Genomic DNA, 57,671 nt, shown 5'->3' on the forward strand with positions numbered 1-57,671 from the left:
GCGCGTCGCTGAGAACCAAGCGATCCTGAACGCTCAAGGCTGTCCTCCAAAAGACAGCCTTGAAGCACCGCTTACCCCGTCCGTGAACCCCAAGAGTCCACGCGGCCTAGCGCAGCAGCTGCAGGATGCCCTGCTGCGACTGGTTGGCCAGCGACAGCGCCGAGATCGCCAGCGAGTTGCGGGTCGAGAGCGCCTGGGAGTTGGCCGCCTCCTCGTTGAGGTCGGCGCTCGTCAGGTTGGCCGCGCCCGTGTCGAGCACGTTGATGATCTGCTTGGTGAAGTCCTGCCGGTTCTGCACCACGGCGAGGTTCGAGCCGAGGGCGGCCGCCCGCGACTGGAGCTGGCTGCTGGCGCTGTTGATCTGATCGACGATCTTCCTGATGGCGCTGCTCTCCTGGAAGTTGGTCTGGCCCACCGCCGAGAGGCCGAGGCTGGCCGCGTTGGTGGCGCTGCCCTGAACCTTGAGCGAGGACGAGCCCTTCTCGTTGAAGTTGATCGTGAGGTTGTCGCCGGACAAAAGGTTCACGCCGTTGAACCCGGCATCCGAGGCGAGCTGGTCCATCTGCTTGAGCAGGTCGTTGTAGGTCTGAACGAGGTTGTTGCGGGCGTTGAGCCCGTCGCCGCCGAGATTGGCCGTGGCGTTGCCGGTGGTGAACGGGTTGCCGGTCCCGCTCGCGATGATCGACAGGTTCTGGGCGCCGACATCGTTGGTGGTGGTGATCGAGATCTTGCCGGTCAGCGAGTCGATGGTGGCCTGGGCGTTGGCGGGGGCGAGCGCTTGGTTGAGCTGGGCCAGCGTCGAGATCTGGCCCGGCGCGTTCCCGAAGGTGACGGTGGCGGTGTTCATGGCCGCCCCGCTGCCGACCTGGACGGTGAGCGACTTGCCGGCGAGCGCGCTCTGCGAGTCGGGCTGCCCGCCGCCCGCCGCGAAGTTCGTCGCGGTGAAGCCGAGATTCGACACCTTCGAGGTGGCGGTCGAGCCGTCGCCGAGCTGCACCGCGGTGTTCGAGTCGGCGGCGGTGAAGCTGAACTTGTTGGTCGCCGCGTCGTAGCTCGCCGTCACCGCGCCGTTGGTGGCCGCGCCGACCTTCTGGACGAGCGAGCCAATCGTGTCGGTTGCCGAGAGATTCACGGTCTGGCCATTGACCGAGAAGCTGTCGCCGCCCTGGAAGCCGAGGGCCGAGATCAGCGTGGTCTGGGTCGGGTCCGAGGTGCCGTTGATCGTCGTCGCCGTCGTCGCGACACCGAGGGTGTTCGAGGTCGAACCCTGGATCGAGAAACTGTTCCCGTCCGAGGTTCCGGTGAAGGTCAGACGTCCGTTCGCGTCCTTGCCGGCCGTCACGCCGGTCTTGCTGGTCTGAGCGTTGATCGTAGAGATCGCCTGATCGATCGAGGCCGAGGCGGCGATCGAGATTGCGGTGCCGTTCACCGTCAGGGTCTGGGTCGTTCCCTGGCTGTTGCTGACCTGTTGCGTCGTGGATGAGAATCCGCTCGAGGTCGGGTTACTCAACTGGAGCGAGAACGGCGTCCCATCGGCGGCACCGGTCAGCTTGATCTTGCCGGCATTGTTGGAGTCGACTGTCGCCGTGACACCCGTCGTCCCGGTCTTGGCATTAATGTCCGCGATCGCTTTGGCCTGGGTCGAACCGCCGATGATGGTGATCGCCGTGCCGTTGATGGTCAGCGTCTGGTCGGTGGGCGCGACGCCGTTGTTGATCGTCTGCGTACTGGTCGAGAAGCCCAGGGTGGTGTTGGCGCCGCCGGTGACCGTGAAGGCCGTGCCACTGGCCGCGCCGCTGAGCACGAGCTTCTGGCCCGAGGCGCCGTCCGATGCGCTCGACGCTGTGACGCCGGACTGACCGGTCTTGGCGTTGATGGCCGCGACGGCACCCGCAAGCACGGTGGCCGCGCTGTCACCGGCATTGCCGCCGCTGATGATGACGCTGGTGGTGGCGCTGGTGCCGGGCGTCCCGAAGGTCAGCGTCTGTATCCGCGCCGCGGCGTTGTCGGTCGAAGCCTTCGCGCTCGTCGCGAAGCCGGCATTGGTGCCGGTGCTCGACACGCTGACGGCGTCACCGTTGCTCTTGCCGTTGATCTTGAGCTTCGTATTGGTCGAGTCGTAGCCGGCCGTGATCCCGTACTGCGCACCGGCGGTGTTGATCTTCGAGATTGCCGAAGCGATCGTGTCGGTGCTCGCGAGCGCCACCGTGAAGACCGGCGTGCTGCTGGTGCCCGACATGAACGACAGCGTCTCGGCGCTGGTGGTCGAACCGTAGACGCCGCCCGTGACCGTACCGGCAACGGCGTTGGCCGGTGCCGTGAAGGTCGTTCCGCTGGCCGAGGCCGGGGTTCCGGTCGGGGTATAGAGGCCGCTGACGCTCGCCGCGAGGCTGGTACTCGTGGGCGCCGACGCGAAGCCGCTGGAGGCCGGGTTGGACGAGGCGACGGTGAAGGCCGAGCCGTCGCTCTTGCCGGTCAGGAGCAGGCGGGTATTGTCGACCGGATCCTTGCTGGCGCTGACGCCGGTGGTACCGGTCTGCGCGTTGATGGCCGTGACGGCAGCGCCGATCGCGTCGGTGGTGGTGCGCGGGATCGTGATCGCCGTGCCGTTGATCGTCAGCGTCTGGCTCGCCGCCGGGGCACCGTTCGCGGTGGTCGTCGGGGTCGAGGCGAAGCCGAGCGTGTTCCCGGCGGCGCCGGTGACCGAGAAGTTGGTGCCGTCGGACTTGCCCGTCAGCATGATCGCCTGCCCGCCGCCCGAAAGCGTCTGGGTCGAGGCGGTCACGTTCGTGTTGGTGGTGGCATCGTTGATCTTTTTGATCGCAGCGGCCATCACGTCGGCCGCACTCGCCTCGGCCAACCCTCCGGAAATGGCGACCGGCGTGCCGTTGATGGTGAGCGTCTGGGTCTGCGCCGCGACGTTGTTGGTCGAAGAGACGGCCGTGCCGGTGGCGAAGCCGGTCTCGTTGGCGGTGGTGTTCTGCGCCGTGGTCGTCACCTTCAGCAGCGAGCCGTCCGACTTGCCGGTGAAGACGAGCTTGCCGCTGCCGTCGTTCTTCACGGACGCGCCGTTGCTTCCAAGTGCCGTATTGATCTTCGTGACCGCCGCGTCGATGGTGTCGCCCGTCGACAGGCTGACGACGGTCGCGGTCGCCGTTCCGATCTGGACCGAGATCGAAGCGCTCGTGGTCAGCGTGGTGAAGGCGTCGCTCGTGACTGTGCCAGCGACCGCGTTGGCGGGTGCCGCGAAGGCCGTACCGGCCGCCGTGGCCACGGTCGGTGTCGTTGCGGTGAAGGTGCCGCCGCGCATGGTCGCGGCCGTCGCGGTCGGCTGGTAGGCGGCGCTTGCCGTCATCGTTGCGGCGACGGCGGCGGTCGGCAGGCCGTTGGTGAGGGTCCCAACCGGCTTGTCCGAGAGCGCCGAGGTTGGGCCCGTGGACAGCAGATTGGTGGCCGTCGCGCCCGGAAGCGCCGTCGAGACCGAGGTGGCCTTGGCGGTGAAGGCATTGGTGGCGGCGAGCGCCTGCTGCGCCGTCGACTTGAGCTGGCTCGTGAGATTCTGGAGCTTGGAGAGGCCGGTATTGGCCGCCTGGATCGTCTGAACACCGTTCGAGATGCCGTCGAGCAGCGACGACAGGTCGCCTGAACGCGACGTCAGGTTGCTCGCGGTGAAGAAGTTGATCGGGTTGTCGAGCGCCGAGTTGACCTTCTTGCCCGTCGAGAGCCGGCTCTGCGTCGTTGCGAGCAGGCTCGCCGTGTCCTGGAGCGAGAAGCAGGTTCTGCCGCGTCGCGGCCGAGAGCGTAATGCTGGAAGACATGAGGCGACTCGATCCTCTGAGGCCGGCGTGGCGGCGGTGAGGCGATCGAGCGCCCGGCGCAATTGATGACGATCTAAGTATTTTCCGGAAGCCCCATCGATTACATCGCACAAAGTCTCAAGATTGTCTATATTTGTCTCAAAACATTCTCATGAAGCAAATCATATCAAAGAACTCTTATTTCGTCTCAGAATTCCAACCCGTCTCCCCACGCGGCATTTGCCGGCCGCGCCCCGCTCCGGCACATCCATAAGCGTCGCAGCGACGTTGTCCGGCGCATGCCGTTCGGGTCCGAGCCCGGCGCGCCGGGCCGGAGGCCGAGACTGCGAAGATCGTCGCAAAATTTGACGCATTCGCCCGATTGTCCGATTCTGAGACAGGCGGTAGTCCCTAAAAGACCGAATGAAAGCGCTGCAAACGACTAGTATAACCGTACCATCTCGTCATCTCAGTTGATATATAAAGCAATATCAGAGCGCATTATGGTCTTTAGCAGAGTAGAGTTTTCTCAATTTACGCACCGAGCCGAAGACGGGCGCGGAGCCACGGCCGGCATCCGGCCGCAAACCTGAAACGATCCGCGACGTTCCTTCTCAGAGACTTGCCAGCCATGTCGAGGATTCTTCGAGACCGCTTCGAGGCACCTGCGGATCCTGCCGCGCTACGTGCGGACTGGATCGCGGCGATGTCACCGGTCTTTCAAGCGACCCTGCCGAGCGGACGCCTGTTGTCCGAGCCGATCATGATGGACAACTATCATCTCGGAGAGTTGCTCGTCGGCGAAGTTCGCGCCGGCGCAGATCCTGGAACGGACGCCGCGCATGGTCGCGCAGCAGGGTCTCGACCACCTTTTGATCCAGTTCTACCATTCCGGGACCGCTCGGGTCGAAGCGGCCTGGGGCGTGAGGGATGTCGGCCCCAACACCTGCGTTCTGTTCGACCTCGCCCAGCCGGCGACCATCGTCGCCGAACCGGCCCACGCGACCAACGTCCTCCTGCCGCGCGCCCTCATCATCGACAAGGTGCCCAACCTCGAGTCGCTGCACGGCCACGCCTTCGATTACGCGACCGACCGGATCAGCCGTCTGTTCTTCACCTGCGTGCGCGAACTCGTGGAGTGCGCCGACGCGCTCGACGTTCATCAGCTCCCGCATATCAGCCAGGCCGTCGCGATGCTCGGCAGCGCCTGCCTGCGCGGGCAGGTCGCGGATCGGCCGGCGAGCGAGGTGCAGCTCAGCATCACGATCCGGCAATACATCGAGAAGGAGCTCGGCTCGCCGCGTCTCGATGCCGAGACGCTCGCGGAGCATTTCGGCCTCTCCCGCGCGACCCTCTACCGGCAATTCGCCTCAGAGGGCGGCGTGCAGCGCTTCATCCGCGAGCGGCGCCTGCTCCGGGCGATGAAGATGCTGACGCAACCCGGCCCGACGGGACGGCCCCGCGTCTCGACGGTGGCCTACGCCTCCGGCTTCTCCGACGAGAAGACCTTCAGCCGCGCCTTCAAGCGCCGGTTCGGCTTCCTGCCGCGGGAGACCGAGGTCGGCGCCACCGTCTGGGGCCGCACCGCCGAGCCGCAGCCGGTTCTCCAGTCCTGGCTCAAGGAACTGGCGGCCTGACCGCACAACGTGGTGGGCGACCGGCCGGCCTCGCCCCCGAGCGGAACGGGGACGGCGGCCCGCACCGCGACGCCGGCCTCTCGCGCCGACGGGCTCGGGAAACGTCCTGGCACGACGGCATGATCGTTTGCGCTTGATCCACCTCAACGCCGAGACGGCGCGAGGACAGCAGACTCTCCCGGGCGGCCGAACGCAGCCGCCTGACGGGAGATGATCCATGAATCTCAAATCGCTCCTCACGCTCGGCCACCGCTCCCACACCCCCTCGGCCGATCCGGGCGCCATAACGCTCCCCTCGCATCCGCTCGTGGAATCGATGCTCGGCGACCTCCGCCTTGGCCTCCCGCTCTTCCAGGGCGGCGCGGTGCCGCGCATGGATGTCATCGAGAAGGACGGCAAGGTCGAGATCACCGCCGAACTGCCGGGGCTCGCGCGTGACGACGTCAGGGTCGAACTCGCCGACGACACCCTCGTCATCAGCGGCGAGAAGCGACAGGAGAAGGAGCAGACTGAGGGCGCGCGCAAGGTCACGGAGCGCAGCTACGGCGCCTTCGTGCGCAGTCTGGAACTGCCCGCGGGCATCAAGGCCGAGGATATCCAGGCCAGCATGGACAAGGGCGTCCTGACCGTGACGCTGCCCAAAGCCGCGCTGACGCCGCGCGAGCCGAAGCGCATCGACATCAAGGCCCCCTGACCGCGGCCGGGATGCCGCATCGGCCGCGGGGAGGCGGGCCTTCGCGGGCCGGACCTTTTGCGCTGGATCAAGGCCCGGCCGGCGGCGATGCTCTATCCCCTTGTCTCTGCATCGTCTTTTCCCTGACAGTGGGCGACCGCCCTCCGGGACGATGCCGCGCCTCGGATCGGACGGCACGAGGCCGAGACACCGGCCTTGCGGCGCCCGCCAACCCGCAACCGCGTGCGGCAGGAGTTCTCCCATGTCCTATGCCAGCATCATGGTGGCCGTCGATCTCGCGGCCGAGGCGCGCGAGCGCGTGCACCTCGCCGGGCACCTCGCCGACGACTTCCGCGCCCGGCTGATCGGCGTCGCGGCGGAGGAGGCATCCTACGCCATCGCGCCCGCCGGCCCGATCCCGGCGAGCGCCTACGCGCTGGCCGCCAACAACGAGGTCATCCTGAACGACCTCAAGCGGGCGCACGCCGTCTTCGAAGCGGCGGCGGGCGGGCGAAGCCGCATCGAATGGCGTTCGAACCTCGATTTTCCGCTGCCGTTCCTGATCGCGCAGGCGGCAGCCGCCGACCTCGTGGTCGTCGGCCGCAAGGGCCCGCCCGGTCCCCTGCTGTTCTCGGTCGATCCCGGCGATCTCGTCATGCATGTTGGACGGCCCATCCTGGTGGTGCCGCCCGGCATCGATCACCTTGACGCCCGGCGGGTCGCGATCGGTTGGAAGAACACCCGCGAGGCTCGCCGCGCGGTCAGGGACGCGCTGCCCTTCCTGTCACGGGCCTCGCGGGTCGTCGTGCTGGCGATCGATGAAGGGCAGGGCACGGACGACCCGGCGGACGTCGTCGGGTTCCTCCAGGCCCACGACATCGACGCTACGGCGACGCGTTGGGAGGCCGGCGGTGCCGAGACCTCCCAGGCGCTGATCGAGGCAGCGTCCGAGCAGGCCGCCGACCTGATCGTCCTCGGCGCCTACGGCCACGGCCGCCTGCGCGAGTGGGTCTTCGGCGGCGTCACTCGCGACCTGCTGGCCGGCGCACCGATCTGCTGCCTGATGAGCCACTAAGACGGTCGCCGCTCGATCAGAGCGGGGCGCGTATCGGCAAGCCCGCGCGGCGCTTGAGGAGGGCACCCATTGCGCCGGCGCGATGGGATCCCGCCGAAGCCAAATCCGCCATCCCGAAGGGATCAACCGGATTTGGGATAAGACCGAGCGACGATGCTGACGCATCATCGATGACCCCGGCGGCGGGCGGCCGCCGGACACACGGAAGGGACGCCTGAATCCGGTCGCAGATCGGATTCCATCCGCTTGGCCTGAATTCACATTAAGCCCGGAGTCCGCCGATGACCGAGGCGTTCAACCTCAAGATCCCGCACGGCGGATACGTCCTGGTCGGCGACGGCCGCCGGGCCCTGGTGCTGCGCAACGAGGGCCACGCGCTGCATCTCAGTTTGAAGGTGCAGCACCTGTTCGAGGCCCCGCCCAACCCGCCGACGCGGGAGCAGGGAACGGACCGGCCGCCCCGCGTCCGGCAGGGGGAGCACCGCAGCGCCATCGCCCAGACCGACTGGCACGAAATCGCCGAGCAGCGCTTCGCCGGGGAAGTTGCCGCGGCGCTGGACCGCGTCGCCGGCGCGATCTCCGCCCTCGTCGTTGTCGCCCCGCCGCGGACGCTGGCCGCGTTGCGGCAGGCGCTGTCCGACCGCCTGAAGCGCGCCGTCATCGCGGAGATCGACAAGGATCTGACCAAGCTGACGATCGAGGAGATCGGCCAGCGCCTCACCGGAGCGTGACGACACCGATCCGGGCGGCGCCTCAATGGCTCATCAGGCAGCAGATCGGCGTCGTCTGGAGGATGTCACGGGTGGCGCCGCCGAAGATCCACTCGCGCAGGCGGCTGTGGCCGTAGGCGCCCATGACAAGCAGGTCCGCGCCCTCGCGCCCGGCAAAGCGCAGCAGCGCGTCGCCCGCGCCGATCACCGGGTCCGGCAGCAGGTGCGTCGTGGCCGTGAGGCCGTGCCCGGCGAGATAGGCCGCCACACCCTCGGCGCCCGCGTGATGCGCGTCGGGACCCACAGCGGCGACGCAGATCCGATCCGCCCGGCTCAGCAGGGGCAGGGCGTCGCGCACGGCCCGCCGCGCCTCGCGGGTGTCCTTCCAGGCCACGACAGCGCATCCGGGCCCGAGCCGCTCGAGACCGGGCGGCACCACCAGCACGGGACGGCCGACCGCCATCAGCACGGCGCCGGTCGGGACCGCCATCGGCCCCGGGTCGCCGTCCGTTGGCCCCTGCCGGCCGACGACCACGAGATCGGCTTCGCGGGCCTGCTCGGCATGGAAGGCGAGGGGCTCGGCCAGCGCCGAGCGCCATTCGGTTCGGGGCAGGGCGCCCGCCTCGCGCTCGAACAGCGCCTTGGCTCCTTCGAGCTGCTCGCGTGCCCGCTGCTCCTCGTCCTCGTAGATCCGCTCGACCGCCAGCATGTCGCCCACTGGCAGGAAGCTGGGGACGCGGCAGGCGCCGGCTCCGATGAGCCGCGCCGGAAGGCGTTCGGCGAGCCCCGCGGCGAGCTGGACCCGGTCCGCCGTCGCGGCGCCGAGATCGACCGAGACCATGATGGTGCGGATCGTCATGACCACTCCCCAGATTGTCGCTCGCCTGCGGGCCCAGCCTCCTGCTTCGCCTCAGGCGAGCGTCAGACGGTCCTCGACGGCGGACACGCCGGGGACCGACCACGCCGCCCGCTCGGCCAGTTCGCGCTCGCGCCAGACATCGACGCAGCCGTCGAGGATCACCTTACCGCCCTCGACCCGGACCCGGATCGTGTCGGGCGCCTTCGCGCTCCGCTTCAGCGCCGCGCGGATCCGGGCCTCGACCTCAGTGGCCTCGGCCGGCGGCGTCACGGCGATGAGGTTGACGATGTCGGTGACGCCGGCGAGGCGGCGCAGGGCTTTGTCCACGGCCGCCTTCTGATAGTAGTGCGGCACGCTGCCCTGGAGCGTGACGCAGCCGCGCTCGACCTTGAGCGAGACGGATCGCTCCGGGATCTGCACGTCCCATTCCAGCACCCGCGCGCAGCGGTCGGCCAGCGCCTCGTCGCCGATCCGCGGATTGTCCGGATAGCGGACCTCGATCTGCTCGACCACGGCGCGGACGCCGCGAACCCGCAGGGCGACCCGCTCGACGATCCCCTTCTCGGCGTAGTTCCGCACATGCCCGCTGAGGGTCACGACACCGTTCTCGACCGCAACCCCGATCTGCGCCGCATCGATCATCGGCGCGAGTTCCAGTTCGTCGAGGACGTGCTGGCGCACGGTGACGTCGTCCATCTCCCGCCTCCTCGCTGCGAAGTGTCTCGAGCCGCCGACCTGATTGCATCAGCTCCACGGCTCTCGGTCCTTATGTCGCGCGCTCTCGACGAATCGGCCTCCACTTCGTCGGACAGCGCGCTCAGGTGTCAGAGCACCAGCCAGATCAGCGCCGGCGTCACCGCCGAGGCCAGAGCGGCCAGGGCGAGCGCCTGCAGGCTGGGGATGGTGTGGTAGCGTGCGATGTTCGTGACGACGCGCGCCGCGGACGGATTGGCAAGCCGGGCGCCGGTGCTGGAAACCGCCTCGTCGCGGGGTCCCGATCCGGCTGGAACCCGCACGATGCGCACCGTCTCGATGTCGATGGATTGAAGCACCACACTCATCGTTCGCTCCCGTCCTTGGATGACAGGAGCATCCTGGCGCGTCGGGCACGCGGTGCCTTGATCCACCTCAAGGCTGCGGGCGCCGACCCGCGGCAGCCTGGCCGGCCCGCGGAATCGAGTGAGGGATCGAGGCTCCGCAGGGCCCGGCCGGACGCGCCGAGGGACGGCCCCCTCCGCCGGTCTTCGCCCATCTTCGCCGCTGAGGCCGGACTTGCGCTGGATCAAGGCGACCTGCCATCGGTGCGGCACTCTCCGGGCCGTTCTCGCCTCGGAGGAAGACAATGCCGAACCCACCGTCCGCCGCCCTCGCGGGCCTGCGCGACATCCTCGTCGGACTGACCGAAGAGGGCCGCGGCGACGAGACGGCAAGTGCGCTGGGGCTCGCCCTGTCGCTCGCCGGGATAAGCGGCGCCCACCTCACCGTCCAATCGGCCGCCCGCCGCCTGACGCTCGTCGGCGGCTCGGGATGGGGCTTCGTCAACGACCTGATCGCGCAGGAAAACCGGCGCCTGAGCGCCCGTGCGCGGGCAATCGCCGAACGCGCCGCGACGGAGGCTACGCTGGAGGGCGTGACCTGCTCGATCGAGGTGCCCGCGCTGGCCTATCCGGAGCTCGTCGGACGGCTCACCGCCCGCGCCCGGCTCAGTGATCTGACCATTCTGGACGCCGAAGCGCGGGAGGTCGATCTCGACCGCGACCTGATCGACGGGGTCCTGTTCGGGAGCGGGCGGCCGCTCCTCGTGGTGCCCACGGGGTGCGATGTGTTCTCGGCCCGCCGGATCATCGTGGCCTGGGACGGCAGTGCCCAAGCGGCGCGGGCCGCCAACGACGCGCTGCCGTTCCTGCGTGCGGCCGAGGCGGTCGAGATCGTGTCGGTGGTCGGCGAGAAGGATCTCTCGACCACGGTCGCGGGCGCCGAATTCGCGCCGCACCTCGCCCGCCATGGCGTGACCGTGTCGGTGACCAACGTGCCGGTCGAGGGCGATGCCGCGGAGACCCTGAGACGGCAGGTCGGCCTGTTCAGGGCGGAGATGCTGGTGATGGGCGCCTACCGGCATTCGCGCCTGAAGGAGTGGTTCCTCGGCGGCGTGACGCACGCCCTCCTGACACGCCCGCCGGTGCCGCTGTTCCTCGCTCATTGACCGCGGCGGCGGCGTCCGAAAACGCCGCCGGGCCGCTCAGGTCTCGACCACGTGGCGCAGGCGGGCCCGGTGGAGGGTGATCTGCCGGCCGCCCGCGCGCCGCAGCGCGCCCTCCTCTTCGAGCTGCGAGAAGGTCCGGGACACGGTCTCGATGGTGAGGCCGAGGTAATCGGCGATGTCGCGCCGGGTCATCGGCAGGGCGAAGGTCCCGGTGCGGCCGAAGCGTCCGTCGACCTCGATCAGGAAGGCGGCGAGGCGTTCCTGGGCGGAACGGCGACCGAGCAGGAGCGTCAGATCCTGGGCATCGCGCAGGTTGGCCGTCGCCATGCTCCAGAGCTGGCAGGCGACCTCGGCGCTGCGGGTGGCGGCCCGCTCGATCGGGCGGCGCTGGAAGATCAGCACCCTCGTGTCCGAGAGGGCCTCCGCCGTGTGCCAGTGGACCTCGCCCTGCTCGAAGCCGAACAGGCTGCCGGCCAGGTGGAAGCCGGTGATCTGGCGCCGGCCATCGCTCAGCACCTTGTGGGAGCGCACCGCCCCCTCGACGACGCGGTAGACGAACTCGGCCTCCTCACCCTCGCCGTAGATCTCTTCCTCGCGGGCATAGGAGAAGGGCGTGCCGATGAGGTCGGGGCAATCGGCGAAGAGGCCGGTTCGATGGCCGCTTGCGTGGATGCTCCGCGGCGTGCGTGAGCGCGCGGCGGCAGGGGTCGATCTCGGCGTCGCTTTGATGCCCATCGGTTCGCTCCTCGTCCGTCTCGATGGAGCAAGAGTGGCCCCGCGCTCGTGCCGACGATATTCAGGACACTCTCTTAAGTGGCTTTTCTTACGCACAACTACGTAGAGGTGCAGAAGGGGCTCGGCCCGGACGATGCTCGGTAAGCCCGCCGCCGCCGCAATCCCGGGCGCGCCATCCGGTGCGGTGACACCAGACATCCCGCTTCCGCCGGGGAATCCCAGCGCGACCGCACCTCGCTCGGGATGGGTTGCGCAAGATCAACGCCCTGCGCCGCGCCGCCTGTCAGCTTCCGCGATCAGCCGGATCAGGGAAGGCGCACGCCGTGTCCCCCCACGTTGCGCCCTGGGCCGATCCGCGCAAGCCGCTGCGCCCGCGAAGTCCCGCAGCGGGCTGTGCCTCAGTCGACCATGGCTGCTCCCGAGCGCTTCCCGGCGGCGATCAGCCCCGGAAGATCCTCGAGGGCGAGGGGCTTCTCGACCAGGGCAATCCCGACCGCGCGGGCCCTCGTGCGAATGGACGGGTTGGGATGCCCGGTGATCAGGATGACGGGCACGCGGGCATCGAGGTCCCGCAGGCGGCCGAACACCTCGATGCCGTCCATGCCCGGCATGACCTGATCGAGCAGCACGAAAGCCGGGCTCGGTCCGGAAAAGGCGGTCAGTAAGGCCTCCCCGCTGGGGAAGGCCGCGGCCCGGTGCCCCGCGCTCTCCAGGAGAAAGCAGGTCGAGTGCAGGACGGCCGGGTCGTCGTCCACGACGTAGATGAGGCTTGGGAGAGACAGCGGCATCGGTCGGCCCGAGGGGCTGCGAGAATCACGCGGGTCGAGCCCCCATCATGGGCGCCGCCCCACCGTCCACCTTGATCGACCTCAAGTCGGCCTGACTGTCTCTCGGAAAAACTCCCGTCGCGCCGTCGTTGCCAGGAGAAGAACGACGGTGGTCGGAAGCTTTGCGAGGCACGCTTACGCGCAACCGGCCAGCACCGCCCAGCGCACCAGTTCCTGCAGATTCCCCGCCCGCGTCTTGGCCATGACCTTGGCCCGGTAAATCTCGACGGTTCGCGGAGAGATGTCGAGCATGCGTCCGATCTCCTTGCTGGTGCCGCCGGCCACCAGATGATCGAGAACCTGACGCTCTCGTTCGCTCAGCGTCAGCCGCCGCCGGACGAATTCCTGAAGGGTCGGGTCGGCCGTCCCGCTATGGCCGCCGCGCTCCAGGGCGGCGTGCAGCGCCTGCAGCAGCGCCTCGCCGTCGAACGGCTTCTCGATGAAGTCGCAGGCGCCGAGCTTCATCGCCTGCACCGCGAGCGGCACATCGCCGTGCCCCGTCATCATCACGACGGGAAGCGTGTGGCCGGCCGACCGCAGGCGGCGGAACAGCTCCAGCCCGTCGAGGCCGGGCATGCGGATATCGGTCAGGATGCAGCCGCTGACCGCTGGCGCGAGCCGCTTCAGCAGCACCGCTCCGGCCTCGTAGAGCCGCACGTCGAAGCCGGCCGTGTCGAGGAGGAAGGCGACCGAGTCCCGCATGGCAGGGTCGTCGTCCACCACGTGCACAAGGGCTGGAGCGGGAACGGGGGCGGGAGCGAGAGCAAGCGCCATCGATCACGGTTCTCCCTCGGGCGCGATGGGCAGCGTCAGGCGGAAGGTCGCGCCACCGGCGGCATTGCCCTCGGCCCAGAGGCGGCCGCCATGCGCCTCGACGATGGTGCGGCAGATCGAGAGCCCGACGCCCATCCCGGCGGCCTTGGTGGTGACGAAGGGCTGGAACAATCGGTCCGCCACCTCCTCCGCAATGCCGGTGCCGGTATCCGACACCGCGATCTCGGCCCATTCCGGCGAGACCCGCCGCGTCTCGACGGTCAGCTCGCGCCGGCTGCTGCGCTGCATCGCCTCGCGGGCATTGCGCAGCAGGTTGACCAGAACCTGCTGCACCTGCACCCGGTCGGCCAGCACCGATCCGACCCGCGGATCGAGCACGACGCGCGCCGTGATCCCCTGCTCGCCGGCACCCGGCAGGGTCAGGGCGCCGGCCTCCTCGATCAGCGTTGCGACCGGCTCGACCCGCTTCTCGGTTTCGCCGCGGGCGACGAACTCGCGCAGGCGGGAGATGATCTGCCTGGCCCGCAGCGCCTGCTGGGACGCCTTGTCGAGAACCTCCTGCGCCCTGGCGATCGTCTCGGGGTCGGGCTGAGCCAGCAGGCGACGGCAGCCGTTGGTATAGTTGCTGATGGCGCCGAGCGGCTGGTTCAGTTCGTGCGCGAGCGTCGTCGCCATCTCGCCCATGGCGCTCAGGCGGGAGACGTGTCCCAGTTCGGACTGGAGTTCCTGGAGCCGCGCCTCGGTCCGCCGCTGCTCGGTGAGATCGCTGATGAAGCCGGTGAAAAAGACCTGCTCGCCCGAACTCATCTCGCCGATGGCCATCTCCATCGGAAACGTCGATCCGTCGCGCTTCCGGCCCGTCACCTGCCGCGTGGTGCCGACGACGCGGCGCTGACGCGTCTGCCGATAGCGCGCGAGATCGGCATCGTGCTGGTCCCGCATCGATTCCGGCATCAGGAGGCCGACATCCTGCCCGATCGCCTCGTCGGCCGCGTAGCCGAACAGTCGCTCGGCCGCCGGATTGAAGGAGTGGATCACGCCCGCCTCGTCGATGACCACCATCGCCTCCGGCACGGTGTCGAGAATCGAGCGCAGATGCGCCTCGCGGGCGCGCAATTCCGCCTCCACCTGCTTCTGCTCATCGATGCTGAAGACGACGCCCCGGTGCCGGCGGGGCCGCCCCTCGGCATCGAGATGCACCTGCCCCCGCGAGCGCAGCCAGCCGCCCCGCCCGTTCGGCGGCCTGACGCGGTAATCGACCTCGTAGCTGCCGCCAGCCCGCAGCACGCTCTCGATGGCCGCGGCGCGCGCCCTGCGATCGTCCGGATGCACAAGGTCCTGGGTGGCGGCGAAGGTCGTCAGTTGGTCGGACGGAATGCCGAAGAGGCAGGCACAGCCCTGCGAGGCGGTGACGCGGCCCGTCGGGATATCCAGGGACCAGAGGCAGACGCCGACCTCATGAAGGGTCTGCCGGAAATCCTCGACGGTCAGACCCTCATCGCTAACCTGAGCCGTATCGGACGCCACAGCAGGAAGCGTCATCGATTCCATCCCGGAAGTCGCTACACGGAACACAAAGCTCATTGCCACACGAAGCCAAAGCCAATCGTGTCATTTGATAGAATACTGCCAGCACTTCCGTTCATTACCCATGAAAACGAAAGGCGCATTGATAAAATTTACGCAATTCTTGCTTGCATGAAAAGGCATCATATGCCGAAATTCGGCCATGCATTCCGATAAAGATTGTCTCAGCACAACTTTTGCTATGTGAATAGGTCTTGGCGATGACTGCGCGCCAGCGGAGCGAGCCGCTCACGGATCGCCCTTGCGCTGGATCAAGGCCAACCGGTTCCGGTCCATTCAACGATGGGGCGCTTCAGATCGGAGTCCCAGCCATGTCCCAACAGGCCTCGTCCGCGCTCGCGGGCATCCGCGACGTCCTCATCGGCATCGCGGTCGAGAACGAGGGCGAGACGGCCTCGTCGGCCATCGGTTACGGCCTGACGCTGGCGAAGGCCGCGGGCGCCCACCTGACCCTTCAATCGGCTTCCTGGCGTCTCTCCGGCGACGACCGCTGGATCAGCGGCTTCGACGACGGCAGCGTCGCGGAAATCGACCGCCGCCTCGACGCTCTGGCCCGCGCCATCGCGGAGCGCGCCGCGGGTGATGCGCGGATGGCGGGCGTCGTCTGCACCACGGAGACGCCGAGCCTGCCCTATCCGGCCGTCATCCGCCGGTTGGCGGAACAGGCGCGCCTGCACGATCTGGCGATCCTGGATGCTGGGATCTGGACCTGCGACCTCGACCGCGAGGCGCTCGAAGCCACCCTGTTCGAGAGCGGCCGCCCGGTCATCGCGGTCCCGCCGGGACACGCCGTCTTCGCCGGCCGCCGGATCATCGTCGCCTGGGATGGCAGCGCCCCGGCGGCGCGGGCCGCCAACGACGCGATGCCGATCCTGCGCGCCGCCGAGGCGGTGGAGATCGTCACCGTCGGCAACGCGGCGGAGATCCGCGACGCCGTGCCCGGTGCCGAGTTCGCGCCTCATCTCGCCCGGCACGGGGTGAACGTCATCGTCAACGACCTGCCCGTCTCCGGCTCGATCGGGGACACCCTGCGGTCGCAGGCCGGCCTGTTTCGGGCCGACATGATCGTGATGGGCGCCTACCGCCATTCGCGCACGCGCCAGTTCTTCTTCGGCGGCGTGACGCGCTCGCTGCTGCGGAGCTGTCCGGTCCCGCTGTTCCTGTCGCGCTGAGGGCCCGAACCGGAACCATCCTTTGCTAACTTTGATGCATGATTTGGCGGCCTCCCGTGCGGAAGAGGAGCCGCCTTCACGTTTCGGCAAGGGAGAGCGGCGTTAGTGGCTCTGTCCACCATAGGGTCGCCGTCAGAGCACCGGGCTGGGCATGGGGGACCGAACACAGGCCTGGGACACCACTCGATGCTCGCTCTCGTCCTCGACGACGCCGAGATGAACAACCTGGTGATGGTGGCCTCCCTGCGGCCGCTGGCCGGATGCGTGCCGCACGCCTTCACCGTGCCGGCGGAGGCGCTCGCCTTTGCCGAGAGCCGTGCCTGCGAGATCGGCGTCGTCATCACCGACTACGAGATGCCGGGCATGAACGGCATCGAGTTCATCCGGGCGGTGCGACGCGTCCCCGGTCTCGCCGTCGTGCCCACGGTCATGGTCACGAGCCACGATCAGCGCAGCCTGCGCCGCGAGGCGCTGGAGGCGGGTGCCACCGACTTCCTCACCAAGCCCGCCGACGCGGTCGAGATCCGTGCCCGCGTCACGAACCTGCTCGCCCTCTCGGAGGCCCACCGGGCGCAGCGCGACCACGCCGCGCAGCTCGCCCGCGAGATCGCGGCGGCGGTGGCGATGGTCGAGGAGCGCGAGCGCGAGATCGTCTCCACCCTGATGCGCGCCGCCGAGCACCGGGATTCCGACACCGGCGACCATATCGCGCGGGTCTCCGCCTATGTCGGGCTGATCGCCGAGGCGATGGGCCTGTCCGCCGCCGACACCCGGCAGATCTGCCTGGCCGCGACCATGCACGATGTCGGCAAGATCGCCGTGCCGGACGCCATTCTGCTCAAGCCGGGCGCCCTCACGCCCGAGGAGCGCCGGGAGATGGAGCAGCACGCCGACCGGGGCCGACGCATCCTGAGCGGCAGCGACTCACCCGTCATGCGGCTCGCCGCCGAGATTGCGGGAAGCCACCACGAGCGCTGGGACGGGGCCGGCTACCCCTACGGCCTGAAGGGCGAGGCCATTCCTCTGTCCGGCCGCATCGTCGCGGTGGCCGACGTCTTCGACGCGCTGACGACCGCACGTCCCTACAAGCAGGCCTGGTCGCCGGAGCGCGCCCGCGCCCATCTTCAGGAGAATGCCGGCTCTCACTTCGACCCGCGCATCGTCGAGGTGTTCCTGAGCCGCTGGAGCGCCGTCCAGACATTTCTCGATCTCGGCCGCGAGCCCGCCGCGGCGACGCAGGCTGCCTAGATAGAAATGCGCTCCCTGAGCGGGTGCGTCGCCGAGGGCTCCGCGCGCGCTGGTCTCATACCAAATCCGATCGATACTTCGGGATGGCGGATTTGGCTTCGCTTAAGCGCCGCGAGGGCTTGATGATCCGATCCCCGCTTGAATCAAGCGGCGACCGTACCATACGGTTTCCGATTGATCGCTTCGGTTCGGCACCCACCGCCGTCATTCCGGGGCGCTGATAAGCGAACCCGGAAACCGTACAGGGCCGGGCCGGCGCATTCGCGCAGCCGGTCGCAGCTCATCGCGCTCATACAGCGGTTGATACCGGGAACGAGACCTGTCCATCCCCAGCCGCTCGACACTCAACCGACGGCGAGCCTGCAAACGGTGGCATCGTCTCCGCCCTCCACGCCACTCTCGTCGACCGGCACGCCGAAGCGGAGACGCAGCGCGCTCACGGTGCGGGCGAGCAGGTCGTCCAGGCCGGACGCCGCGTCGGCCAGGCCGTCCAAATTACCATCCAAGTTGCCATCCGGGTTGCCATCCAAGCGGCCGTCGCGCGCCGCCCGCTCGATCGCGCCCGCGCGATCCTTGACCTGCACCGCACCGATATTGGCGCTCATCGACTTGAGACCGTGGGCGGCGCGGGCCGCGGCCGGCGCGTCGGCGCGGGCCAGGGCGTCCTCGAGGTCCAGAAGCGTCTGGGGCGCCTGGGCAAGGTAGAGCCGGAGGATGCGTTCCAGGAAATCCCGGTCGCCGAGTTCCTCCAGGTTGGCAATCGTCGGCTCGTCGAGCAGCGCATCGTCCGAAGCCGCCAGCGTCGGCGCCTCCGGCACGACCGTCTCCCGATCGCCCTCGGCCGCCGAAAGGTGTCGCGCCAGCAGCGCGCCGAGTTGCGCCAGGGTGAAGGGCTTGGCGAGCATGCCGTCCATCCCGGCCGCCTGCCAGGATTCGGCGCCGTCGCCGACGACGTGGGCGGTCAGCGCCACGATCGGCACGCGCGCCGTCCCGTCCCGCGCCTCCCGAGCGCGGATGGCGACAGCGGCGCTGAAGCCGTCCAGCACGGGCATGCTGCCATCCATCAGGACGAGATCGAAGCGGCCCGCGGCGGCGGCCTCCACCGCAGCCCCACCATCCTCGACACAGATGATGTCGTGGATGCCGAAGCGGCCGAGCGCCTCGGCCGCGACCTCGCGGTTGACGGCACTGTCGTCGGCAATCAGCACCCGCGCCCCGGCGAAGGAGGGCAGGGCGGCCGCGGCACCCGCGTCCGCCTCCGGAGCCTCGACGGCCAGCGGCGCGCCCTGGGCCAGGGCGGCCAGCAGCGGGCGCCATTCGGCCTGGGCGAGGGGACGGCGCAGCACGGCATCGGCGAGGCCGGCTCGCATGAGCCCGGAACCGGACGTGTCGCCGATCGGCACCAGGGCGATGACGCGGCCCGCGCCCTCGGGGCGACGTCCGCTCGCCAGCAATTCGGATGCCTCGACGATCCAGTGACCGTCCCCGGATGGCGCGGGATGGAAGCCGGCGGCCCGAAGATCGGCCGCGAGCGCGGCCTGCGTCGCGGCGCCGACCGCACCGAAGCGGATGGCGGCGGGCACGGCGGGCGCGCGGCGGACCGGCGCCTCGGCCCCTTCCGCGCCCTCCACCGGGATGCGCGCCCAGAACGTCGAGCCCTCGCCGACACGGCTCTCGACGCCGACGCGGCCCCCCATGGCGCCGATCAGGCGCTCGGCGATCGACAGGCCGAGCCCGGTGCCGCCGAAGCGACGGGCGATCGATTGGTCGGCCTGAGTGAAGGCGGTGAAGATCCCGGCCAGCCGGTCCTGCGGAATGCCGATGCCGGTGTCGGATACGGCGATGCGCAGGACCGGGCCGGAGGCCTCCCGCTCCATCTCCATCCGCACGAGGACATGGCCGGCGGCGGTGAACTTGAGAGCGTTCGAGACGAAATTGCCGAGCACCTGCCCGAGCCGCACCGGATCGCCGAGGAGGGTGCGCGGCACGTCACCGTCGATCTGCGCCGCGAGGTCGAGACCCGCGGACGCCGCGCGTTCGGCAAAGAGGGTCACGACGGTGTCGGCGACATCGCGCGGGCTCAGCGGGATGCGCTCCACCTCCAGGCGGCCGGCCTCCACTTTCGCGAAATCGAGGATGTCGTTGATGATCGCGAGGAGGGACTGGCCGGAGCGGGCGATGACCTTGGCATAACGCTGCTGGCGCGGCGGCAGATCGGCCGAGGCGAGGAGCTCGGCCATCACCAGCATGCCGTTCATCGGCGTGCGGATCTCGTGGCTCATGGTGGCGAGGAAAATGGATTTGGCCGCGTTGGCCTCGTCGGCGGATTGCTTGGCCTCGATCAGGTCGTGGGTGCGCAGCCGGATCTCTTCCTCCAGGCCCGCATTGTGGCGCGCGATCGCCTGGTCGCGCTCGTTTACGGCCCGCAGGAGGTCGTTGAAGCTCTCGGCCAACGCGCCGACCTCGCCGCTGCCGGCTTCTGCGCGGCGGGAATAGTCGTGGCCGAGGCGGATTCCGTCCATGGTCCGGGCAAGCGCCGCCAGCGGCCGGGTGACGCTGCGTTGCAGCCCCATCGAGACGGCGAGCCCGAGCGCCAGGGCGAGCAGCCCGGCGAGCGCCGCCGTGAGGCCGACCTCGGTGATGCGTTCGGCCAGGTCGCGATTGTCCGAGACCAGGACGACGCGTCCGATCGGGCGGGCGTTCTCCAGGATCGGAACCGAGACGCGCAGGGTGCGCGTCGTCATCAGATCGAGGGGCGAAACGGTGCCCCGATCGAGGTCGATGTCGTCCGAGAGCCGCAGGCCGATGCCTTGCTCGGCGAGGATCTCGCCCTCACTCCGCTCGACCGCGGCATAGACCAGGGCTTGCCCGTGGGCGATCGCCCGCAGGGTGCTCTGCGCCGCCGCCTCGTCACCCTGGGCCGTGGCCTGTGCGGCGCTCGCGGCCAGGATCTGCGCGGTCATCCGCAGGGCTTCGCGCTTGGCCGCGGCGTAGCGCTCAACCTCGCGCCAGGTCGACAGGCCGGTCAACAGGAGGAGGGCGATCGCCACGGCGCTGGCCACGGCGAGCGCGAGCCGACCGGACAGCGAGCGGATCGGGTTCGTGAGCGGGCTACGCACGGAAGGGGTCTCGCGGCAAAGGTCTCACGGCAAGGGGCTCGTGGCGGGCCGGATCGGTGCTCCGGCCCCCATCATGCATGCTACTGGCTGATGACGAGTTGCCCCGAGATCGGGCCGACCCCCTTCGGGACCGGAACGCTCGAGCGGTTGTAATCCGCGTTGAGGTAGAGGTTCGGGCCCTCGTAGAGGTTGATCTGCTGGGCCACGACGACGGTGTAGGCGGAGAGGTCCGCCACCGGCCGCTTCGAATCGATCACGAGGCGACCGGCCGGCAGGTAGATCGTCCCGAGCATGGTGCGGGCGTTGTCGCTGATGATGCGGTAGATCCGCATCGGCTTGGTCGCCCCGAGCGGCGGGGGCGTCGGCGTGATCACGTCGCCGAGGAGCAGATCGACGGCCAGCGCCGGATCGAGCGGCAGGGTGACGGACGGGTCCTCGGCCATCAGGAGGCCGGCCATCGCACCCGTCGTCGGCGCCGAGAGCTCGACCGTGGTCTTCTTGTCGAAGAGCAGGCCGGTGTTGTTGCCGGTGAAGTAGAAGCCGACATCCCTGCCTGTCATCGTCGCCTTCTTGTCGACGATGAGCGGGCCGTCCTTCATCACGTAGATGCCCGGCCGCAGGGTGACGACGGCATCCTTAGTGATGTGCAGGCCCCCGCAATAGGTGCCGGGATCAAGCGTGACCGTCTGCGAGACGACGTTGACCCCCTTGCTCTTGCCCGTCAGCGCATCGGCGAGGTGGAGGATTTCAGGCAGGTTCACACAGCTCCCGACCGGCGGGGCAGGGCGGTTGCGGAGCGGATCCTGGATGACGGGGCAGCTCGTCTGCGGGTTGGGCGTGAAATTCGCCCGGTCGTCCTTGAATCCCCCCGCGGAGCAGATCGTCTGGGCCCGCGCGAGCGCGCCGTCGCGACCGACCATCCCCGATCTGCTGGTGGAGTTCGAGTAAAGGGCGCAGTCATAGGCCGTGACCTGTGCGTTGCGCTCCAGGTTGAACGCACCGGAGGCGGCGGGGTCGAGCGCCAGCATGCACAGGCGCATCCGGCCGACGACGCTCGCGCGGGCCCGCGCGGAGATCGGTATCGACGCCATGCCGACGAACGTCCCGAAGGTGAGCTTGATGACTTGTTCGGCGCGCGCCTCGACGCTTGTCTTGTCGCCGGCAACGCTGACCTGAATGGAGACTTCGGCGTCGGGACCGGCTTTCGCCTCGGCCTGGATCGTCTGGGTCGTCAAGCCGACGATGGAGTCGGTGCTCGAGACGACGAGTTTGAGGGCATTGCCGCCGGCCAGGACGCCGGCATCGACCGCGCTCTGGAGATGCGTGCGGGCGGAGACGACCTTGGCATAGTCGATCGCGCCTCCGACTAGGCCGATCAGGACGGAGGCCGACAGCCCGAAGATCACAGCAACCGAGCCGTCATTCTCCCGAGTCAGACGCGACAGCGGCTTCTTCCACCCGATCGGCTTCGCCGTCCTCTTGGCGTCACACGTCGCCATCGTGACTTTTGCCCCGTCTCCTGCCCCATCCCATCGCAGGAGTAATTCTCCCGAGTTAATAGGTCATACTTGGCATCGGCGGAGCAGTGACGGTACGGTTTACGCACGATTTACAATGACAACGCTCGACCGACGAATTGCCAAGCGCGACGACTTACCAAGCTCGATGACTTGCCAAGCCTGCCGCCAGCTCCCGCAAGGCGTGACCGAAGCCTCACGTCGGGATCACGCCGGACAGGGATTTCCGCCCGGCAGGACGACCTCGACCTGCCCGTTCCTCGCAATGCCTTCGCGCACCGGCCACACGGTCTTTGCCGTGAACGTCAGATCGTTGAGGAATGGGAAGAAGGAGAAGAGCGGCCGATAGGGCAGCCGCGTCTCGGCCATGACGAAGCGATCCCCTTTCGAGGCCGTCCCCGCCGGCGGAGGACCGATATCGGAGCCGACGGCGCGGGCCGTGCCTCCCTGCTGGACGCTGGAGCAGACCCTGGCCACGAAGTCGTTTCCGCTCTGATAGACCCCGCCGGCCGTCAGCACGATGCCGATGCCGCTCAGGCTATAGGGGGACGCCACGACCTGAGCGGCCGAGTACACGTCGTTGATATCGCCGTAATCGCTCTTGGAGGCGAGGTCGGCCATCGCGATCGTGGCCTGGGCGAGACGGTTGTTGGTAGCGATGGCCCGCGGGATTTCGATCGTGGCCACGAACAGGAGCAGGAGGACGGGCGCGATGAAGGCGAACTCGACGGCGCTCGCCCCACCCTGCGCCCGGCCGATCCGGATGAGGGCCTGGGTGAGCGGATGTTCCGCTGGGAACAGACGGCGCAGCCTCATGAACATGAGCTTGCCGCGTAGTTTTCCGCGCGGAAGACCGCGGTCGAGGTGAGGAGTTGCTTGCCGCCGGGCATCTGCTGGCCGGTGTAATCCAGGAACCGGAACGGCCGCAGCATCGGCACGGCGGCGCGCAGAACGTGAACGGAACCGCCCAACGGGCAATCGAACTGGCTGCCAAATCCGGTGGCCCAATCGCCGCGGCCGGCATCGTAGGCCGGCGCGATCTGCTTGATGGCGAAGGTGGCGGAGCGCACGAGATCGAATCGCATCTCCTCGCATTGATAGAATCGAAGGCCCGAACCGCAGAGGAGGCTTCGCATCTGCTGCGCGACATCACCGGCGCCATCCTCCTGGAAAGCGCCTGTCCGGACGAGGCGCGTCGCCCGCTGAACCGAGACGTCGAGTTGGTGCTGGGCGAAAGCGAGGATCGACGCCTCCATGATCACCATCACCAAGACGAAGAGCGGCAGGATGACGAGCGAAAGTTCGACCGCGGCAATGCCGTCGACGTTACGGACGAACCGAGACCTCAGACTCTTTGATGCTGAACAGCACCGGCGATGCGGGATGAGCTGAGAGGCTTTCAAGGCTTGGTCTTCGTCGATGCCGCTTCCCCCGCGGTCTCAGCACCACCGGGCTTATCCCCGATATGAGACGGGCTCGCTCGAACACGCTACGACGACGCGCCTTTATGCTCCGTGAATCCAACCGCGAAGACTGCACCATCCGGCGATCGGCCATGCCTGTCGCGGCATCTGCGGGAGCCTGCGGCTCATCAATCGATTGTGACCGCTCGCAAATGACCGATTTCGCCGGTCTCCGGCGATGCGCCGCGATCCTCATGACTTCGTCACCGGCAATCTATTCCTTCTCCCGAAGGGTGAGCCCATCGTCCCGCGATCAAGGAGGGAAGTCGCCGCAAGGCCAGTCCGAACGGGCGGTGGACCTGCAGGCGCTGCGCGACCGGGCTACGATCGCGGACGTGATCGGCGCGAACGCCGATCATCCCTTCCCGCCTCCAGATCTTACGATCGATCAAAGCGCGCCCCGCGAAGCCTGTCATGGTCGAGACGCGGGCGGCGGCTCTGCGATCTCGGTCGGCGCCTTCGCGGCCGATCCGCAGGTTCAGCCCATCCAACAGCATTCAAACAGCGTTTTTAACATCCGATCTCTATACAACCAGCGTGATACAGGCTAGCGTTCCCACAAGTCACCCTATCCGACCACTTGGTTTACTGATCATACGCACGGTTATCTGCGTAGAAGCCACTGCAAGCGGCGCCTTTATGCCAACAAGGCGCGCTCAAACCATCATGCCTGCGAAACATACTCGCGGAGATCCATTCCACACGTCTGCCTTACGCGCCCATTCGGCAAGCTCGGACCGGAGAAACGCCTGTGGCAACATTGGTCACCTCGCCAAGCGGCACAGACGAAAAAGCCAATCAGGTTCTCTGGACAAGCACCGCGGCCTTCACGGCCAGCTTCGCGGTCTGGACGATCTTTGCCATCATCGGCATCGGGATCAAGGATGAGCTGAGGCTGTCCGAGAGCCAGTTCGGACTTCTGGTCGGCACCCCGATCCTGTCCGGCTCCGTATCGCGGCTGTTTCTCGGCATGTGGTCCGACCGCTACGGCGGCCGCAAGATCTTCGCCGCGCTCATGTTCATCTCGGCGGCCGCGACCTACGCGCTGATCTGGGCCAACAGTTATGTGACGATGCTGCTCGCTGGCCTCGTCGTCGGTCTGGCCGGGGGCACCTTCTCCGTCGGCGTCCCTTACGTTTCGCGCTTCTTCTCGCCGGAACGGCAGGGCACCGCGCTCGGCATCTTCGGAGCCGGCAATGTCGGCGCCGCCGTCACCAAGTTCCTCGCGCCCTTCGTCATGGTCGCCATGGGCTGGCGCGGCGTCGCCGAGGTCTGGGCGGCGGGCCTCGCCATCACCGCGGTGCTGTTCCTGCTCCTCACCCGGGACGAGCCGCGCAGCGCCGCCGACGCCCAAGCGGCGCGCGAGCCGTTCCTGGCCCAGTTCAAGGTGCTCGTCCACGCCCAGGTCTGGCGCTTCTCACTGTATTACTTCTTCGTCTTTGGCGGCTTCGTCGCGCTGGCGCTGTGGCTGCCGCACTATCTCGTCTCGACCTACGGGCTGTCCCTGTCCTCGGCCGGCATGCTGGCGGCCTTCTACTCGGTGCCGGCCAGCCTGTTCCGCATCTATGGCGGCGTGCTGTCCGACCGCTACGGCGCCCGCGCGGTGCTCTACTGGACCTTCGGCGTGGGCATCCTGTCCACCTTCATGCTGTCCTATCCGCCGACCACCTACATCATCGAGGGGATCCGCGAGCCGATCCGCTTTTCGACGAGTCTGGGGCTCACCCCGTTCCTCGTCATCATGTTCGTGCTCGGCTTCTTCATGAGCCTCGGCAAGGCCGCCGTGTTCAAGCACGTGCCGGTCTACTACCCGCACGATGTCGGAGCGGTCAGCGGGCTCGTCGGGATGATCGGCGGTCTCGGCGGCTTCCTCCTGCCGGTCGCCTTCGGCGTGCTGGAGGATCTGACGGGGGTGCGAACCGCCTGCTTCGCGCTGCTCTTCCTCGTCGTCACGGCCTCGCTCGTCTGGATGCACGTGTCGATCCAGAGAATGGAACAGGCGGCAGCGCGACCGAGCGCACCGATCGGCGCGCCCGCACGCCCCGTCGGCACCGTGCGCGACGTCCCGGCGCCCGACGAGCGCCGCCGCCCCGAGCCGGGGGTGCCGGACGCGCACCTCCTGACGGATTGGCGGCCGGAAGATCCACAATTCTGGGAGAGCACGGGGCGCGCCATCGCCCGGCGCAACCTCTGGATCTCCACCTATTGCCTCGCGCTCGCCTTCGCGGTCTGGCAGCTCTGGAGCATCGTCGTCGCCTGGCTGCCGGCGGCGGGCTTCACCTTCACCTCGAACCAGCTCTTCTGGCTGGCGGCGGCGCCGGGGATTTCCGGCGCGACTTTGCGCATCTTCTACTCGTTCCTCGTGCCCGTCTTCGGCGGACGCCTGTGGACGGCGCTCTCGACCGGCACGCTCCTCATCCCCGCCTTCGGCATCGGCTACGCTGTCCAGAACCCGCAGACGCCGTACCTGATCTTCCTGACGCTGGCGCTCCTGTGCGGCTTCGGCGGCGGCAACTTCGCCTCGTCGGTCGCCAACATCTCCTTCTTCTTTCCGAAGCGGGAGAAGGGCCGTGCGCTCGCGATCAATTCGGGCATCGGCAATCTCGGCGTCAGCGTGATGCAGCTCGCCGTCCCCATCGTCGTCTCGATGAGCCTGTTCGGGGCTCTCTCAGGAAACCCGCAGACCACGCCCGACGGCGCCACGATCTGGCTGCAGAATGCCGGCTTCGTCTGGGTGCCGCTGATCGGAGCCGGCGTCATCGCCGCCTGGCTCGGGATGAACGACATCGCCTCGGCCAAGGCGTCGTTCAGCGAGCAGATGGTGATCTTCCGCCACCTGCACACCTGGGTGATGTGCTGGCTCTACACCGGCACCTTCGGCACCTTCATCGGCATGTCCGCCGCGTTCCCGCTCCTGACGCGGCTGGTCTTTCCCGAGGTCAGCGCCCTGCACTACGCCTTCATCGGGCCTCTGGTCGGCGCCCTGTCGCGCGCCTTCTCGGGCGGGCTGTCGGACCGGCTCGGCGGCGAACGCGTGACCCTCTGGGTCTTCGTCTCGATGATCGTCTTTGCGCTGCTCCTGATCTGGGCGCTCGAAATCCGCAGCTTTCCGCTCTTCTTCGCCATGACGCTGCTGCTGTTCTTCTCGAGCGGCGTCGGCAACGCCTCGACCTTCCAGATGGTGCCGGGGATCATGGCGCGGGTCGTCGAGGCCGAGGCGCCACAGGCGAGCGCCGAGGAGCGGCGGCGCCGGGCGGAAGGGGAGAGCGCGGCCATCACCGGCTTCATCTCGGCGATCGCGGCCTATGGCGGCTTCTTCATCCCCAAAGCCTTCGGAACCTCGATCGACGTCTCCGGAAGTGCCGATGCGGCGCTCTACGGCTTCGCCGCCTTCTTCATCACCTGCGCCGCGGCCACGTGGTTCTTCTACACCGGTCCGCGCGGGCTCTTCAGGACGACGGAGCGACGGGCATGAGCCACTTCCTCGACCGCCTGACCTTCTTCCGACAGCGCCGCGAGACCTTCTCCGACGGCTGGGGTGTGGCCACCGACGAGCCGCGCGCCTGGGAGAACACCTATCGAAAGCGCTGGGCCTCGGACAAGATCGTCCGCTCCACGCACGGCGTGAACTGCACCGGCTCCTGCTCGTGGAAGATCTACGTCAAGGGCGGGATCGTCACCTGGGAGACGCAGCAGACCGACTATCCCCGCACGCGGCCCGACCTGCCCAACCACGAGCCGCGCGGCTGCCCGCGGGGCGCGAGCTACAGTTGGTATCTCTACTCGGGAACGCGCATCAAATACCCGCTCGTGCGCGCCCGAATGCTGAAAGCGTGGCGCGTGGCCCGTGCCACGCTCGGGCCGGTCGATGCCTGGCGGAAGATCGTCACGGATGGCGAGACCCGCGCCGCCTGGGTGACGCGCCGGGGACGCGGCGGCTTCGTGCGGGCGACCTGGGACGAGGTCGCCGACATCATCGCGGCGGCCAACATCCACACGATCAAGGAATACGGGCCCGACCGGATCGTCGGCTTCTCGCCGATCCCCGCCATGTCGATGGTGTCCTACGCCGCAGGCACGCGCTACCTGTCGCTGATCGGCGCCACCTCCTTGAGCTTCTACGACTGGTACTGCGACCTGCCGCCGTCCTCGCCGCAGACCTGGGGCGAGCAGACCGACGTTCCAGAGAGCGCCGACTGGTACAATGCCGGCTTCCTGCTCGTCTGGGGCTCGAACATCCCGCAGACCCGCTCGCCGGACGCCCACTTCTACACGGAGGCCCGCTACAAGGGCACGAAGAGCGTCGTCATCTCGCCCGATTACAGCGAGGCCTGCAAGTTCGCCGACCTCTGGCTGCACCCGAAGCAGGGCACCGACGCCGCTTTGGCGCTGGCGCTCGGCCACGTCGTCCTGAAAGAATTCTACATCGACCGGCAGGTGCCGTACTTCCAGGACTACGCGCGCCGCTACAGCGACATGCCGTTCCTGGTGAAATTGGTCGAGCGGGACGGCAAATTGCTCCCCGACCGCTTCCTGCGCGCCGCCGACTTCACGGGCGGCCTCGACGAGGCGGCGAACCCGGATTGGAAGACCGTCGCGCTCGATCAGGACGGGGGCATCGTCTGCCCCCGCGGCTCGGCCGGCTTTCGCTGGGGCGATCCCGGCAAGTGGAACCTGGAAGAGACCGACGGCGCCGGCGCGCCAACTCGCCTACGCCTGTCGCTCGCCGGCATCGAGGACCGGCTGGCGCCGGTCTCCTTCCCCTATTTCGGCGGCATCGCGCCGGGAGGCTTCGTCGCCACCGATCACCCCGAGGTGCTGAGCCGGCTCGTGCCTCTGCGCCGCGTCGCGCTGAAGGACGGGGAGGCGCTCGCCGCCACCGTGTTCGATCTGCTCTGCGCCAATTACGGCGTCGACCGCGGTCTCGGTGGGGACGACGTCGCGGCGACCTACGACGACGACGTGCCGTTCAGCCCGGCTTGGGCGGAGCGCATCTGCGGCGTGCCGCGGCAGGCAATCCTGCAGACCGCGCGGGAATTCGCCGAGACCGCCGAGAAGACCGATGGGCGCGCCATGGCCATCGTCGGGGCCGGGATCAACCACTGGTACCACATGGACATGAGCTATCGCGGTATCATCGCGCTGCTCATCCTGTGCGGCTGCGTGGGCAAATCGGGCGGCGGTTGGGCGCACTACGTCGGGCAGGAGAAGCTGCGCCCGCAGACCGGCTGGCTGCCGCTGGCCTTCGCCCTCGATTGGGTACGCCCGCCGCGCCAGATGAACGGGACGTCGTTCTTCTACGCGCATTCCGACCAGTGGCGCTACGAGACGCTCGACGTCTCCGACATCCTCTCGCCGACGGCGCCCCCCGGCGACTGGTCGGGCTCGATGCTCGACTACAACCTGCGCGCGGTGCGCATGGGCTGGCTCCCGTCCGCTCCGCAGCTCGGCATCAATCCTCTGGCGCTGGCCCGCAGCCTGGAGGCACGGGGCGAGGAGCCCGCCACGGCCCTGCCGCGCCTTTTGAAGTCGGGCGAGGTCCAGTTCGCCATGTCAGACCCGGATGCGCCGCAGAACTGGCCGCGCAACATGTTCTTCTGGCGCTCCAACGTGCTGGGCGCCAGCGGCAAGGGGCACGAATACTTCCTCAAGCATCTCGTCGGCTCCTCGCACGGCGTCGTCGGGACCGAGGACGGCATCCGGCCGACGGAGGTCGTGTGGCGGGAGGAGGCGCCCAAAGGCAAGCTCGACCTGATGGTCAACATCGACTTCCGCATGTCGACCACGAGCCTCTATTCCGACATCGTCCTGCCGACGGCGACTTGGTACGAGAAGCACGACCTCAATACCTCGGACATGCATCCCTTCATCCATCCGCTGACGGCCGCGGTGGATCCGGTCTGGGAAGCGCGCAGCGATTGGGACATCTTCCGCACCATCGCCCAGACCTTCTCCCGCCTCTGCGAGGGCGAGCTCGGTGTCGAAAAGGACATCGTCCTCAACCCGATCCAGCACGACAGCGCCGCCGAACTCGCCCAGCCCTACGCCCCGCTCGACTGGGGCCGCGGCGAGACCGAGCCGGTGCCGGGCCGAACCATGGCGTCGATCGCCGTGGTGGAGCGCGACTATCCCGCGACCTACGAGCGGTTCACGGCGCTCGGCCCCAAGCTCGATACACTCGGCAACGGCGGCAAGGGCCTGGAATGGAACACCCAGGCCGAAATCTCCCAACTCGGCGCGCTGAACGGCCGCGTCGAGGCGGGGCCGGCGGCGGGACGGCCGAAGATCCTGACCGACATCGACGCCTGCGAGACGATCCTGATGCTCGCGCCGGAGACCAACGGGCAGGTCGCGGTCAAGGCGTGGGAGGCCCTGGGCCGGGCGACCGGACGCGACCACGCCCACCTCGCGGCCGGCAAGGAGGAGGAGAAGATCCGCTTCCGCGACGTCGTCTCTCAGCCGCGCAAGATCATCTCCTCACCGATCTGGTCCGGGCTTGAGAGCGAGAAGGTCTGTTACAGCGCCGGCTATACCAATGTTCACGAGCTCATCCCCTGGCGCACCCTGACGGGGCGGCAGCAGCTCTTCCTCGACCATCCGTGGATGCTGGCCTTCGGCGAGGGCTTCGTGACGTGGCGTCCGCCGATCGACACCAGGACCGTGGCGCAGGTCGCCGGCAAGCTGCCGAACGGGCACCCCGAGATCCAGCTCAACATCCTCACGCCGCACCAGAAATGGGGAATCCACTCGAGCTATACCGAGAACCTCCTGCTGCTCAGCCTCAACCGCGGCGGCCCGACGATCTGGATCAGCGAGGTCGATGCCCGCAAGGCCGGCATCGAGGACAACGACTGGATCGAAGCCTTCAACGTCAACGGAGCCGTGACCGCCCGCGCGATCGTCTCCCAGCGCATCATGGAGGGCTCGGCGATCATGTATCACGCGCAGGAAAAGCTCGTGAATACGGTCGGCTCCGAGATCACCAATCAGCGCGGCGGCGTGCACAACTCCATCACTCGCATCAACATGAAGCCGACGCACATGATCGGCGGCTACGTCCAGTTCGCCTACGGCTTCAATTACTACGGAACGGTCGGCGCCAACCGCGACGAATTCGTGATCATCCGCAAGATGAGCCACGTCAACTGGTTCGACAAAGCCGTCGACGACACGTTCAACACGGACGCCACCGCCGATTGGGGCGGGCACGGCGTCAATCCGAACACCAAGTCGAAGGAGCCGGCGGCATGAGGGTTCGCGCGCAAATCGGCATGGTGCTCAACCTCGACAAGTGTATCGGCTGCCACACCTGCTCGATCACCTGCAAGAACGTCTGGACCAATCGTGAAGGTGTTGAATACGCTTGGTTCAACAATGTCGAGTCGAAGCCCGGCATCGGTTATCCGAAGGATTGGGAGAACCAGCACCGCTGGAAGGGCGGATGGACCCGGAAGTCCAACGGCCGCATTGAGCCGAAGATCGGCGCCAAATGGCGCGTCCTCTCGAAGATCTTCGCCAATCCCGACCTGCCCGAGATCGACGATTTCTACGAACCCTATACGTTCGAATACGGCTGGCTGCAGCAGGCCCCCGAGCTTCAGGCCCAGCCCTCCGCCAAGCCGCGCTCGCTCATCACCGGCGAGGTGATGAACAAGATCGAGTGGTCGGGCAATTGGGAGGACGATCTCGGCGGCGAGTTCTCCCGCCGTTCCCAGGACGCCAATTTCGACGGCATCGAGAAGGAGATCTACGGCCAGTTCGAGAAAACCTTCCTGATGTATCTGCCGCGCCTCTGCGAGCATTGCCTCAACCCGACCTGCGTCGCCTCCTGCCCCTCAGGCGCGATCTATAAGCGGGAGGAGGACGGCATCGTCCTGATCGATCAGGAAAAGTGCCGCGGCTGGCGCATGTGCGTCTCCGGCTGCCCCTACAAGAAGATCTACTATAACTGGTCTTCAGGAAAATCAGAGAAGTGCATCTTCTGCTTCCCGCGCATCGAAGCCGGTCAGCCCACCGTCTGTTCCGAAACCTGCGTCGGGCGGATCCGCTATCTCGGCGTCATGCTCTACGATGCCGACCGCATCGAGGAGGCGGCCTCCGTCGAGAACCCGAAGTCGCTCTACGAGTCGCAGCTCTCGATCTTCCTCGATCCGAACGACCCCGCCGTGCGGCGGCAGGCGCTGCTCGACGGCGTGCCGGAGGAGTGGCTCGACGCCGCCATCCTGTCGCCCGTCTACAAGATGGCGATGGAATGGAAGGTCGCCTTCCCGCTGCACCCCGAATACCGCACCCTGCCGATGGTCTGGTACGTGCCGCCGCTCTCGCCGATCCAGTCGGCAGCCGAGGCCGGCAAGATCTCGGCCAAGAACGGGATGCCGGATGTCGAGAGCCTACGCATTCCGATGCGCTACCTCGCCAACATGCTCACCGCGGGCGAGGAGGCGCCGATTGTCTCGGCGCTGCGGCGGATGCTAGCCATGCGCGCCTTCATGCGCGCCAAGACGGTGGACGGGCGCCTCGACGAGCGGATCGCGGAGGAGGTCGGGCTCACCGCGCATCAGGTCGAGGAGATGTACCGCTACATGGCGCTCGCGGCCTACGAGGACCGCTACGTCATTCCGACCAGCCATCGCGAGGTGAACGAGAACGCCTACCATCTGCGCGGCTCGACCGGCTTCTCCTTCGACGAGCCCACCAACGGCGCCACGAAGACGAACCTGTTCGGCGGCGCCAAGCGCACGCCGCGCAAGCCCTACATGGACGTGCCGCTATGAGGTATACGCTGCGCGCCCTGTCGGTGCTGATCGCTTATCCGAGCGAAGACCTGCAGGCCCATAGCGGCGCGGTCCGCGAGGCCCTGCACGGGGAGGCGGAACTGCCGCCCGAGGCCCTGGCCCGCCTCGAACCGCTCTTCGAGGCGTTCGCAAGCCAGGACGTCTTCGATCTGCAAGCGCATTACTGCGAATTGTTCGACAGTTCGCGCGCGCTCTCGCTGCATCTCTTCGAGCATGTCCACGGCGACGGCCGCCAGCGCGGGCAGGCGATGATCGATCTGGGCCAAGCCTATCTCGCCCGCGGCTTCATGATGCGGGAGGCCGAGCTTCCCGATTACCTGCCGATGTTCCTCGAATTCCTGTCGATCCTGCCGAACGACGAGGCGGAGGAATGGCTCGCCCAGCCGGCCCACGTTCTGGAGGTTCTGGAACAGCGGCTCACCGAGCGGGAGACCTATTACGCGGGCGTGCTGCACAACCTGCTGCATCTGGCCAAGCGCCGGCCCTGCACCGGACAGGTCCGGGACCTTCCCGACTACCGCGATCCGGCGACCCCCGCCGAGATCGACCGGGCCTGGGAGGATGCGCCGATCGATTTCAGCGCGCCCCTCGGGGACGCCTCCCAGCCATCCGCGCTGATGACGCGCCTGCGCGCCGCCCAGCGCGATGCCAGAGCGCTTTCCGGCGACGTGGACGTGGGTTCGCTGAAAGAAAGCGCGGTTAAACAAAGAGATAGAGATCAAACAAAAGGAGGCTGAGATGTGGGAGGCGGTCAATTATCTCCTCTTCGGCTGGTATCCGTACCTTGCCGTGACGGTTCTGGTGTTCGGCAGCATCCTGCGCTTCGATCGGGCGCAGTATTCCTGGCGCTCGGAATCCTCGCAGTTCCTCCGGCGCAAGCAGATGCTGCTCGGATCGAACCTGTTCCACCTCGGCATCCTGGTCATTCTGGTGGGCCATTTCGTTGGCCTGCTGACGCCGATCGCGCTGTTCGAGCGGTTCGGCATCAGCCACACCGCCAAGCAGTTGATGGCCATCACGGTCGGCGGCATCGCCGGCATCGCCGCCCTGATCGGCTGCTCGCTCCTGCTGCACCGCCGCCTGTTCGATGCCCGCATCCGGCGCAGTTCCTCCATCGGCGACATACTCGTGCTCGTCCTGATCTGGCTGCAACTGATCGTGGGCATCGGCAGCTTCTACTGGACGTTCCAGGCGCTCGACGGGCACGAGATGGTGCGCTTCATGGGATGGGCCCAGGGCCTTCTCACCTTCCAGCCCGGCGCGGCGGACCTCCTGCTGGAAACGGCCCTGGTCTACCGGCTGCACATCGTCATCGGCCTGACGATCTTCCTGATCACGCCCTTCACCCGGCTCGTGCACGTCTTCAGCGCACCGGTCTGGTACCTGTTCCGGCCGGGCTATCAGGTCGTGCGGTCGCGGCGCGGACCGGCGCAGGCGGTGGCCGACCCGTTCGCCGGCGCGATCAGCGGGGCAGCCTCGATCGGACGGGCTCAGGCGGAGAGCGCGCAATGAGTGCCACGCTCATCATCGACCGCCGTCCGGACCCGGCGATGCCGACCGGCTGCGGCAGCGGCTGCGGCTGTGCCTCGGCGTCGAAACCGCCCGTGCCGCCGCCGAGCGAGGTCCCCGTCTCCGTCAACGGCGTGGCGATCGCGGCCGAGGCGATCGCCCGCGAGATCCAGCATCATCCCGCAGGCGACGGCGCCGCCGCCTGGCGAGCGGCGGCGCAGGCCCTCGTCGTGCGCGAGTTGCTACTCCAGGCCGGCCGGGCGGCGGGGTTCGCGTCCCGCCCGGAACGGGACGAGGCCGGGCGGTGGGAACTGGCCGAGGAAGCGCTGATCCGCGCGGCCCTCGATCTCGCGCCCGAGCCGCAGCGGGCGGGCGCGGCGGAGTGCCGTCGCTACTACGAGGCGAACCTCCACCGCTTCCGCATGCCGGACCTGTTCGAGGCGTCCCACATCCTGTTCGAGCCGGCCTCCGACGACGCGGCGGGCTGGCAGCAGGCGGAGCGGGAGGCGCGTGCGCTGGCGACCGAACTCGGCGACGATCCGGGCGACTTCGCCGAGGCCGCGCGCGGCTTCTCCGCCTGTCCGACAGCGCGTCAGGACGGATCGCTCGGCCAGTTGCGCCGGGGCGAACTGGTGCCGGAGATCCAGGCGGCGCTGGAGGCTCTGACCGAGGGCACCACGGGACGTGTTCCGGTCCGGTCCCGCTTCGGCTGGCACGTGCTGCGCCACCAGCGCCGGATCCCCGGAAAGACCCTGTCCTTCGAGATGGTGGCCGACAAGATCGCCGAGATGCTGGATGCCCGTGCCTGGACGATGAGTGCCGCCGGCTTCGTGCTGCACTTGGCCGAAGACGCGACGATCGAGGGCGTCGTCCTCGACGCCGAGAGCCTGTCGCGCCTACCCGCCTCGGGCAGCGCCCCGCCGTGACGCCCTCACCTATCGTCCCGAAAGGTGGTGGCCGGCGCTCAGAAAAAGACGATGCGCAAACAACGAGACAGGGCATCGTGCCGGCACGATGCCCTGTCCCGCCGATGAGAATGGTCCCGCACGTGAGAGAAGGCGTCCTATCGTGAACGATCAGCAGCGCCTCGACGGTGCGCCCCTCAACCCGACCCTGCGGAAGGTAAGCGACGGCACGCACGACACGAGCCGCACCGCCGCCCCCCTGGAGAGCATCTCGATCCGCACGCCGCATGGCGGCCACTGGGCCTGGATCTGCCTCGCGGTGTTCGTGGTCTGCGTCCTCGTCTCGCTCGTCCTCATCTTCGGATGAGCCCGCGGGCGCGGCGCAGGCCTTCTCAGCAGTCGGCGCCGTTGACGGCGAGGCCGCCGAGCGAGGTTTCCTTGGCTTTGGCCTGCCTGTCGTGACCGGCCCGGCGGAGGGTCTCTCGATCACTTCGTCGAGGCGCATCCGGTGCTCGCCGTCGCCGCGCAGCGACTGGGAGGCCTTGCGGGACGTGCTGCGCGTCTCGCTCAGGCCTTTCCGAAGTCGGACGCATCACCTGAAAGCATCGTCCCGACAGGCGGTTTCCCGCGCGTCGGACGATTGCCGGTGCGGCCTGCGCGTCGGGGCAGCCGATCAGATCGGTTGGCCGAGGATGCCGAGGATCGTTCGGCGCAGGCGCACCAGTTCGGGATCGTCGCGGTGGCGTGGATAGGGGAGATCGACGGGAAGGTCCGCGCGGATCGCGGCCGGACGGTCGGAGAGCACGATCACGCGCTCGGCCAGCACCAGAGCCTCCTCGACATCGTGGGTGACGAGGAGCGCGGTAAAGCGAGTCTCCTGCCACAGCCGCAGAATCTCGGCCTGGAGCGCGAGCCGGGTCAGGGCGTCGAGCTTGCCGAGCGGCTCGTCGAGGAGGAGCAGCCGCGGTGCGTTCACGAGCGCGCGGGCGAGCGCCGCGCGCTGGGCCATGCCGCCGGAGAGCTGGTGCGGAAACACCTCGGCGAAGCCATCGAGCCCGACGAGGCGGAGCGCCGTCTGGACCTTCGCCGCCCGCTCGGGCCTCGTGACGCCGCGGGCCTCCAGCCCGAGCATCACGTTCCCCCGCACGCTGCGCCAGGGATAGAGCGTCGGGTCCTGAAACACGAGGAGGCGCGACGGATCGGGACCTTCGACCCGCCGGCCATCGACGGCGATGCGGCCGGCGCCCGGCGGCTCCAGCCCGGCGACGAGGCGCAGCAGGGTGGACTTGCCGCAGCCGGAGGGACCGAGCAGAGCCACGAAGCCGCCCGGCGCCACGTCGAGGCTGATACGATCGAGGACGGGCAACGCCGTGCCGCGGAGGTCGAAGGCGTGGGAGACGGCCTCGACCGCGAGGCGCGATCCGGCGGCGGTGGCGGCAGGGCGTTCGAGCGTCACGGCTACCATTGGACCAATCCCTTCTGCCAGGAGAGCACCCGGTCGCGCAGGGCGAACAGCAGGGTGATCAGCCCGGAGCACATCAGCGCCATCACGATCAGTGCGGCGTAGAGGTTGGCGTAGGCCGCCCAGCCTTGCGCCCATTGCAGATACCAGCCGAGGCCGGCCTTCACGCCCAGCATCTCGGCCACCACCAGCACGGCGAACGAGCCGCCGAGCCCCATGAACAGCCCGACGAAGACGTGCGGCAGGGCCGCCGGCACCGCGACCCGCAGCACGAGGAAAGCGGGCGAGGCGCCCAGCGTGCGCGCCACGTCGAAATAGGCCTTGTTGACCCCGGCGACTCCCGACCAGGTCAGCACCGTGACCGGGAAGCCGGTGGCGAGCGCGATCAGGAAGGTGCTGGCCGACCACGAGGAGGGAAACACGAAGAAGGCGAGCGGCAGCCACGCGGTCGCTGGCAGCGGCCCGACGAAGCGGAGGACCGGATGAGCCCAGTAGCCCACCGCCTTCGACCAGCCGATGGCCACGCCGAGCGCGAAGCCGAGGCCGGCGCCGATGACGTAGCCGCCCGCGAGCAGCTTCAGCGAGGCCAGGATGCTGCCGCCGAGCCGGGGCCAGTCGTCGAGAAAGACCTCCAGGATCGCCTGCGGCGGCGGAAAGAACGGCATCGGCAGGAGCGCGAACTTCGCGGTGATCAGCTCCCAGGCGAGGAAACCGAGTGCGACGAGCGTCAGCCAGGGCGTCCAATATGCGAGCGAGGCCCCGGCCCGGCCGAGGCGCGCCGAAAAGGCGGTGAGCGGAGGCAGGACGAGCCCGAGGGCCAGCGCCCCGCCCGCGAAACCCACGGTGTGGGGAAAGTCGCCCTCCTCGGGCAGGGCGTAGGTCGCGCCCGCGAGCGCGAGCCACGCCGCACCGAGGGCGAGCGCCCTCAGCGGCGGGCGGGGAAGGCGCCCGGCGGCGGGCAGGGTGCCGGCGAATCCGGTCAGGCTGGCCATGGATGCGCCCTCAGCTCAGCACGTCGGCATAGACGCGCTCGGCGAACTTGGTCGTATCAGTCGAGCGCTTGAGGACGTTCACCTGTTTCAGTTCGTCGCCGTAGAGCACGAGCTGGCGCTTGAGGTCGGCGCCGACCGGACGGTCGCCGTGGTGCTGGCTCCGCAGCATCGCGGCGAGATCCTCGACCGAACCCCGGCCGCCGTAGCCGGAGAAGATGCGGGCGGCGTCCTCCGGGTCCGCGTGAACGCGGTGACCGGCTTCCAGCACGGCGCGGGTGAGGGCCGTGGCCGCCGCGCGGTCGGCCCGGATCAGGCTGCCGCGCATCGCCACCACGCAGCAGGTCCGATCGGCGTACTCACCCGAGAGGTTGGTGGCGACCTCGGTGAATTTCGGGTCCTTCAGCCAGATCCACGTGCGCGGATCGGAATCGGCCAGCGCCTGCGCCTCGCCCTTCTCGACCGCGAGGTTGAGGAGGTCGGCCGGGTATTGCCGCCACTCGACGCCGGTTTCCGGATCGATGCCGGCCTTGGCGAGCAGGAGCGCGAAGAAATTCTTGGCCGGGCTGGCGTGATCGCTGATCGCGATCGTCTTGCCCTTGAGCGCCGCGATGTCGGTGATGCCGGCCGATTTCGCCCCCAGCAACCGTAGGCAGCCGCCGTGCAGGCCGGCGGTGATCTTCACGTCGAAGCCCTGCTCCAGGGGCTTCAGCCAGCGCAACGCCATGCCGATGCCGGCATCGGCCTTACCGGTGGCGATGGCTTCCAACAGCGCCTCGGTCGAGCCGCCGAAATTGACGAACTCCACGTCGAGGCCGTGGGCGGCGAAGATGCCGCGCTCCTTGGCCAGCGGCGCCGCGGCGGTGCAGACCGCGGTGGCGTTCCAGGCGAGCTTGATCGGCTTCAGCGGCCCGGCGGCGGCCTCCGCGACGGCGGGGCGGCAGATCGAGCCGGGATCGAACGGCACCGCCGGGCCGGGCCCCCAGGCGCGCACGCCGCCGCTTCCGAACCCGAGGGGCAGAGCCGCCGCGGCGGCGCCCGTGCGGAGCAGGAACCGGCGCGACGGCAGAAGGCCGGGGCGCGAGGGCTCGTCGGTCATGGTCGTCTCCGAGAAGGGGACACACGCGCGGACATCCGCCCGGTGGGCCGGGACGGCGTGGCGTGTCGATATCGGGAGCAGCCTCGTTGGTCGGGCCGATTTATTCAGTCTTCATTCGCGCAACAGCAAAGTCAATCGAAGCATTTTTCCAAGATGGAGCGTTTCTTGCGATAGAATTTTTCGAAGACGGTTCGGACAAGAAGATTTTCCATTCGGCATTCTGGTTCGGCGGCGATCCATGCCTGAGCATCGGACAGCGGTGACGTCACGGAAGGATGATCGGGCAAGAACGAGCCGAGTCTGCGCTCACAGCAGATGTCCTGCGCCTCGGCGGCAGGTCAAAGCGTGATCTTCCGGTATCTCGGGGCGCGCGGGCAGAACATCCTTCCGGCGGTCTCGACTTTGGAAATACGTTTCGTTGACTGAACGATGCTGCGCGCCGAGCATAAATACAGTCTGCCTCTCACCTCCGCACGCGGCCCAACGGCTGATCCGGACCTTTCATTCGTGCCCCATGCCCCTTCGCCCCATGACCCTTCGTCCCATGACCCTTCGATGACCGCGCTCCTCGAAACCGTCCGGACGCTCGCCGAAGGGTTCGCCGCGACCGCCGGCGAGCGCGACCGCAGCGGCGCCTTCCCGCATGCGCCCATCGCGTCGCTGCGTGAGGCTGGCCTGATTGGGCTCGCCGCACCGGAGCGGCTCGGTGGCGGCGGCGGCGGGCTGGTGCGGGCGGCGCAGGTCGTCGGTGCCATCGGCGCGGGCGATCCGGCGGTCGCCCTGGTGCTGGCGATGACGCTGCTCCAGCACGGGCTGATCCACCGCGACGGCACATCCTGGCCGCGCGCGCTCGCCGACCGTGTCGGGCGCGAGGCCGTGACGAACGGCGCCCTGATCAACGCGCTGAGGGTCGAGCCCGATCTGGGCACCCCCGCCCGCGGCGGCCTGCCCGCGACGATCGCCCGGCGCGACGGCGGCGATTGGCGCGTCACGGGCCGAAAAATCTATTCGACGGGCGCACCGGGGCTCTCCTACGGCCTCGTCTTCGCCCGCACCGACGAGGCCGAGCCGCGGATCGGCAACTGGCTGGTGCCGATGTCGTCCCCGGGCATCCGCATCGAGGAGAGCTGGGACCATCTGGGCCTGCGCGCCTCGGGCAGCCACGACGTGGTGTTCGAGGAGACCTTCGTGCCGGGCGACCACGCCGTCGATCTGCGCCGCCCGGAAGACTGGCGCCGGCCCGATCCGCTGCAGCAGGCCTGGAGCTGCGCCCTGCTCGCCACGCTCTACGACGGCGTCGCGCGGGCGGCGCAAGCGTGGTTCCGCCACTTCCTGCACGAGCGCGTGCCCGGCAGTCTCGGCGCGCCGCTCGCGAGCCTGCCACGGTTCCACGAGGCCTTCGGCGAGAACGAGCGGCTTCTGTCGATCAACGCCCGGCTCGTGGCGAGCCTCGCGGCCGAGACCGATGCGGGCGCGCCGCCGGCCCCGCAGGAGGCCGGCTTCGTCAAGCTCACCGTCACCGAGAACGCGATCCAGGCCGTGCAGCGGGTCGCCGAGCTCTGCGGCAACGCCGCGCTCTCGCGAAACAACCCGCTGGAGCGGCACCTGCGCGACGTCCTGTGTGCGCGCATCCACTGGCCGCAGGGCGACGCGGTGCGGGTCGCCGCTGGCCGCGCCGCGCTTGGCGTCTGATTGAAGGAATCCCGCATGAGCCTGCTGCCGCCCGAAGCGACCGAGTTCATCGGCTTCGTCGCCCCGCACGAGGTCTCCGAGTCGCGCGCCCCGCGCGGCCCGGCGATCGAGCCCGATTACCTGCGTCTGCTGGCGCAGGCGCACGAGCGGGGCGGGTTCGACCGGGTGCTGGTGGCGTTCTACGCGACGGCGCCCGACCCGTTGCTGATCGCCGCCGAGATCGCCACCGTCACGGAGCGGATCGGACTGATGATCGCCCACCGCACCGGCTTCACCGCGCCGACCGTCGCGGCCCGCCAGTTCGCGACGCTCGACCGGCTCACCGGCGGGCGGGTGGCGATCCATGCGATCAGTGGCGGCGACGACCGCGACCTTGCCCGCGACGGCGACCACCTCACCAAGGACGAGCGCTACGCCCGCACCCGCGAGTTCCTCGACATCCTGCGCCTTGCCTGGACCTCGGAGACGCCCTTCGACTACGCGGGCGCGCATTACCGGATCGAGGCCGGCTTCTCCGAGGTGAAGCCGGTGAAAGCGATTCCGATCTATTTCGGCGGCGCCTCGCCCGCCGCGCTCGCGGTGGCGGGCCGGCACGCCGATACCTACGCGCTGTGGGGAGAATCCCAGGCGCAGGTGCGCGAGCTGATCGGCCGGGTGCGGGCGGCAGCCGCCCCGCACGGGCGTTCGCCGCGCTTCAGCCTGTCGCTGCGCCCGATCCTGGCCGAGACCGAGGAGCGGGCCTGGGCGCGAGCGGAGGCCATCCTCGCCGAAACCCGGCGGCTGCGTGCCGCCCGCGGACTCGGACCGGCGCCAGCCCCGCAGAACGAGGGCTCGCGCCGCCTGCTCGCCGCGGCGGCGCAAGGCTCGCGCCTCGACGAGCGGCTCTACACGGCGATCGCCGCCGAGACGGGAGCCTCCGGCAACTCGACGGCGCTCGTGGGCACGCCCGAGCAGGTCGCCGAGGCGCTGCTCGACTATCACGATCTCGGCGTGCGCACCTTCCTGATCCGCGGCTTCGACCCGCTGGAGGACGCGATCCAGTACGGTCGCGACCTGCTGCCCGCCTTCAAGGATCGGCTCGCCCGCCGCGGCGGCACGGCGGAGGCCGCGTGATGGCCCGCCTCCTCGTCCTGATCCTGCTTGCACTCGCCGCCCTCGCGCCGGCCCGCGCCGAGGAGGTCTTGCGCGTCGGCGACCAGCGCGGCAACGCCCGCGCCCTGATGGAGGCCGCAGGCGTGCTCGACGGCCTGCCCTACCGCCTCGAATGGAGCGAGTTCCCTGCCGCCGCCCCGCTGCTGGAGGCGCTGAACGCGGGTGCGATCGATGCGGGCGGCGTGGGCGACGCGCCCTTCACCTTCGCGGCCGCCGCCGGCGTTCCCGTCAGGGCGTTTCTCGCCTTCCGCAACCGGCAGGACGGGCTCGCCATTCTGGTGCGACCCGATTCCGCTCTCCGCAGCGTCGCGGATTTGCAGGGCAAGCGCATCGCCACCAACCGCGGTTCGATCGGCCATCAGGTCGTGCTCGCCGCCCTCGAAGAGGCGGGGCTGCCCGCGGACAGCGTGCAGTTCCGCTTCCTGCCGCCGGCCGATGCCAAACTGGCGCTGACCTCCGGCGCGGTCGATGCGTGGTCGACCTGGGAGCCCTACACCTCCGCGGCCGAACTCGCCGGCCTCGTGCGGGTGGTCCGCGACGGCAACGGCATCACGCCGGGTCTCAGCTACGCGGTGGCAAGCGAGGCTGTCCTCAAATCCAAACGCGCGCTGCTGGCCGACTACGCCGCCCGCCTCGCCAAGGCGCGGGCCTGGGCGCTGACCGACCCGGCGCCCTACGCCGCCGCGTGGTCGCGGCTGATCGGCCTGCCCGAGGCGGTGCCGCTTCGCTGGTTCGGGCGCGCCCGGTACCGCACCGTGCCGATCGACGAGAGCGTGATCGCCGACCAGCAGCGCATCATCGACCTCTACGTCCGCGCCGGCCTAATCCCGGCGGTCCGCGCCCCGCGCGCCGAGGCGATCCTCGACACCGGGTTTTCCGATGCGCTCGCCGCCGTGCGATGATCGGGCAGGAGAGATCACCATGCACGAGAGCGGCGACAGCCACACGCACGATCATGTTCACGACGTTGGCGCCGCCGGGCGCTGGAAGCACGACGGCGTGCGGGTGATCCCCGGCGACCGGCTCGATCCCAACACGGCGCAGACGCCCGGCATGTTCCGGCAGGCGGCGGTCAACGCCGCCCGCGTCGGCGCCCAGAAGATCTGGGCCGGCACGGTGGCGATCGAGCCCGACGCCAAGACCGGCGTGCATCACCACGGCGCCCTAGAGAGCGTGATCTACATCGTCTCCGGCCGCGCCCGGATGCGCTGGGGCGAGCGGCTCGAATACGTGGCCGAGGCCGGGCCCGGCGACTTCATCTTCGTGCCGCCCTTCGTGCCGCACCAGGAGATCAACGCCTCGACCGACGAGCCGCTGCACTGCGTGCTGGTGCGCTCGGACAATGAGGCGGTGGTGGTCAACCTGCCCGACGTCGAGGCCGCCGAGCGGCCCGAGACGGTCTACTGGGTCGATCCGATTCACAAGCAGCCGTGAGGCAATGGGGCCTCTGTTGCGCTGAGCGAGCCGGGCAGGGGTTGTCCCCTCCCACGCGTTGGGAGGCGAACGCCCTATCCTGCCGAGCCAGAGACCTTCAAAGGGTGCGCACGGGACACACGGTTCGTCCCGTCATGAGCGATCCTGATCCGAGCCCGCGCGCTGGATGACGGCCGGCTCTGACGGCCCAGTGCCCGACGCGGGCCACGGCGACCGAGTCGTCGCCGACCATCGGCTCCGACGGGACGGCCTGCGCGCTTCTTTCGGAAGACCGCCCCAGACCTGCTGGGTTTCGATAATCCCCGGCACGAGGCCCGCGGCCCGAACGTGGTCTTCATCGGCGCGTCTAAGCCCAACACTGCCTGCGCAGCGGTCGACGCGGCCTGGATGCACGCCTGATATCTGATCACGTTCCGGCGAGGATCGGATGGGCTGTTGAAGAATTGAAGCCGGCGACGCTAAGACCACCCCGAACCAAGGATGGCGCGGTTCCGGCGATGCAGATCCTATGTTAGTTCGGCGCGTCGCTGACGACGGTCACGCGCGCTCGGGGATGAGGCGGCAGGCGGCGAAGGATCCATCGTGCAGTCGCAGTCTTCCTCCCCGAACGTTCCGGACGCGCTCAAGCGCTACTTCGAACAGGCGCATATCGCCCTGGCGCTCGCGGGGGTGGGCGCGGACAATCCGCTGCTCCTCGTCAACGAGCCGTTCCACAAGCTGACGGGCTACACCGCGCCGGAGGTCGTCGGGCGCAACTGCCGTCTGCTGCAGGGCGATGCCGAGAATCCCGAGGCGAGGGAGAAGATCCACACCTTCCTCGAAGGCGACGGCGTGAACGCGGTGCGCACCACCATCCTCAACGTCCGCAAGGACGGGCGGCCCTTCGTCAACCTGCTCTACATGTCCAAGCTGCGGGCCCTGTCCGGAGAGGTGCGCTTTCTTTTCGCATCCCAATTCGACGTCAGCCGCTCGCAGCCCGAACTGCTCGCGGCGTACGATGCCGAACTGAGCCGAACGCTGTCCCGGCTGCGCCCCTCCCTCGCAGAGAGCGGGATCGTCCTCGAAGGGTCGCTCAAGGCGATTGCCAATACCGTCGCCACCGTCGCCCAAGCCAAGCTCACCCTCGCGGATCTCGATGGAACCGGATTTCCCTGAAACGGCCCGGGCCGAGGCTCCCGAGGCGCGAAGCGGCGCAAGCGCAGCCGGGGCCGAGGCGCGCTTTGCCGGCCCCGTCGTCGGAATCGGGGCCTCAGCGGGCGGCCTGGAAGCCCTGCGCGAGATGCTTTCGCGCGCCCAGGCGCCGACCGGCATGGCCTTCGTCGTCGTCCAGCACCTCGATCCCAATTACGAGAGCATGCTGGCGCAGCTCCTCGACCGGCATACCGATCTCGAGGTCCTGCAATGCGAGGGCAGCGAGCGTATCGAGGGCGACACGGTCTACATCATCCCGCCCGGTCGCGGGCTCGCCATCCAGCAGGGCGTGCTCGAACTCACCGAATTCCTGCAGCCGCGCGGGCTGCGCCGCCCCATCGACGACTTCTTCCTATCGCTCGCGGTCGATCAGCAAGCCAACGCGGCCTGCGTGATCCTCTCGGGCACGGGCGCCGATGGCACCACCGGCCTGCGGGCTGTGAAGGAGCATGGCGGCGTCTGCGTGGTGCAGCAGCCGGAGACCGCGCGCTACGACGGGATGCCGTTGTCGGCCGTCGGCACCGGCCTCGTGGACTTCGTGCAGCCGCCCGGCGAGATCGTGAACTGCCTCGCGGCCTTCTTCCGCCGCCGCGGTTCGGACCCGCTCGATGAGCAGGCGGAACGCCTCGCCGACCATGTGGACGACTTGTGCCGGGTGATCCGCACCGCGGTCGGGCACGATTTCTCCGGCTACAAGCGGACGACGCTCATCCGCCGCGTCGAGCGGCGCATGCACGTGCTGGGCATCGACGCGGGCCGCGACTACCTCGCCCGCATCCGGGCGGACAAGTCCGAGTGCGACGCGCTGTTTCGCGACCTGCTGATCAACGTCACGCGATTCTTCCGCGACGCGGAAATGTTCGAGGTCCTGCGCGAGCGGGCGATCGAGCCGCTGCTGCGCGACCGCGATCCGGACGAGGACATCCGGGTCTGGATCCCGGGCTGTTCGAGCGGCGAGGAGGCCTACTCGATCGCCATGCTGTTCGCGGACGCCGCGCGGCGCCTCGACCTGCCGCTCGCGGTCCAGATCTTCGCCACCGACATCGACGAGCGCATGCTGCAGATCGCCCGCGAGGCGACCTACCCGGCCGCCGCACTCGCCGACATCCCGGCGCCCCTGCGCGAGCGCTACGTGGTGCCCCACGCCGAGCGCTTCACGATCGCCTCAGAGATCCGCGACCTCATCCGCTTTTCCAGCCACAGCCTGGTCAAGGATCCGCCCTTCTCGCGGATCGATCTTCTGTCCTGCCGCAACCTGCTCATCTACTTCGACGACCGTCTGCAGCAATCGGTGCTGCCGCTGTTCCACTACGCGGTACGGCCGGGCGGCTACCTCTTCCTCGGCCCCTCGGAGAGCGTCAGCCGGTTCGAGCAGCTATTCCCGCCGATCGACCAGCACGCCCGCCTGTTCGAGCGACCGCCGGGCTCGCCGAAATACCCGATCGACCTGCCCGGACATGCCCGGCGCAGCGAGGCGCGCCGCAACCCGAACGATGGGCAGAAGGCGGCACCGATCGCCGACGAGACGGCCGCTGCCCGGCGCATGCTGGAGCGCTACGCCCCGCCGAGCATGGTCCTGAATGAGGACGGCGCCATCATCGCGGCCTACGGGCGCCTGAGCCGCTACTTCGACTTTCCCGTGACGCGTACCGGCGGCACCAGCGCCATCACGCTGGCGCGCCCAGGGCTGCGCGACGTGATCGGCCCCCTGCTGCGGCAGACCCGCGACGCTCGCAAGCGCGTCGTGGTGCGGGACGTGGAGGTGGTGTCCGAATACGGGGTCCAGCAGATCGAGCTTGTCTGTGATCCGCTGCCGGACGCCACCATGCTTCTCGTTCTGCGTGACGCGGGCGCCTTCCGCCCGTCGAGCGACCCCGACCTCGTCGAGATGGATGCCGGCGGCGATCACGTCGAAGCGCTGGAAGAGGAGTTGCTGCGCATCCGCTACAAGCTGCGCTCGACGGTCGAGGAACTGGAGACCGCCAACGAGGAGCTGAAGAGTTCCAATGAAGAAATGATGTCGATGAACGAGGAGCTCCAATCGACCAACGAGGAGCTGACCACGGTCAACGACGAGCTGAAGACGAAGATCGACCAGCTCACCGTCGCCAACGCCGACCTGCGCAACTTCTTCGAATCGACCGATCTCGCGGTGGTGGTTCTCGATCGCGACCTGCGCGTGCGCAGCTTCACCGGCTCGGCCACCGCGATCTTCCCGCTGCAGCCGAGCGACCGTGGGCGACCGCTCGCCGACGTCGCCACGCGGCTCGCCGGTCCGGAGTACCTGGCCGACGCGCGGGCGGTGTGCGCGGGTGGTTCGGCGATCCAGCGGCGGGTCGTGACCCGCGACGGCGAGCGCACCCTGTCGCTGCGGGTGCTGCCCTACCGCCTGCAGAGCGCGAGCGTCGACGGCGCCACCCTGGTGCTCACCGACATCACCGAGGCGCTCTCGCTCGAGCGCGAACTCGCCGCCGAGCGGGAGCGGCTCGACCTCGCGATCAAGGCCGGCGGGATCGGCATCTGGGAATATCTGCCCGACGACAACACCATCATGGTCGATGCCACGGCCGCCGCCATGCTCGACCTCGCCTCCGAGGGGCGCCACCCGCTCGCGGATCTGGAGGCGCGCCTGCGACGCGAGGATCGCAGGGAGGTGCGGGACGCGTTCGCGCAGGCGGCCCGGGGCCTCTGCGATTTCGAGGCGCGCCTGCACGTCCGGGGCGACGGGCACGCCACCCGGTACGTCCGGAGCTACGGGCGACTGATCGTCGGCAGCGCACCGCACCGGATCATCGGTGTCTCCATCGACGTCTCGCCCGAGCACGCGCTGACCGAGACACGCGACCTGATGCTTCGCGAGATGAATCATCGGGTCAAAAATCTGTTCGCGATCATCGGGGGGATGATCACGGCGGGCGCCCGCTTGCAGCAGGACGTCGCGACCTTCGCGCACGACATGCGCGACCGCATCGCCGCGCTCGGCCGGGCCCACTCGCTGGCCGACCACACCACCGACCAGGGAATGAGCGACCTCTGCAGCCTCGTGGGCGCGACCTTGCAGCCCTACCGCGACCACATCCCGATCGCGATCGAGGGGCCACCCACGGCCGTCGACTGGCGCTACGTGTCCTCGCTCGCGATGATCCTGCACGAATGCGCAACGAATTCCGTGAAGTACGGAGCCCTCGGCGCGGAGGACGGTCGCCTCGAAGTGACCTGGGAGCACCGGTCCGACGGGCTCGCCATGCAATGGACCGAGCGGATGACGCGCCGCACCGCGGTCAGTGCCGGCCGAGGCTTCGGCACGTCGCTGATCGAGATGTCGCTCCAGCAGCTTCAGGCGACCGTCGAGCGCAAGCTGGACGAGAGCGGATATCAGCTCACCCTTGTCATACCCAGCTTGGTGTGATCGATCGAATAAAAGAGTTGCACCAGTTAAATGGGCTGTATTGATTCAATAATATGCGCCAGACCCAATTACAAGAGTATATGTTAATTCTATAATTCGATTCATTGTCCCACAAGGCCGCGGACCACTTGCAGTTATTATTGATAACTTTCAAATTCCTTGTCGCATGCTATACTATCTATGCGATAATACGCTTCCGGTTGAAGAATTCGGTCTGGCGTTGGTCTCCGTCATTCCGGGGCGCCGCAGGCGAACCCGAAATTCACGACTGGCCTCGACGGACCACGTGCCTGCCGCATCACGGGTGGATTCTGGGTTCCACTGCGCGGCCCCGGAATGATAGGCGAAGGCTATCCCGAGGGGGTCAACCAGATTTGGCACAATACAATGAGCACTTCATGTTCCACAAGTTTAGCAATCAATAATACAGATATTCTTCTGTCCATAAGCAGACATTGTCAGTGTCTGCTTATGATTATCAGAGAGGCTACGGTAGCGAGCCCCTGCCTTCGTAGGCATCGAGCTCTTCCCGCAGATACCGTGCCGTGCGGCTCGCCTGCGCCTCGGCCACCAGCTCGGGACGGCCAGCTGCCACCACAGTGCCACCCAGGTTTCCGGCGCCGGGCCCGACATCGATGACGTGATCGGCCGCTGCGACCACCCGCATGTCGTGCTCGACTAGGACAACCGTGTTGCCCGCATCGACCAAGCCGTTGAGCTGGAGCATGAGGCGATCCACGTCGGTCGGATGCAACCCGGTCGTGGGCTCGTCGAGGACGTAGAGCGTACCGCCGCGCTGGCCCCGCTGCAGCTCGGTCGCGAGCTTGATGCGCTGGGCCTCGCCGCCGGAGAGTTCGGTCGCCGGCTGGCCCAGCCGCAGGTAGCCCAGGCCGAGATCCCGCAGCACGGAGAGCGGGCGCAGCACGGAGGGCTCGTCCGCGAAGGCGTCACAGGCGCGCTCGACGGTGAGCCCGAGCGCGTCCGCGATGGTCAGCCCGTTCCACGTGACCTCCAGCGTCTCCGGCGCGTAGCGGGACCCGTGGCAGGTCGGGCAGGGGGCGTAGACACTCGGCATGAACAGGAGTTCGACACTGACGAACCCCTCGCCCTCGCAGGCCGGGCAGCGGCCCTTGGCGACGTTGAAGGAGAAGCGGCCGGCATCGTAGCGGCGCCGGCGCGCCTCGGGCGTGGCGGCGAACAGCTTGCGGACGGCGTCGAACAGGCCGGTATAGGTCGCGAGATTCGAGCGGGGCGTGCGCCCGATCGGCTTCTGATCGACCTTGACCAAACGCCGGACCCCTTCCATGCCGCCGACGATGCGCCCTTCGGTCGGGCCCGGTGCGTCGTCGAGGGGATCCTCCGGCTCGTCGTCGGTGTCGAGCGGCCGTCCGAGGCGGTCGCCGACGAGTTCCAGCAGGGCTTGGCTGACGAGACTCGATTTGCCGGAGCCGGAAATGCCCGTCACGGCGGTGAGACATCCCAGCGGGAACGAGGCCGAGACGCCGCGCAGATTGTTGCGGACGATGTTCTCCAGCCGCAGCCATCCCGAAGGCTCGCGCAGCGGACGCCGCGGCGGTTCGACCAACCCGAACAGGTGGAGGCGCGTGCGCGACGCCTCGACCGCGCGCAGCCCCTCCGGCGGGCCACTATAGAGCACGGTCCCCCCGTGCTCGCCCGCCGCCGGACCGACATCGACCAGCCAATCGGCCCGGCGCATCGTGCCGATGTCGTGCTCGACGACGAACAGCGAATTGCCCGAGGCGAGCAGCCCGGCGAGCGCCTCGTGCATCGCCTCACCGTCGGCGGGGTGCAGCCCGGCGGTGGGCTCGTCGAGCACGTAGGCCACGCCGAAGAGCTGTGAGCGGAGCTGGGTGGCGAGGCGCAGGCGCTGCAACTCGCCCGACGACAGGGTCGTGGTGACCCGATCCAGCGACAGGTAGCCGAGGCCCAGCTCCGTGAGCGTCGCGATCCGGTCGATGAGGTCGGCGGCGAGGCGCTGGGCAGCGAGGCGCTTTTCGATGGAGAGGTTCGGTGTCACGCGCACGTCCGGCGCGCCCGCATGGGCCGAGGCCCCGGAGGCCGCGCGCCGGGCGCGATCCCGTTGGCCCGCTGCGCGGTCGAGGGTTTCTTGGGCGTCGCCGGTGGCAGGGTGATCGTCGGGCAGGCTGTCCTCGGCCGCCGGCCCCATCGCCTCGGCGAGTTCGGAGAGCGGCATGCGCGACAGCTCACCGATATCCAACCCCGCGAAGGTGACGGAGAGCGCCTCGGGCTTCAGGCGTTTGCCCTGGCAGGTCGGGCAGTCCTCGCTCAGGAGGTAGCGCGCGGCACGGCGGCGCATGAGGGCGCTCTGCGAGTTGGTGAAGGTGCCGAGCACATGACGGCGGGCGCTCGTGAATGTGCCCATGTAGCTCGGCTCCAGGCGACGCTGGCGAGCGAGCCGCGTCTGCTCCGGGGAGAGCCCGGCATAGACCGGCTCCTGCGGCTGGTCGTCCGTGAACAGGATCCAGTCCCGCAGCGCCCGCGGCAGATCTTTCCAGGGCGTGTCGACGTCGACCCCACGGCTGACGAGGATGTCCCGCAGGTTTTGGCCGCCCCAGGCCTGCGGCCACGCCGCGACGGCGCGCTCGCGGATCGTGAGCGAAGGGTCGGGCACCATCGACGCTTCCGTCGCTTGGTAGACCCGCCCAAGCCCGGCGCAAGACGGGCAGGCACCCTGGGGCGTGTTGGGCGAGAAGTCCTCCGCGTAGAGCATCGGCTGGCCCGGCGGGTAGGTGCCGGCGCGCGAGTACATCATCCGCACGAGGCTCGACAGGGTGGTGACGCTGCCGACCGAGGAGCGGGCGCTGGGCGTACCGCGCTGCTGCTGGAGGGCGACGGCGGGGGGAAGACCCTCGATGGCATCGACATCGGGCACGCCGACCTGATCGATCATCCGCCGCGCATAAGGAGCGACCGATTCGAAGTAGCGCCGCTGGGCTTCTGCGTAGAGCGTGCCGAAGGCGAGCGAGGACTTGCCGGAGCCGGAAACGCCGGTGAACACCACGAGGGCGTCACGCGGCAGTTCCACGTCGACGTCGCGTAAATTGTGCTCCCTGGCTCCCTTCACCGTCACGTAGCCCGGCCGTCCCGCGCCTGCCCGAGCAATCCTGGCCCCTTCTCTGGGCTTCGGCTGATCCATGCGCCTTCCTCTCCACACGCCCTCTCTCGCAGGACACCGAACGTTGCCGCGCCGACTGGAGATTCAGGCGTGCGGGAGCTACCCCTTGCGGGAAACCGTCACAAGGCTGGAGCCGACTCGTTGAGCTTGGTGCGGTGACATGCACGACGCGCGGATCGAATCGCGGGCGCAGATCGTGGGGGATGATACGGCGAAACAGGATCGTTTGCCCGCGGCGGCGGACGTTGAAGCGAGGCAGGGCACAACGCCTTGCCGTCCAGACCAGTGGACCTCCCGAGCGGACCGCAACGGAGCGGTCAGCCCGAGCGGATCCGAAATCAGCCGGAGAATCACCGGACGCGAAGGTCCACTATCGACACAGCAGCAGAACCAGGCAACAATGCGCCGTTCATCGAGTTTATTCATTAATGCATTAAATACTTTCCGATCCTGATTAACACTATATGCGCGACATACAACTGAGATAAAATCAGATTTTTATCATAAAAGCTAGCATCTCTTCTGTGCCATGGTCCGGCGCGTTGCTAATTCCGCCAGTAGTTTACCATCCTCCGTCGACAGAAGCGCACGATGGCAGCAACGCGCATCGTCACCCAAAGCCAGCATACGCACCGTGAGACGGTCACCCAATTCGATGTTCGCGTGGAACAGAGCTCGACGCTCCCGAGTGGTGACGAGACCCGAGCGCTTGCCGAGGAAATGCCACTCGGCCCGGTCCACGGCGGCGACGAAGCTGCTGAAGTACAGAAGCCCGGCTCCGTTGAAGTCCAGGTAGGGACATGGCTCGACGACCAGGGTTCCAAGCTCGCGCTCGTCCGGCGCCGCGCCAGCCCCCGAAAAGACGTGCTCGGTGCCGGAGGGCTGGAGGGGCATGCCCCCGAAAGCGGGCATGGCGTGCCCTCGCCCCTCGATCCTCACCCGGGCGATGGAACGGTTCACGCCCTCAGCCTGACGCCTCACGAACACGGAGGTCATCTCCACATCCGCAACCAGCCGGCCCCGGCAAGCCGCAGCGTGCTGGCTGACGACCCGGGTCTCAGAGAGGTACGTGACCTTCGAGCGCACGTCCAACGCGTCGTTCTCGCGAACGCCACCGAGGTCGCCGCCCTGCAGAGAGATGCTCCGGAACGCTGCGTAGACGGGCGGCTCGCCCGCGGGCCCGAACCCGGCCTCGGCCCTGCCGAACGCCTTGGCGATCAAACCCCAGTGACGATGTCCCAGCTCCTTCCAGAGCCAATTCTCGGAAAGGCCGCTCGGGCAGAGATGCGGCATGCCCAGGACATGGCGGCAGGCATCCGTCAGAGGCGTGCCGACCCCTTCGAGCGCAATGTGCAAACCCAACGGCCTTCTCCTTCGAAAACGGGCGGACCGGGTGGCGGTAGCTGTCGAGACTTGGCCACCCGGCCCTTGTCGAAGCGGTATCTCTGGGAAGGAGGTCACTTCGATCTCGTCCGCGCCCCCGGCGTCACCTCCAAGAGGAGGCCAGGGCCGTGGGAATGCTCATCGATACTTCCGCATTAGCGCAGCCGGCTCGACCACGGCGGCCTTCGGCGCCGTGAGAGCGGCGCGATGAAGCGGATACTGCAAACTCTGTATTCTACTCGACAATGCTCAAGAAGTGCTTCGAGGGTCGTCTTATTGCAGGAACGGCACAGGCACTGATGTGCCTGGTCGACAGATCGGATCGGCCCGCCTCGGGGACCTACGAAGCGTATCCCCCAGCCCCTCATGGGTGGCACCAAGAGCCCGCCGAGCTCTCGGGTCAGACCGCAAACCTGAGGGCGGGCCGCTCGGCTCCGAGGCGCTTCTGAATCACTTGCACGATGTGCTCGGCATCGCGACCGACCGCCCCGAAGCGGCCCGAACCCCAGGTGTTCAGCCAGGGCAAGCCGATGAAGTAGACGCCGTCCTCGTTCGTGACGCCGCGCTTGTGCTTCGGATTGCCCGCGCCGTTGAACACCGAGGCGTCGAGCCAGCGGAAATCCGGCGTGAAGCCGATGCACCAGACGACGCTGGTGATACCCGAGCCGTCGAGAGCGAGGCTGGTGACCGGCTCTCCCGGCTCCCAGACCGGCGTGTAGTGCGCCTGCGCCGGGGCCTTGATGCCGGTCTCGGCAATGTACTTGTCGATGGCCGCGTTGATGCCGTTGTAGGTCCGGTCGGCCTGATCGAGCGAGTGCTTGAGGTCGTCGCGGAAGCGCAAGGCGCCGTCCCGGTAATCCTCCATCAGGCCGTAGAGCTTCATGCCCTCGACGGCGAAGCGGCGCAGGTCGATGTCGCGACCGCCGTCGCGGCCGGTCACGTAGTGGTTGGTGTTGTCGCGCACGCCGTCGCGCAGCGGATGATTGTCGACGGTCATCTCGTAGTAGCCCATGTCGGCGAGCCACGTGACGACGTCGCGGCCGCGATAGAAGCGGGCGCAGCGGGGCGCGTCGCCCACCGCCAAGTGCACCTTGCGGCCGGCGAGGTGCAGATCCTCGGCGATCTGGGCGCCGGACTGACCGGAGCCCACCACCAGCACTTCGCCCTCGGGCAACTGGTCCGGGTTGCGGTACTGGTTCGAGTGGATCTGCGTGACCGAGCCCGGCAGCTTCTCGGCCATGCGCGGGATGATCGGCGTGTGGTAGCCGCCCGAGGCGACGACGACCTCGTTCGCGGTGTAGTCGCCCTCCGAGGTCTGCACCGAGAAGAGGCCGTCCTCGCGCCGCGCGACGCGCGTGACCGCGACGCCCTCGCGGATCGGCGGGTTCACCTTGGCGACGAAAGCCTTCAGGTAGGCGACGATCTCGTCCCTCTTCATGAACCCGTCCGGATCCGGACCGTCATAGCGGTGGCCGGGCAGGTCGCACTGCCAGTTCGGCGTGACGAGGCAGAACGTGTCCCAGCGCTGCGTCGACCACGTGTGGGCGGCCGTGTTCTTCTCGAAAACGAGGTGCTCGATGCCGCGCTGCTTGAGGTGGTAGCTGACCGAGAGGCCAGCTTGGCCGCCGCCGACGATGACGACGGGAACATGACGGGTCGTGGAGGTCATGGCTCTGGCTCCGTGAGGGAAAGGGCGTCGGCTCAGGGTTCGAAGGACTCGACGGTGACGTGACCGTCGGGGGCCTGCCGCCTCGCGGCGACCTCGATCCGGGCGAGTTGGTCCATGGCCGACGAGCACGCGAAGCCGTACTTCTCGCGCACCCGCTCGCTCGCGATGTTCAAGGCGGTGCGAGACTTCTCCACGAAGTCGTCGAGGGCGTAGCTCTCGCCCGGCGTGAGGAAGTCCTTCACGACGAGAGAGGGCGAGTAGCAGGCCTCGCGGCGGCCATCGGGCCAGCGGATGTGGAAGCGCATCTCAGGCATGGATCGGCTCCTGTCGGGTGCGGGCGCAGGCCGCGTAGGTGTCGAGGTGGCGCTCCGCGCAGGCGCGCCAGGAGTGGACTGCCGACCGGGCTTTTCCGGCGGCCCGCAGTTGCGCTTTGGTATCCGACGCCAGGGCCTGCGCCATGGCGGCGGCGATGGCTTCGGAATCGGCGGGATCGACGAAGAGGGCGTCGGTCGTCGCCAGGTACTCGCTGAAGGGCGGCTGCAGGGACACGATGGCGGGCGTGCCGCACGCCATCGCCTCCAGTACGCAGAGCCCGAAGCCCTCCCTCCAAGAAGGGAAGGCCAGCGCGTCGGCCACCCGGTAGAGGGCCGGCATGTCGGCCTGCGGGACGGGGCCCGTCTCGATGACGGCCGCGCCCCGGCCGATCGTCAGGCCCGCGGCCACCAGGGCGGCGCGGCACCGGGCACGATAGGCGGCGTGGTCGAGGAGCGAGACGCCGCCGGCGACAACGAGCTGCGCTCGGCGATGGCGCGCACGCAGACGGGCGAAGGCCTCAATGATGCCCAGCGTGTTCTTGCGCTCCTCGAATCCGCCGACGCTGAGGATCACCGGCCCCTGGCCGAGTCCCCAGCGCTCCCGCACGGCCACGTCCGCCTCGGACGGCTCGCTACGATAGGCCGAGAGGTCCACCCCGTTCCCGACGACGTCGGCCTCGGCACCGAAATCGTCCCTGATCCGGTCGGCCCAGGTGCGGCTGACGCAGAGCAGACGCGTGGCCTCGCGGATCGAGCGGTCCTGCCACTCCGCGAGCATGGGGTCGGCGAAGCTGTCGACGTGATGGACCGTGCGCACGAAGCCCGGGATCAGGCGCCGGTGCTTCAGGGTCGCGAGCGCGTTGCCGCCGATGCCGTCATGGGCATGGAAGACATCGAAGTCGCACGCGGCCGGCGTCGAGAAGTGGCGCAGGTAGTCGTTGATGCGGGTCCGCACGAGGTCGGTGGTCGAGCCAGCGACCGGCTTGGCGCTCACCGATACGGTCGGGCAGGCCGCATCCCGGAAGAAGCCGCGGCCGGCCGGGTCCGGCGCGTGGACCACCGCCTCATGGCCGAGGGCACAGAGAGCCTCGGCCAGTGCGAGGCAATGGGCGACGCCGCCGCGTGGGTTGGTGGAGTGGGTCAGGATCGCGATGCGCAGGGGCATCATGTGGTGGCCCCCATGCCATCCCGGCCGCAGCCGATCAGCGGGCTGGCCGCGAAGTCCCAGACCACAGCCTCCTCGCCCGTGGCGCCACGCACCCGGGCAGCACGGCTCGCGTCGAGGCGCCCGATCGGGGCGCTCGCGATGCCGCGCTCCGCGAAGCGCGCGAGCACGGCCGGCGTGCGGTCGGGGCGCACGCTCAAGAGATATCCGAAGCTCGGGAAGGCGGGCAGCCAGCGCGCGAGGGAAACGTGCTCGGGCCTCGGAATCGCGTCGAGGTCGATGACGCCGCCGACGTTCGAGCATTCGAGCAGCATCAGGGCCGTGCCGACGACGCCCGCCATGCTGATGTCCTTGGCCGCACAGGCCAGCCCATCCTCGGCGAGCCCCGGCAGCAGCGCGAGGTCGCCGCGCAGCCGCTCGCCCGGCGCGCCGGTCGAGGCGTCCCAGTAAGGGTGCGGATCGCGGAACCGGCCGCGCAGGTCGATGGCGGCGATCAGGTCGTCGCCCGGCGCTGCGTCGAAGCTGGTGAGCAGGCGTGGGCCCGCCCGCCCGAGCACGGCGACCGCGAGGTTGCCGGCTTCGGCGCGCGTGTTGGTGTGGCCGCCTACCACCGGCACGCCGTAGAGCGTCGCCGCGTCGGATAGGCCGGCCAGGATAGGGTCCGCCGCCCCGGCATCCCGGCTCCAGAGGGCATCGACCACCGCGAGCGGACGTCCGCCCATGGCCGCCACGTCGCTCAGGTTGACCATGATGCCGCAATAGCCGGCGAAGTACGGGTCGGCGGCGACGAAGCTGTCGAGGAAGCCCTCGATGGCCAGGAGCAGGTGTCCGTCGCCGTCGGGAATGGCGGCGCAGTCGTCGCCGACCGGTACCGCGGCATGCCGGCTGCCCAGCCCCAGCCGTGCCACCACCGCGTCGATGTCGCGCTTATGGCCGAGGCCGCGCGTGTCCCGGACTTGACGGGCCAGGGCCTGGATATCGAGCGGGGCCGTCATCACGCGGCCCTGCGGACGGTGACGAGCCCGTGCTCGGGGTCGTGCATCGGCGGGTAGGCGGACAGATCCGCCTGCATCAGGTGGTGCGGGCGCCCGTGCAGGTCGACGGCGTCGAGGCTCGCCCAGTGCAGGGCCTGGAACAGCGGCACGTTGCGTTCCTGTACGTGGGCCAGGAAGCGGGTGCAGCCGCGGGCATGGGCCGAGGAGACCGCGACCTGGATCAGCCCGGCCCCGAGCGCGGCCGTGCCGCGGAAGGCGCTCGCGACGGCAAGCCGCGAGCCCCACCATTCACCGGGTCGCTCCGCCACCTCGTGGATGCGCACGGTACCGACGACAGCGTCGGCGTCAGCTCCAAGAGTCGAGAGGGCGCAGATCGGGATGGCATGCGCGTCGATGGCGTCGCGGTCGTCTTCCGCGAAGATGCCCTGCTCCGTGCAAAACACCTGCCGGCGCAGCGCCGCGCAGGCGCGTTGCTCCCAGGCGCTCGTAGCAAACTTCACGCGGAAGTGGCTCGGTCGGAAGGGGGGCACGGGTTCGAGGATCATGCTGCCACTCCCGAGCGCTCGTAGGTGGAGAGCGCCGAACAGGCACCGCAGCGTCCGCAGCCGGCCTTGATGTCGGTGGAACGCAGATTCGCTTGCGCCAGTCTGTCCGCCAGCGGCTTGAGGATGGCGTGCATGAAGTCAGGACTGGGGGCCGGGTGGCTCTCCAGCGGCGTGCCCGAGATCGGTACGAAGGGCACCACGAAGGGATAGACGCCCATCCCGATGAGTCGCTCGGCCATCTCCAGGATGGCCTCCGGCGTGTCGCCGAGCCCGGCCAGGATGTAGGTCGAGACCTGCCCCCGCCCGAAGACCGGGACCGCAGCCTCGAAGGCCTCGTAGTAGCGCTCCAGCGGCACGCTCGCCTTGCCGGGCATGATCCGGGCACGGACCTCCGGTGTGACGACCTCCAGGTGCATACCGAGCGCGTCGATGCCGGAGGCCCTCATCCGCTCGAACCAGCGGTCGTCGTCGGGCGGTTCGCACTGGGCCTGGATCGGCAGATCGACCGCCGCCTTCACGGCAAACGCGCTCTCGCACAACACGGCGGCGCCCCGGTCGGTGGCGTTCGGCGTACCGGTCGTCATCACCATGTGCTTGACGCCGTCGAGCAGCACCGCCGCGCGGGCGACCTCGGCCAGCTGCTCCGGCGTCTTGCGCGCGACGGTGCGGCCGGCGGCGAGCGATTGGCCGATGGAGCAGAACTGGCAGGTCTTGGCTCGGCTCGCGTAGCGGATGCAGGTCTGCAGCACGGTCGTCGCCAGCACGTCCCGCCCGTGCAGCACAGCGATCTTCGAGTAGGGCACCCCATCAAGGGTCGAGAGCGCGTAGAAGCGGGGCTTGCCCGGGAAGGTGGCCTGCCCGATCACCACGCCGTCGTGCTCGATCACCGACACCCCATTCGCGTCCGGGCGGCGCACGAGGAAGGGTGAGTCGAAGGCGGTCTCGGTATGGACCGGCACCATCACGGTGCGGCCCGCGATGGTCATCGCCTTGTGGTCGGAGGGGCCGGCCCCTCCGCGGCGGCTCGGCGCCCCGGCGCGGCTGTCAGCGAGCCTAACGCCGTAGGACTGCAACGCGTTGATCAGGCGCTCCGTCGGCATCCCAACCAGACCCGCCGCGACCGGTGGGCACGAGGGAAGGCTCGTCGGAAGCGGGCTGCTGCTCATGGTCGAGGCTCCGGGAAACGGTCTGGGAACGGATCGGCCCGTGCACGAACGAGGCCGGACGGTCGTCGTGAAGGAGGCTGAGGAGCTCGGGCCGCGCGTAGTGGCCGACCGAGTCCATCATGCGCTTGCGTTTGGTCACGAGCGCGAGGTCCATGTCGGCGATCAGGAGGCCCTCGCCGGGTCCCAGCGGATCCGCGAGGTGCTTGCCCTCGGGCGAGACGATGGCGGTGCAGTTGCCGCCCCG

At 68.5% G+C, this 57,671-nt stretch carries 45 protein-coding genes and 1 pseudogene (1 of these 46 running past the window's edge); 21 read left to right on the top strand and 25 right to left on the bottom strand.

Annotated features, from left to right (window positions below; genetic code table 11):
- Positions 1-106 precede the first annotated feature (106 nt).
- Positions 107-3,880 carry a flagellin hook IN motif-containing protein gene (locus MFF24_RS21235; protein WP_238227298.1) on the bottom strand — a complete coding sequence of 1,258 codons (3,774 nt, stop codon included), beginning with the start codon at positions 3,878-3,880 and terminating at the stop codon, positions 107-109.
- Between the two features lie 759 nt (positions 3,881-4,639).
- Between MFF24_RS21235 and MFF24_RS21240 the strand changes: the two genes are divergently transcribed.
- From MFF24_RS21240 to MFF24_RS21255, 4 genes are all read left to right on the top strand, one after another.
- Complete coding sequence (locus MFF24_RS21240; protein WP_238227300.1) at positions 4,640-5,434, top strand: AraC family transcriptional regulator; 795 nt, start codon at positions 4,640-4,642, stop codon at positions 5,432-5,434.
- Positions 5,435-5,651: 217 nt separating this feature from the next.
- Positions 5,652-6,128 carry an Hsp20/alpha crystallin family protein gene (locus MFF24_RS21245; RefSeq protein WP_108941276.1) on the top strand — a complete coding sequence of 159 codons (477 nt, stop codon included), beginning with the start codon at positions 5,652-5,654 and terminating at the stop codon, positions 6,126-6,128.
- 241 nt (positions 6,129-6,369) lie between these two features.
- Positions 6,370-7,182 carry a universal stress protein gene (locus MFF24_RS21250; protein WP_238227303.1) on the top strand — a complete coding sequence of 271 codons (813 nt, stop codon included), beginning with the start codon at positions 6,370-6,372 and terminating at the stop codon, positions 7,180-7,182.
- Between the two features lie 281 nt (positions 7,183-7,463).
- A complete protein-coding gene (locus tag MFF24_RS21255; RefSeq protein WP_166060221.1) occupies positions 7,464-7,913 on the top strand; it encodes a host attachment protein in 450 nt (149 codons plus the stop codon).
- 22 nt (positions 7,914-7,935) lie between these two features.
- Here the strand turns inward: MFF24_RS21255 and MFF24_RS21260 are convergent, their stop codons facing one another.
- The 3 genes from MFF24_RS21260 to MFF24_RS21270 form a co-directional block, all read right to left on the bottom strand.
- On the bottom strand, positions 7,936-8,751 hold the full coding sequence (locus MFF24_RS21260; RefSeq protein ID WP_238227305.1) for a universal stress protein: 816 nt from the start codon (positions 8,749-8,751) through the stop codon (positions 7,936-7,938).
- Between the two features lie 51 nt (positions 8,752-8,802).
- A complete protein-coding gene (locus tag MFF24_RS21265; RefSeq protein WP_133090262.1) occupies positions 8,803-9,447 on the bottom strand; it encodes a BON domain-containing protein in 645 nt (214 codons plus the stop codon).
- A 128-nt stretch (positions 9,448-9,575) separates the two neighbouring features.
- Positions 9,576-9,812 (bottom strand): hypothetical protein, encoded by a 237-nt coding sequence (locus MFF24_RS21270; RefSeq protein WP_108941281.1) that lies wholly within the window; start codon positions 9,810-9,812, stop codon positions 9,576-9,578.
- A 281-nt stretch (positions 9,813-10,093) separates the two neighbouring features.
- Here MFF24_RS21270 and MFF24_RS21275 point away from each other — a divergent pair, with 281 nt between their 5' ends.
- Positions 10,094-10,954 carry a universal stress protein gene (locus MFF24_RS21275; RefSeq protein ID WP_166060223.1) on the top strand — a complete coding sequence of 287 codons (861 nt, stop codon included), beginning with the start codon at positions 10,094-10,096 and terminating at the stop codon, positions 10,952-10,954.
- Between the two features lie 36 nt (positions 10,955-10,990).
- Here MFF24_RS21275 and MFF24_RS21280 read toward each other — a convergent pair whose 3' ends face one another.
- The 4 genes from MFF24_RS21280 to MFF24_RS21295 form a co-directional block, all read right to left on the bottom strand.
- Positions 10,991-11,689, bottom strand: coding sequence for a helix-turn-helix domain-containing protein (locus tag MFF24_RS21280; protein WP_108941283.1), 699 nt, complete (start codon positions 11,687-11,689; stop codon positions 10,991-10,993).
- 398 nt (positions 11,690-12,087) lie between these two features.
- Complete coding sequence (locus MFF24_RS21285; protein WP_238227307.1) at positions 12,088-12,477, bottom strand: response regulator transcription factor; 390 nt, start codon at positions 12,475-12,477, stop codon at positions 12,088-12,090.
- 174 nt (positions 12,478-12,651) lie between these two features.
- The gene (gene fixJ / locus MFF24_RS21290; protein WP_238227315.1) at positions 12,652-13,290 is read right to left on the bottom strand and encodes a response regulator FixJ; all 639 of its coding nucleotides are present in this window, start codon (positions 13,288-13,290) and stop codon (positions 12,652-12,654) included.
- 3 nt (positions 13,291-13,293) lie between these two features.
- Positions 13,294-14,841: a sensor histidine kinase gene (locus tag MFF24_RS21295; RefSeq protein ID WP_238227317.1), complete on the bottom strand. Its 1,548-nt coding sequence runs from the start codon at positions 14,839-14,841 to the stop codon at positions 13,294-13,296.
- Between the two features lie 347 nt (positions 14,842-15,188).
- Between MFF24_RS21295 and MFF24_RS21300 the strand changes: the two genes are divergently transcribed.
- Together MFF24_RS21300 and MFF24_RS21305 are read left to right on the top strand one after the other, a co-directional pair.
- Entirely contained in the window at positions 15,189-16,049 is an 861-nt protein-coding gene (locus MFF24_RS21300) for a universal stress protein (protein WP_238227319.1), read from the top strand.
- Positions 16,050-16,235: 186 nt separating this feature from the next.
- Positions 16,236-17,297 carry an HD domain-containing phosphohydrolase gene (locus MFF24_RS21305; protein ID WP_238227321.1) on the top strand — a complete coding sequence of 354 codons (1,062 nt, stop codon included), beginning with the start codon at positions 16,236-16,238 and terminating at the stop codon, positions 17,295-17,297.
- A 344-nt stretch (positions 17,298-17,641) separates the two neighbouring features.
- On the opposite strand, the gene MFF24_RS21310 is transcribed toward MFF24_RS21305, so the two are convergent.
- From MFF24_RS21310 to MFF24_RS21325, 4 genes are all read right to left on the bottom strand, one after another.
- A complete protein-coding gene (locus MFF24_RS21310; RefSeq protein WP_238227322.1) occupies positions 17,642-20,416 on the bottom strand; it encodes an ATP-binding protein in 2,775 nt (924 codons plus the stop codon).
- Positions 20,417-20,496: 80 nt separating this feature from the next.
- Complete coding sequence (locus MFF24_RS21315) at positions 20,497-21,915, bottom strand: TadE/TadG family type IV pilus assembly protein (protein WP_238227328.1); 1,419 nt, start codon at positions 21,913-21,915, stop codon at positions 20,497-20,499.
- Between the two features lie 225 nt (positions 21,916-22,140).
- Positions 22,141-22,749: a TadE/TadG family type IV pilus assembly protein gene (locus tag MFF24_RS21320; RefSeq protein ID WP_238227330.1), complete on the bottom strand. Its 609-nt coding sequence runs from the start codon at positions 22,747-22,749 to the stop codon at positions 22,141-22,143.
- Positions 22,746-23,198, bottom strand: a complete 453-nt coding sequence (locus MFF24_RS21325; protein ID WP_238227427.1) for a pilus assembly protein — start codon at positions 23,196-23,198, stop codon at positions 22,746-22,748. Before MFF24_RS21325 ends, MFF24_RS21320 begins: the two co-directional genes overlap by 4 nt.
- A 350-nt stretch (positions 23,199-23,548) precedes the next feature.
- On the opposite strand from MFF24_RS21325, the gene MFF24_RS21330 reads away from it, so the two are divergent.
- The 8 genes from MFF24_RS21330 (at position 23,549) to MFF24_RS21365 (ending at position 34,972) form a co-directional block, all read left to right on the top strand.
- Positions 23,549-23,947: a hypothetical protein gene (locus MFF24_RS21330; protein ID WP_238227332.1), complete on the top strand. Its 399-nt coding sequence runs from the start codon at positions 23,549-23,551 to the stop codon at positions 23,945-23,947.
- 209 nt (positions 23,948-24,156) lie between these two features.
- Positions 24,157-26,871: a nitrate/nitrite transporter gene (locus MFF24_RS21335; RefSeq protein WP_238227429.1), complete on the top strand. Its 2,715-nt coding sequence runs from the start codon at positions 24,157-24,159 to the stop codon at positions 26,869-26,871.
- Positions 26,868-30,647, top strand: a complete 3,780-nt coding sequence (locus MFF24_RS21340; RefSeq protein ID WP_238227334.1) for a nitrate reductase subunit alpha — start codon at positions 26,868-26,870, stop codon at positions 30,645-30,647. Before MFF24_RS21335 ends, MFF24_RS21340 begins: the two co-directional genes overlap by 4 nt.
- The gene (gene narH / locus MFF24_RS21345) at positions 30,644-32,170 is read left to right on the top strand and encodes a nitrate reductase subunit beta (protein WP_238227342.1); all 1,527 of its coding nucleotides are present in this window, start codon (positions 30,644-30,646) and stop codon (positions 32,168-32,170) included. The genes MFF24_RS21340 and narH overlap by 4 nt, the downstream gene beginning before the upstream one ends.
- Positions 32,167-32,928, top strand: coding sequence for a nitrate reductase molybdenum cofactor assembly chaperone (gene narJ, locus MFF24_RS21350; RefSeq protein ID WP_238227344.1), 762 nt, complete (start codon positions 32,167-32,169; stop codon positions 32,926-32,928). The genes narH and narJ overlap by 4 nt, the downstream gene beginning before the upstream one ends.
- A gap of 1 nt (position 32,929) precedes the next feature.
- On the top strand, positions 32,930-33,703 hold the full coding sequence (gene narI / locus MFF24_RS21355; RefSeq protein ID WP_108941296.1) for a respiratory nitrate reductase subunit gamma: 774 nt from the start codon (positions 32,930-32,932) through the stop codon (positions 33,701-33,703).
- Positions 33,700-34,626: a peptidylprolyl isomerase gene (locus MFF24_RS21360; protein WP_238227345.1), complete on the top strand. Its 927-nt coding sequence runs from the start codon at positions 33,700-33,702 to the stop codon at positions 34,624-34,626. Before narI ends, MFF24_RS21360 begins: the two co-directional genes overlap by 4 nt.
- Positions 34,627-34,768: 142 nt before the next feature.
- Positions 34,769-34,972 carry a hypothetical protein gene (locus tag MFF24_RS21365; protein ID WP_108941298.1) on the top strand — a complete coding sequence of 68 codons (204 nt, stop codon included), beginning with the start codon at positions 34,769-34,771 and terminating at the stop codon, positions 34,970-34,972.
- 25 nt (positions 34,973-34,997) lie between these two features.
- Here the strand turns inward: MFF24_RS21365 and MFF24_RS28970 are convergent.
- From MFF24_RS28970 to MFF24_RS21380, 4 genes and pseudogenes are all read right to left on the bottom strand, one after another.
- Positions 34,998-35,146 (bottom strand): annotated as a pseudogene (locus MFF24_RS28970) (L-serine ammonia-lyase); the annotation flags it as partial.
- A gap of 132 nt (positions 35,147-35,278) precedes the next feature.
- Positions 35,279-36,070, bottom strand: a complete 792-nt coding sequence (locus MFF24_RS21370; protein WP_108941299.1) for an ABC transporter ATP-binding protein — start codon at positions 36,068-36,070, stop codon at positions 35,279-35,281.
- Positions 36,064-37,059 (bottom strand): ABC transporter permease, encoded by a 996-nt coding sequence (locus MFF24_RS21375; protein ID WP_238227347.1) that lies wholly within the window; start codon positions 37,057-37,059, stop codon positions 36,064-36,066. Before MFF24_RS21375 ends, MFF24_RS21370 begins: the two co-directional genes overlap by 7 nt.
- Before the next feature lie 10 nt (positions 37,060-37,069).
- Positions 37,070-38,155, bottom strand: coding sequence for an ABC transporter substrate-binding protein (locus MFF24_RS21380; RefSeq protein ID WP_238227348.1), 1,086 nt, complete (start codon positions 38,153-38,155; stop codon positions 37,070-37,072).
- A gap of 555 nt (positions 38,156-38,710) precedes the next feature.
- On the opposite strand from MFF24_RS21380, the gene MFF24_RS21385 reads away from it, so the two are divergent.
- From MFF24_RS21385 to MFF24_RS21410, 6 genes are all read left to right on the top strand, one after another.
- Positions 38,711-39,847 (top strand): acyl-CoA dehydrogenase family protein, encoded by a 1,137-nt coding sequence (locus MFF24_RS21385; protein ID WP_238227350.1) that lies wholly within the window; start codon positions 38,711-38,713, stop codon positions 39,845-39,847.
- 15 nt (positions 39,848-39,862) lie between these two features.
- Positions 39,863-40,960 carry an LLM class flavin-dependent oxidoreductase gene (locus tag MFF24_RS21390; RefSeq protein ID WP_108941302.1) on the top strand — a complete coding sequence of 366 codons (1,098 nt, stop codon included), beginning with the start codon at positions 39,863-39,865 and terminating at the stop codon, positions 40,958-40,960.
- Positions 40,960-41,901, top strand: a complete 942-nt coding sequence (locus tag MFF24_RS21395) for an ABC transporter substrate-binding protein (protein WP_108941303.1) — start codon at positions 40,960-40,962, stop codon at positions 41,899-41,901. The genes MFF24_RS21390 and MFF24_RS21395 overlap by 1 nt, the downstream gene beginning before the upstream one ends.
- 19 nt (positions 41,902-41,920) lie before the next feature.
- Positions 41,921-42,433 carry a cupin domain-containing protein gene (locus tag MFF24_RS21400; RefSeq protein WP_108943013.1) on the top strand — a complete coding sequence of 171 codons (513 nt, stop codon included), beginning with the start codon at positions 41,921-41,923 and terminating at the stop codon, positions 42,431-42,433.
- A 582-nt stretch (positions 42,434-43,015) separates the two neighbouring features.
- A complete protein-coding gene (locus MFF24_RS21405) occupies positions 43,016-43,588 on the top strand; it encodes a PAS domain-containing protein (protein WP_166060239.1) in 573 nt (190 codons plus the stop codon).
- Entirely contained in the window at positions 43,569-47,033 is a 3,465-nt protein-coding gene (locus tag MFF24_RS21410; protein ID WP_238227351.1) for a chemotaxis protein CheB, read from the top strand. Before MFF24_RS21405 ends, MFF24_RS21410 begins: the two co-directional genes overlap by 20 nt.
- A gap of 487 nt (positions 47,034-47,520) precedes the next feature.
- Here the strand turns inward: MFF24_RS21410 and MFF24_RS21415 are convergent, their stop codons facing one another.
- The 9 genes from MFF24_RS21415 to MFF24_RS21455 form a co-directional block, all read right to left on the bottom strand.
- A complete protein-coding gene (locus MFF24_RS21415; protein WP_238227358.1) occupies positions 47,521-50,211 on the bottom strand; it encodes an excinuclease ABC subunit UvrA in 2,691 nt (896 codons plus the stop codon).
- A gap of 489 nt (positions 50,212-50,700) precedes the next feature.
- Complete coding sequence (locus MFF24_RS21420; RefSeq protein WP_238227360.1) at positions 50,701-51,552, bottom strand: Pnap_2097 family protein; 852 nt, start codon at positions 51,550-51,552, stop codon at positions 50,701-50,703.
- Positions 51,553-51,973: 421 nt separating this feature from the next.
- The gene (locus MFF24_RS21425; RefSeq protein WP_238227362.1) at positions 51,974-53,242 is read right to left on the bottom strand and encodes an MSMEG_0569 family flavin-dependent oxidoreductase; all 1,269 of its coding nucleotides are present in this window, start codon (positions 53,240-53,242) and stop codon (positions 51,974-51,976) included.
- A gap of 32 nt (positions 53,243-53,274) precedes the next feature.
- Positions 53,275-53,556 (bottom strand): MSMEG_0570 family nitrogen starvation response protein, encoded by a 282-nt coding sequence (locus MFF24_RS21430; RefSeq protein WP_238227370.1) that lies wholly within the window; start codon positions 53,554-53,556, stop codon positions 53,275-53,277.
- Positions 53,549-54,724: an MSMEG_0565 family glycosyltransferase gene (locus tag MFF24_RS21435; protein WP_238227380.1), complete on the bottom strand. Its 1,176-nt coding sequence runs from the start codon at positions 54,722-54,724 to the stop codon at positions 53,549-53,551. Before MFF24_RS21435 ends, MFF24_RS21430 begins: the two co-directional genes overlap by 8 nt.
- Complete coding sequence (locus MFF24_RS21440) at positions 54,721-55,716, bottom strand: sll0787 family AIR synthase-like protein (protein ID WP_238227381.1); 996 nt, start codon at positions 55,714-55,716, stop codon at positions 54,721-54,723. The genes MFF24_RS21435 and MFF24_RS21440 overlap by 4 nt, the downstream gene beginning before the upstream one ends.
- Positions 55,716-56,261, bottom strand: coding sequence for an MSMEG_0567/Sll0786 family nitrogen starvation N-acetyltransferase (locus MFF24_RS21445; RefSeq protein ID WP_133090231.1), 546 nt, complete (start codon positions 56,259-56,261; stop codon positions 55,716-55,718). The genes MFF24_RS21440 and MFF24_RS21445 overlap by 1 nt, the downstream gene beginning before the upstream one ends.
- A complete protein-coding gene (locus tag MFF24_RS21450) occupies positions 56,258-57,361 on the bottom strand; it encodes an MSMEG_0568 family radical SAM protein (protein ID WP_238227391.1) in 1,104 nt (367 codons plus the stop codon). Before MFF24_RS21450 ends, MFF24_RS21445 begins: the two co-directional genes overlap by 4 nt.
- Positions 57,315-57,671, bottom strand: partial view of a Nit6803 family nitrilase gene (locus MFF24_RS21455; protein WP_238227393.1) — the 3' portion only. The gene runs 720 nt beyond the window's last position; only the last 357 of its 1,077 coding nucleotides appear in the window; its start codon lies beyond the right edge, outside the window; the stop codon is at positions 57,315-57,317. Before MFF24_RS21455 ends, MFF24_RS21450 begins: the two co-directional genes overlap by 47 nt.

The sequence above is a fragment of the Methylorubrum aminovorans genome, assembly GCF_022179725.1.
GTDB classification, from domain to species: domain Bacteria; phylum Pseudomonadota; class Alphaproteobacteria; order Rhizobiales; family Beijerinckiaceae; genus Methylobacterium; species Methylobacterium aminovorans.

What these genes read in the sequence shown, in the direction of transcription:
- MFF24_RS21415 (WP_238227358.1), bottom strand. Translation starts at nt 50,211, where the DNA reads ATGGATCAGCCGAAGCCCAGAGAAGGGGCCAGGATTGCTCGGGCAGGC.
- MFF24_RS21385 (WP_238227350.1), top strand. Translation starts at nt 38,711, where the DNA reads ATGACCGCGCTCCTCGAAACCGTCCGGACGCTCGCCGAAGGGTTCGCC.
- MFF24_RS21330 (WP_238227332.1), top strand. Translation starts at nt 23,549, where the DNA reads ATGACCGATTTCGCCGGTCTCCGGCGATGCGCCGCGATCCTCATGACT.
- MFF24_RS21370 (WP_108941299.1), bottom strand. Translation starts at nt 36,070, where the DNA reads ATGGTAGCCGTGACGCTCGAACGCCCTGCCGCCACCGCCGCCGGATCG.
- MFF24_RS21260 (WP_238227305.1), bottom strand. Translation starts at nt 8,751, where the DNA reads ATGACGATCCGCACCATCATGGTCTCGGTCGATCTCGGCGCCGCGACG.
- MFF24_RS21395 (WP_108941303.1), top strand. Translation starts at nt 40,960, where the DNA reads ATGGCCCGCCTCCTCGTCCTGATCCTGCTTGCACTCGCCGCCCTCGCG.
- MFF24_RS21445 (WP_133090231.1), bottom strand. Translation starts at nt 56,261, where the DNA reads ATGATCCTCGAACCCGTGCCCCCCTTCCGACCGAGCCACTTCCGCGTG.
- narH (WP_238227342.1), top strand. Translation starts at nt 30,644, where the DNA reads ATGAGGGTTCGCGCGCAAATCGGCATGGTGCTCAACCTCGACAAGTGT.
- MFF24_RS21300 (WP_238227319.1), top strand. Translation starts at nt 15,189, where the DNA reads ATGTCCCAACAGGCCTCGTCCGCGCTCGCGGGCATCCGCGACGTCCTC.
- MFF24_RS21440 (WP_238227381.1), bottom strand. Translation starts at nt 55,716, where the DNA reads ATGACGGCCCCGCTCGATATCCAGGCCCTGGCCCGTCAAGTCCGGGAC.
- MFF24_RS21360 (WP_238227345.1), top strand. Translation starts at nt 33,700, where the DNA reads ATGAGTGCCACGCTCATCATCGACCGCCGTCCGGACCCGGCGATGCCG.
- MFF24_RS21375 (WP_238227347.1), bottom strand. Translation starts at nt 37,059, where the DNA reads ATGGCCAGCCTGACCGGATTCGCCGGCACCCTGCCCGCCGCCGGGCGC.
- MFF24_RS21255 (WP_166060221.1), top strand. Translation starts at nt 7,464, where the DNA reads ATGACCGAGGCGTTCAACCTCAAGATCCCGCACGGCGGATACGTCCTG.
- MFF24_RS21325 (WP_238227427.1), bottom strand. Translation starts at nt 23,198, where the DNA reads ATGGTGATCATGGAGGCGTCGATCCTCGCTTTCGCCCAGCACCAACTC.
- MFF24_RS21390 (WP_108941302.1), top strand. Translation starts at nt 39,863, where the DNA reads ATGAGCCTGCTGCCGCCCGAAGCGACCGAGTTCATCGGCTTCGTCGCC.
- MFF24_RS21240 (WP_238227300.1), top strand. Translation starts at nt 4,640, where the DNA reads ATGGTCGCGCAGCAGGGTCTCGACCACCTTTTGATCCAGTTCTACCAT.
- MFF24_RS21305 (WP_238227321.1), top strand. Translation starts at nt 16,236, where the DNA reads ATGCTCGCTCTCGTCCTCGACGACGCCGAGATGAACAACCTGGTGATG.
- MFF24_RS21430 (WP_238227370.1), bottom strand. Translation starts at nt 53,556, where the DNA reads ATGCCTGAGATGCGCTTCCACATCCGCTGGCCCGATGGCCGCCGCGAG.
- MFF24_RS21380 (WP_238227348.1), bottom strand. Translation starts at nt 38,155, where the DNA reads ATGACCGACGAGCCCTCGCGCCCCGGCCTTCTGCCGTCGCGCCGGTTC.
- MFF24_RS21270 (WP_108941281.1), bottom strand. Translation starts at nt 9,812, where the DNA reads ATGAGTGTGGTGCTTCAATCCATCGACATCGAGACGGTGCGCATCGTG.
- MFF24_RS21450 (WP_238227391.1), bottom strand. Translation starts at nt 57,361, where the DNA reads ATGCCGACGGAGCGCCTGATCAACGCGTTGCAGTCCTACGGCGTTAGG.
- MFF24_RS21425 (WP_238227362.1), bottom strand. Translation starts at nt 53,242, where the DNA reads ATGACCTCCACGACCCGTCATGTTCCCGTCGTCATCGTCGGCGGCGGC.
- MFF24_RS21435 (WP_238227380.1), bottom strand. Translation starts at nt 54,724, where the DNA reads ATGATGCCCCTGCGCATCGCGATCCTGACCCACTCCACCAACCCACGC.
- MFF24_RS21245 (WP_108941276.1), top strand. Translation starts at nt 5,652, where the DNA reads ATGAATCTCAAATCGCTCCTCACGCTCGGCCACCGCTCCCACACCCCC.
- MFF24_RS21320 (WP_238227330.1), bottom strand. Translation starts at nt 22,749, where the DNA reads ATGAGGCTGCGCCGTCTGTTCCCAGCGGAACATCCGCTCACCCAGGCC.
- MFF24_RS21340 (WP_238227334.1), top strand. Translation starts at nt 26,868, where the DNA reads ATGAGCCACTTCCTCGACCGCCTGACCTTCTTCCGACAGCGCCGCGAG.
- MFF24_RS21265 (WP_133090262.1), bottom strand. Translation starts at nt 9,447, where the DNA reads ATGGACGACGTCACCGTGCGCCAGCACGTCCTCGACGAACTGGAACTC.
- narI (WP_108941296.1), top strand. Translation starts at nt 32,930, where the DNA reads ATGTGGGAGGCGGTCAATTATCTCCTCTTCGGCTGGTATCCGTACCTT.
- MFF24_RS21280 (WP_108941283.1), bottom strand. Translation starts at nt 11,689, where the DNA reads ATGGGCATCAAAGCGACGCCGAGATCGACCCCTGCCGCCGCGCGCTCA.
- narJ (WP_238227344.1), top strand. Translation starts at nt 32,167, where the DNA reads ATGAGGTATACGCTGCGCGCCCTGTCGGTGCTGATCGCTTATCCGAGC.
- MFF24_RS21315 (WP_238227328.1), bottom strand. Translation starts at nt 21,915, where the DNA reads ATGGCGACGTGTGACGCCAAGAGGACGGCGAAGCCGATCGGGTGGAAG.
- MFF24_RS21275 (WP_166060223.1), top strand. Translation starts at nt 10,094, where the DNA reads ATGCCGAACCCACCGTCCGCCGCCCTCGCGGGCCTGCGCGACATCCTC.
- MFF24_RS21400 (WP_108943013.1), top strand. Translation starts at nt 41,921, where the DNA reads ATGCACGAGAGCGGCGACAGCCACACGCACGATCATGTTCACGACGTT.
- MFF24_RS21295 (WP_238227317.1), bottom strand. Translation starts at nt 14,841, where the DNA reads ATGGAATCGATGACGCTTCCTGCTGTGGCGTCCGATACGGCTCAGGTT.
- MFF24_RS21250 (WP_238227303.1), top strand. Translation starts at nt 6,370, where the DNA reads ATGTCCTATGCCAGCATCATGGTGGCCGTCGATCTCGCGGCCGAGGCG.
- MFF24_RS21410 (WP_238227351.1), top strand. Translation starts at nt 43,569, where the DNA reads ATGGAACCGGATTTCCCTGAAACGGCCCGGGCCGAGGCTCCCGAGGCG.
- fixJ (WP_238227315.1), bottom strand. Translation starts at nt 13,290, where the DNA reads ATGGCGCTTGCTCTCGCTCCCGCCCCCGTTCCCGCTCCAGCCCTTGTG.
- MFF24_RS21285 (WP_238227307.1), bottom strand. Translation starts at nt 12,477, where the DNA reads ATGCCGCTGTCTCTCCCAAGCCTCATCTACGTCGTGGACGACGACCCG.